Genomic DNA, 55,780 nt, shown 5'->3' on the forward strand with positions numbered 1-55,780 from the left:
CCTGGCCAGCGGCTTCCTTACCGGCAAGTACCGCACCAAGGATGACCTCCAGGGTGCACGGGCAGAGATGGTCAAAGGCTATCTGGACGAACGCGGCATGGCCATTCTCGCCGGTCTCGACGAGATCGCCGAAAAGCACGACGCCACCCCGGCCCAAGTAGCCCTGGCCTGGCTGATCGCCCGTCCGAGCATCACCGCCCCCATTGCCAGCGCCACCTCCCAGGCCCAGCTCGACGACCTGATCGCCGCCACTCGGCTGCAGCTGCCCGCCGACGACGTCACCCTGCTGGATCAGGTCAGCGCCTATCGCTGAGACTTGGCGCCACCCAACCCACTTCATCGCGGTCATGACGGGCCGCCGTAGGTTGAGCTAAGCGTAGCGAAGCCCAACAGGCCTTGCCTCGAGGCGCCGCCAGTGTTGGGTAGCGATCATAGGATTTAATCGCGGCCATGGGCCGCTCCTACACGCTCCGGTTTAGCCGTAGGAGCGGCCCATGGCCGCGATAGACCGCCCCCTCAACGCACATAATCCAGCGGCAAGGCCGTGCTGTACTTGATCTGCTCCATGGCGAAGCTGGAGCTGACATCGAGCAACCCCGGTACCTGGATCAGCCGTTTGTACACACCATCGTAGGCGGCGATGTCCGGCACCACGATGCGCATCAGGTAATCCGTGTCGCCGGCCATGCGATAGAGCTCCACCACCTCCGGAATGGCCGCCACCGCCGCGTGGAAGCGCTGCAGCCAGTCCATGGCGTGCTGGTTGGTGCGCACCGAGACGAACACCGTCACCCCCACGTTGAGCTGGCGGGGATCGAGCAGCGCCACCCGGGCGCGGATGACCCCCTGCTCCTCCAGCTTCTGGATCCGCCGCCAACAGGCGGTGGTGCCCAGGCCGATACGCTCGGCGATATCGGCCACCGGTCGGGTGCTGTCCTGCTGCAAGATCTCGAGGATGGCGCGATCGAAGCGATCCATGAAACGGCTTTCTCCATAAAAGCTATTTAAGAGAATTCTATTCTCATAAAAACGCCAATAAGAGATAAAAAAGCAAATTTCTTCACGAGCGTGAGCGTTAGCCTAGTTTCACTCAAACGCTCGAGGCCGCCATGGACGCTTACCCCCTGTATTTCGACTACGCCGCCACTACCCCCGTCGACGATGTCGTCATCGAGGCCATGTTGGGTTGCCTGGGCCGCCAGGGCGTCTTCGGCAATCCCGCCTCCCGCGGCCATGCCTTCGGCAACGACGCCCAGCAGGCTGTGGATAGCGCTCGCCAGCAGGTAGCCGCCCTGGTCGGCGCCCAGCCCGCACAGCTGGTCTGGACCTCCGGCGCCACCGAATCCAACAACCTCGCCCTGCTCGGCGTGGCCCGTCGTCGCGGGCGCGGCCACCTGATCACCAGTTGCCTGGAACACCGGGCGGTCCTGGATACCGCGGCCCAACTGGAAGCCGAGGGCTTCACCGTAACCTACCTGACGCCTGACGCAGCAGGTCTGATCACCCCCGCCGCCGTCGAGCAGGCCTGGCGAGACGACACCTGCCTGGTCTCGCTGATGCTGGTGAACAACGAGCTGGGCACCCTGACCGACATCGACGCCATCGGCCGGCTGGTCCGCGCCCGTGGCGCCCTCTTCCATGTGGACGCCGCCCAGGCCACCGGCAAGGTCGCCATCGACCTGAACGGCCTGGATGTCGATCTGATGTCCTTTTCCGCGCACAAGACCTACGGTCCTAAGGGCATCGGCGCCCTCTACGTCGGCCCGCGGGCGGAGGGTGCCCTGCAGGCGCAGATCCACGGCGGCGGCCATGAGCGCGGGCTGCGCTCCGGCACCCTGGCCACTCACCAGATCGTCGGCATGGGCACTGCCTTCGCCCTCGCCGGCCAGGCCATGACGCGGGAAAACGAGCGTCTTGGTCAATTGCGCGAGCGGTTCCTGGCAGGGGTGCAGACGTTGAACGGCATGCAGCTCAATGGCTGCGCCCGGCAGCGCATTCCCCATACCCTGAACCTGACCTTCGCCACGCCACTGGACACCGTGGCGCTGCAGCGTCAGTTAGCCTTCTCGACGACCTCGGCCTGCAGTTCGGCCAAGGCGGCACCCTCTCATGTGCTCCTGGGCCTGGGCCTATCCGCCGAACAGGCCGCGCGCAGCTACAGATTCAGCCTGGGTCGCTACACCACCGCGACGGACGTGGACCAGGCCGTCGCCCTGATCCACCAGCATGCCGTCCAGCCCGCGCCCTTCTGGGCCTGATCAGTCCAGGCGGAAGGCGTCGGCATCGCGCTGCGCCGGAAAGCGCTCGCGATAGCCGGCCAGCTCCGCGGCCGACAGGGTCGTGTGGAAGATGCCGGCCGCCGCGCCGGCCTCGACCAGGGGTTCACCCTGGAAGTCCAGCACCTGGCTGTCACCGGCATAGGGATGACCGTTGCCGTCGCTGCCAAGGCGGTTCACCGCGGCGACATAGCAGAGATTCTCGATGGCCCGCGCCGGCAGCAGCCGGTTCCAATGCCCACGCCGCGGCGCTGGCCAGTTGGCCACATAGAGCAGCAGGTCGGTATCGTCCCGAGCGCGACTCCAGACCGGGAATCTCAGGTCGTAGCAGATCAGCGGGCGGATCCGCCACCCCTTGAGCGTCACCACCAGGCGCTGCTCGCCAGGCGCGTAATGCTCGTGCTCACCGGCCATGCGAAACAGATGACGCTTGTCGTAGTGCAGCAACTCGCCTTCGGGCGTCGCCCACAGCAGCCGGTTGCGATGCTGTCCAGCTTCGTCCTGCACGATCAGGCTGCCCGTCACCACGGCGCCGATACGCCGGGCCTGTTCGCGCAGCCAGGCGGCGGTCGGCCCATCGGCGGGTTCGGCGAGGGCCGCCGATTCCATGGAAAAGCCGGTGGTGAACATCTCCGGCAGGATGACCAGATCGGTCTCGCCCACAGCCGTCAGCAGACGCTCGAAATGGGCGCGATTGGCGGCCGGGTCATGCCAGGCCAGTTCGCTCTGCAGCAGCGCCAGGCGCAGGTCCTGGGTGGGGGTCAGATCGCGCATAGCCGCTCCGCTGCCTGACGCAGGGTGTCTTCGCGCTTGGCGAAGCAGAAGCGCACCAGGCGCAGGTCCGCAGGCGGCGTCTGGTAGAACACCGACAGCGGAATGGCGGCGACGCCATGCTCGCGAGTCAGCCATTCGGCCATGGCCACGTCGTCCAGATCCGGGCGGATGGCGGAATAGTCCACCACCTGGAAATAGGTGCCGGCGGCGCGCTGGAAGGTGAAGCGCGAGTTACCCAGGAGATCGCAGAAGAGATCGCGCTTGGCCTGGTAGAAGGCCGGCAGCTCGCTGAGGTGCTCGGGATGGGCGGCCATGAAGTCGGCCAGGGCGGCCTGGATCGGCGTCACTCCGCAGAAGCTCACGTACTGGTGCACCTTGCGCAACTCGGCCGACAGCGCCGGCGGCGCTACCACATAGCCGGTCTTCCAGCCGGTGACGTGATAGGTCTTGCCGAAGGAGCTGACCACGAAGGCGCGGGCATAGAGTTCGTCGTGGGCGATGACGCTGGCATGGCGCTCGCCGTCGTAGACCAGGTGCTCATAGACCTCGTCGCTGACCAGATAGAGATCGCGCCCGCGGATCAGTGCGGCCAGGCGATCCAACTCGGCGGCGCTGACCAGAGCGCCACTGGGGTTGTGCGGGGTATTGAGCACGATGGCGCGGGTACGCGGACTCAGGGCCGCTTCCAGCGCCGTCCAGTCGATACCGAAGCTCGGCAGCGCCAGAGGCACGTGCACGCAGCGCCCGCCGGCCAGTTGCACCGAGGGTTCGTAGCTGTCGTAGCAGGGGTCGAAGACGATCACCTCGTCGCCTGGCCGCACCAGGGTCTGCAGGGCGCAGAACAGGCCCTGGGTGGCCCCGGGCACGATGGTGACCTCGGCCTCGGCATCCACCTCGCGGCCATAGAAGGCGGCAACCTTGGCCGCTACCTGCTGGCGCAGCGTCGGCAATCCGGTCATGGGTGCGTACTGGTTGTGGCCCGCCGCGACATGGCGACCGACCGCCGCGAGCAACTCGGCGGGGCCGTCGAAGTCGGGAAAGCCCTGGGACAGATTCAGCGCACCGGTCTGGGCGGCGAGCTGGGACATGCGGGTAAAGATGGTGACGGCGAGGTCGGGAAGCTTGCTCTGGATCATCGCGCGGGCACGGGTCTGGCTGGAAGGAGATCGGCAGACTGCGATTTTTTGCGCGAGAGGGCAAGTAGTGCTATGCCGATCAGCCAGCCAGCGGTCTCGGCATAGCCTGGGTACAAGGCTTGATCCAAACATCCCCTCTCCCTCCGGGAGAGGACCAGGATGAGGGCAACCGCAGGCAGTCAGGTTACCCGTTAGCGACGCGAAGGGGCCAAGGCTACGATCTTTTTCACTGCTAGGCCGTCGCAGGGATCACCCTCACCCCAGCCCTCTCGCAAAGGGAGAGGGGGTTGTTTCGTCCACCCGGACGCATCAATGCACCGCCGCTGCCGCGAAGAGGAACCACCGTAGCGTGGAAAACGGCGCAGTCTTTTCCACTGGAACAAACGTCGTACGGGATGCCCGCACCCCAACCCTCTCCCAAAGGGAGAGAGGGAAGTTCGGTGCGCTAGTAGCCTCCTCGCCCCAATCCTCTAACAAAGAAAAAGGGGGCTATTAGCCCCCTTCCCTTCACAACGCCCGACCGGCTTACCGGCGCTTGTCCTTGCGCTTCTTCTCGGCCTTCTTGTGGTGGCTCATCAGCCGGCGCTTCTTGTTGACCTGGCGCTCGGTGAGGGTGTTCTTCTTGCCCTCGAAGGGGTTCTCGCCACCGCGGTACTCGATACGGATCGGCGTACCCACCAGCTTGAGCACCCGGCGATAGGTCTTTTCCAAGTAGCGGGTATAGGACTTGGGCACCGCTTCCGTCTGGTTGCCGTGGATGACGATCAGCGGCGGGTTGGCGCCACCCAGGTGGGCATAGCGCAGCTTGATGCGCCGGCCGCTGACCATCGGCGGCTGGTGCTCCTGCACCGCGTCCTCGAGGATCTGGGTCAGGCGGCTGGTGGGCCAGCGGGTGGTGGCCGAGGCGAAGGACTGCTGGACCGACTTGTACAGATGGCCCACGCCGGTGCCATGCAGCGCCGAGATGAAGTGGATGTCGGCGAAGTCGACGAACAGCAAGCGGCGTTCCAGTTCGGTCTTGACGTAGTCGCGCTCGCCGGACTCCATGCCGTCCCACTTGTTCAGGGCGATCACCAGGGCACGCCCGGTCTCCAGCACGAAGCCGAGCAGGTTGAGGTCGTGCTCGACCACGCCTTCGCGGGCATCCATGACGAAGATCACCACGTTGGCGTCCTGGATCGCCTGCAGCGTCTTGACCACCGAGAACTTCTCGACCGCCTCGAAGACCTTGCCGCGGCGGCGCACGCCAGCGGTGTCGATCAGGGTGTAGCGTTCTTCGTTGCGCTCGAAGGGGATGTAGATGCTGTCGCGAGTGGTACCGGCCTGGTCATAGACGATCACCCGCTCTTCGCCGAGCATGCGGTTGACCAGGGTCGATTTACCGACGTTGGGCCGGCCGATCACGGCGATCTTGATGCCGGTGGTCTCGTCGATGCCCTGCACGCGACGGAAGACGTCACCACCCTCCTCTGCGGCAGCGCGCACCTGCTCCTCGGTGAGCTCCTCGACCTCGAACTCATCCTTGGGAAAGACGCCCAGGGCGTCTTCCAGCAGATTGTTCACGCCGCGCCCGTGGGCCGCGGCGATAGGATAGGCGTCGCCAATGGCCAGCGGGCTGAATTCCGCCCGGGCGATATCCGGGTCGACGGTATCGACCTTGTTGGCCACCAGGAAGGTGCGCTTGTTTCGCTTGCGCAGGTGCTCGGCGATCATCTGATCGGCGACGGTCATGCCGTCGCGGGAGTCCACTAGGAACAGTACCGCATCGGATTCTTCGATGGCCTGCAGCGACTGCTCGGCCATCTTCAGGTCGATGCCTTCCTCGTCACCGGAGATACCGCCGGTGTCGACCACGATGTAGGTGCGTCCCTGCCACTTGGCTTCGCCGTACTTGCGATCGCGGGTCAGGCCGGCGAAGTCGGCGACGATGGCGTCCCGAGTCTTGGTCAGGCGGTTGAAAAGCGTGGATTTGCCGACGTTCGGCCGCCCCACCAGGGCAATTACGGGAACCATACGGCTCTCCCAGAGCAGAAAACACGATGGCCGCTACCGAACTTCACGGTAGCGGCCATCGGTTGAGGATAAAGGGTTCTAGCGCAGACGATAGGCGACGAGTTTACCGCCATTGCCGTAAACGTAGAGCATGTCGCCGACGACCAGTGGTCGTACCCGGACGCCGTCACCGTCGACCTTGGTCCGACCGACGAAACGACCGTCGACCTGGCTCAGCAGGTGGATGTAGCCGGCGTAGTCGCCCACCACCACGTTGCTCGACCAGACCACCGGACCGGTGAGCTGGCGACGGGCCAGATCGGCATTGGTCCAGAGCGCGGAGGTGGAGGATTCCTCGACCGCTTCCACGGTGCCGTTGTCCAGGCTCAGGTAGACGTTGCCGAAACCTTCGGCCACGCCGTCGTAGCTGGAGGCGTCACGCTGCCAGAGGATCTGGCCGTTGGCCGGATTGAGCGCGACCACGCGGCCGTTGTAGCTGACCACATAGAGGGTGTCGCCCGACAGCGACAGGCCGCCGTCCACGTCGACGATCCGCTCCAGTTCGGAACGGCCCTTGGGCACGGCGATCTGCTGTTCCCACAGCGGCAGGCCGCGCTGCACGTCCAGAGCGACCACCTTGCCGCTGGCGAAACCGGCCATGACCACCTGGTTGGTGACCAGGGGCGCACCAGTGCCTCTCAGACTCAGCACCGGCTGGGTGTCTTCGTAGATCCAGCGACGGGTGCCGCTGCCCAGCTCGAAGGCCTGCAGCTTGTCGTCCTGGGACTGCACCACCACCTCGTCGTTGTTGACCACCGGGGCGGACAGCACTTCGCTGGACGCCTGGGCGCGCCACTTCTCGTCGCCACTGGCACTGTCGAGGGCGATCACCTGGCCACGCAGGGTGCCGACCAGCACCAGGCCGGAGCCCACGCCGACGCCGCCGGACACCGGCAGGTCCAGGTCCTTCTTCCACAGCACCTGGCCGGTCTCGCGATTCATCGCCATGACCCGGCCGTCGGCATCAGCGGCAAAGATCGTCTGGCCGTCGACGGCCGGTACCAGGCGGTTGTATTCCTTGCCCTGGCCGTCGCCCACCGAGCGACTCCAGACTTCATCCAGGCGAACTTCAGCCTTGATGTCCTTCAGCTCGGCCGGCGGCAATTCCTTCTTGCCGGTGCTGCTGCACCCGACGACCGCAAGGGCGAGACCCAGTACCGCGATAGGCTTCCAGCGCAACATCAGGCGTCTCCTTTGGCGAGATCATCGAGTTTCATCTGCAGCACGCCTTCGGCTGCGTCGTTGGGCAGCGCGGCGCGGGCTTTTTCATAGGCGGCGCGGGCCTCGGCCGGCTTCTTCAGCGCCACCAGCAGGTCGCCACGCAATTCTTCGCGATTGGCGACATAGGCCTTGGGCGCCTCGCCATCCAGCAGCTTGAGGCCCTCTTCGGCCTTGCCCTGGGCCGCCAGCACCCGGGCCAGTCGCTGACGCGCCAGCTCGCCGAGTTCGGCGTCATGGGGCTTGTCCACTACGGCCTTGAGTTCGGCGGCGGCGTCGTCCAGGCGATTGTTCTCTACCGCCACCTTGGCGACGAAGAGGCTCCCGTACTGGGCGTAGGCGGTACCGGAATAATCCTGCTTGAGCTTGCCGTAGGTGTCCGTCACCCGGGCGGTGTCGACCTTGCCACCGGGAGCCAGCGTGGCTTCCACCAGTTGCTGATAGAGCACCGAAGCGCCTTGCGCCTGGCTGTTCTGGTAACGCTGCCAGCCCTGCCAGCCGAGCACCGCCACCAGGGCGATGACACCACCCGCCACCAGCGGCTTGCCGTTACGCTGCCACCAGGCCTTGGCGACCACCAGATTGTCGTCGTCGATGGAACTCAAATCCGTTCTCCTCAATTCCCGCGACCGGAACCGGCCAGGGGCAAAATCTCGTCCAGACGGGCGGCCAGGGCCGCGAAATCGACCTTTTCCTGGGGCGCATCGCCACGCAGCGGCTTGAGTGCCACCTGTTGCGCGGCCAGTTCGTCTTCACCCAGGATCATGGCCCAGAGCGCGCCGCTCTTGTCGGCCTTCTTGAACTGGCTCTTGAAGCTGCCGGCACCGGCATTGACCAGCAGACGCAGGTCCGGACGGGCATCGCGCAACTGTTCTGCCAACTTCAGGCCGGCCAGCTCGGCCGCCTCGCCAAAGGCGCACAGATAGAGATCGGCGGGTCGCTGCAGATCGCCAGGCAGGCATTCCAGGGTTTCCAGCAGCAGCACCAGGCGCTCGACCCCCATGGCGAAGCCGACACCCGGGGTGGGCTTGCCGCCGAACTGGGTGATCAGGCCGTCGTAGCGGCCACCGGCACAGACGGTGCCCTGGGCGCCCAGCTTGTCGGTGACCCACTCGAAGACCGTACGGCCGTAGTAGTCCAGGCCACGCACCAGCTTGGGGTTGATCTGGTAGCGAATGCCGGCGGCGTCCAGACGGGCCTTGAGGCCGTCGAAGTGCGCGCGGGACTCGTCGTCCAGGTAGTCGGCCAGGGTCGGGGCGTCCTGCAGCAGCGCCTGGGTCTGGGCGTTCTTGCTGTCGAGGATGCGCAGCGGATTGGTGGTCAGGCGGCGCTGGCTGTCTTCGTCGAGCTGCTCGAAGCGTTCCTGCAGATAGGCCACCAGGGCTTCGCGATAGCGGGCGCGATCGGCGCTGGAACCCAGGCTGTTGAGCTGCAGGGTCACGGCGTCGGTCAGGCCCAGGCGTTGCCAGAGGCGCGCGGTGAGCACGATCAGTTCGGCATCGATGTCCGGACCGGGCAGGTTGAACACCTCCACGCCGATCTGGTGGAACTGGCGATAGCGACCCTTTTGCGGCTTCTCATAACGGAACATGGGCCCGGCGTACCAGAGCTTCTGCACCTGGCCACCACCGGTCATGCCGTGTTCGAGCACGGCCCGCACGCAACCCGCGGTGCCTTCCGGACGCAGGGTCAGGGACTCCTCGTTGCGGTCGAGGAAGGTGTACATCTCCTTGTCCACCACGTCGGTGCCCTCGCCAATGCCACGGGCGAAGAGTTCGGTGAACTCCATGATGGGCAGACGGATCTCGTGGTAGCCATAGCCGTCGAGCAGCGTCGCGAAGGTACGTTCCAGGTAACGCCAGGCCGGAGTCTGCTCCGGCAGGATATCGTTCATGCCACGGATGGCTTGCAGGGACTTGCTCACGAAAGGGCCTTATTCCTTGATCTTTCAGCTGCGCGCGATGAGCGCGGCATCCGCTTCGGCCTTTTCGGCCGCCTTGCGGCGGATGAGCCCTTCCAGCTCGTCCACCAGATTGTCGTTGTTCAGCTTGGAGGCCGGCTTGCCATCGATGTACACCAGATTGTTGGGCGTACCTCCGGTCAGGCCGACATGGGCTTCCTTGGCTTCGCCGGGACCGTTGACCACGCAACCGATCACCGCGACGTCCAGGGGCACCAGCAGGTCCTCCAGGCGCCCTTCCAGTTCGTTCATGGTCTTGACCACATCGAAGTTCTGCCGCGAGCAACTCGGGCAGGCGATGAAGTTGATGCCACGCGAACGCAGGCGCAGGGACTTGAGGATGTCGAAACCGACCTTGATCTCCTCGACCGGATCGGCCGCGAGCGAGATGCGGATGGTGTCGCCGATGCCTTCGGCCAGCAGCATGCCCAGGCCCACGGCGGACTTCACCGTGCCCGAGCGCAGGCCGCCGGCTTCGGTGATGCCCAGGTGCAGCGGCTGCTCGATGCGGGTGGCCAGCTGACGGTAGGCCGCCACGGCCATGAAGACGTCACTGGCCTTCACGCTGACCTTGAAGTCCGGGTAGTCCAGCTTCTCCAGATGGTCGACATGGCGCATGGCCGACTCCACCAGGGCCTCCGGGGTGGGCTCGCCATACTTCTTCTGCAGGTCCTTTTCCAGCGAACCGGCGTTGACGCCGATGCGGATCGGGATGCCGCGCTCGCGGGCCGCGTCGACCACCGCCTTGACCCGGTCTTCGCGACCGATGTTGCCAGGGTTGATGCGCAGGCAGTCCACGCCCAGCTCGGCCACGCGCAGGGCGATCTTGTAATCGAAGTGAATGTCGGCCACCAGCGGCAGGCTGACCCGCTGCTTGATGCGGCCGAAGGCTTCGGCGGCGTCCATGTCGGGCACGGAGATGCGCACGATGTCGGCACCGGCGTCCTGCAGGCGCTGAACCTGGGCCACGGTGGCGTCGACGTCGCAGGTTTCGGTGTTGGTCATGCTCTGCACGGCGATGGGAGCATCGCCGCCGACCGGCACCGAGCCGACCCAGATCTTGCGGGACAACCGACGTTTGATGGGCGATTCGCTATGCATGCTGGTTTCCCATGGGGTCGCCGGACGTCATTGTCCGGCCTGACCGAGTTTGATGCGGGCGGTCTCGCCCTTGGTGTAAGGCGCGAGGTCGACGACCTGGCCGTTGTAGGTGATCTGGGCACCGCGAGCGAAGCCGAGACGGATGTTGACCGGCGCCTTGATCGAGGCGTAGTCGAGGCTCTCGCCGCCCTTTTTCACGCCGCTGAAAAGGATCTTGCCGGTACCGTCGCTGACCTGCGTCCAGCAGTTGGCGGTGAAGCGGATGTTGAGGCTGTCGCTGCCGGCGACGGGCGCTGCGGCAGGCGCGGTGGCCGAGGCGGCAGGCGCCGTTGCAGCCGGCGCCGGAGGGGTGGACGTGCTCGAACCGCTGGCCGGGGCCGGAGTCGGCGCGGCGGTCGGGGTGGTCATGGCGGCCACGGCATTGGCATCCGGCGTCGGCGTGCCTACCGGAGACGGCAGGGTGACGGCGGGCTGCTGAGCAGTGACCGGGGGCTGTTCTTCCGGCTCGTCGATGGGATGGATCTCGGTCTTGCCGTCGGCACCCTCGACCTCGACATGCTCCATGCTCACGGCGCTGCTGCTGGAAGTCTGACGACTGCGCTCCTGCCACCAGAACAGACCCATGGCGATGATCAGCACCACCAGGACGAAACTGACGAATCTGAGGACATTTCGCGACAACCGCACCGGCTCGTCGAGGCGGCCCAGGCTGTGCACGGTGCTGCCCTTGGCATCGGTGCCGGTGTAGCTGTCGAAGGTACGCACCAGTTCGACCTGGTCCAGGCCCAGCAGCTTGCCATAGGCCTTGGTGTAGCCACGGGCGAAGGTGTGCCCCGGCATCTGCTGATAGTTGCCGGACTCGAGCTGCTCGATGATGCGCTCGCTGAGATTGAGATTCTGGGCGACCTGGGCCTGGCTCCAGCCAAGCGCCAGTCGCTTCTGACGCAAGATCTCACCGGGATTGCCCCGTCCGGCGTGTACCGCTTCGGATTGCACTGCGGTCATTTCTGCTCCGACTGAAGTTGACGATATTCAGGTGAGTTCGGGTAGAGGCGCTTCAGCTGCAGGGCATAGCTCGCGGCGGTGTTGCGATCGTTGAACACCTCGGCGAGGCGGATCCCGAGCAACAGGCTGCGGGCATCCTGGGGGCTGAGCTGGCTGAAGGCCTGGTAATAGCTGCGAGACGGCACGTAGTCGCGCGTCTGATAGGCCAATTGAGCCAATTCGAACAGGGCCCTGGGCTGATTGCGATCCAGCCGCAGGGATTTTTCCAGATTTTCCTTGCCCAAGTCGACCTGATTGAGTCGCAAGGCCGTCAGGCCGAGATTCTCGAACACCCGCGCGCGCTCGGGGTAGAGGCTGTCTTCGGCGGCCTGGGTGAAGCGTTCGTAGGCATCCTTGTAGCGCTCCTGCTCATAGAGGAAGCTGCCATAGTTGTTGAGGATGCGGGCATCGCGGGGCCGCTCGCGCAGGGCCAGGCGATACTCCTGATCGGCCAGTTCGGTCTCGCCCTGGGCCTGGAACACCAGCCCGAGGGCGGCATGGGCGTCGGCGCTGGAGGAATCCAGTTCCAAGGCCTTCTTCAACGGCACCTTGGCTTGTTCGGTGTTGCCCTGCTGGACATAGCCGAGGCCAAGCTGGATGTAGGCATCACGGGCCTGCATCCGTCCCTGGCGGGTATCCATGGGGTTGCGGTCACCCTCGGTCACGCAGCCGGCCAGGCTACCGACCACCAGGGCGAGCGCGACAGCCGCAAAGCGCGTGATCGCCATGATCGCGCCCTCAGCCCTGGAGCGGCGTCACGGTTTCGGCACCGTCGAGCTGGCGAACGGCGATGTAACGCTGGCTGCGACGGGTACGGTCCATGACCTGCCCCACCAGCTGGCCGCAGGCGGCATCGATGTCGTCACCGCGGGTGGTCCGCACCGTGACATTGAAACCGGCCTGCACCAGCAGCTCCTGGAACCGGCGGGTGGCGTTCTTGCTCGGCCGCTCGTAGCCGGAGTGCGGGAAGGGATTGAAAGGGATCAGGTTGATCTTGCAGGGCACGTTGCGCAGCAGCTCGATCAGCTGCAGGGCGTGCTCGGGCAGGTCGTTGACGTCCTTGAGCAGGGTGTACTCGATGGTCAGGACGCGCTTCTCGCCCAGTTGCCGGATGTATCTCTGGCAGGCATCGAGCAGCATGGCCAAGGGATACTTGCGGTTGATCGGGACCAGCTCGTTGCGCAACTCGTCGTTGGGTGCATGCAGCGACAACGCCAGGGAGACGTCGATGTGCTTGGCCAGCTCTTCGATCATCGGCACCACGCCCGAGGTGGACAGAGTGACCTTGCGCTTGGAGATGCCGTAGCCCAGGTCGTCCATCATGATGCGCATGGCGGCGACGACGTTGTCGAAGTTCAGCAGCGGTTCGCCCATGCCCATCATCACCACGTTGGTGATGGCGCGGTCGATCTTGGCCGGTACGCTGCCAAAGGACTTGTTGGCGATCCACACCTGACCGATCACTTCGGCGGCGGTGAGGTTGCTGTTGAAGCCCTGCTTGCCGGTGGAGCAGAAGCTGCAGTCCAGGGCGCAACCGGCCTGGGACGACACGCACAGGGTGCCACGGCCGTTCTGCGGAATGTAGACGGTCTCGACGCAGCTGCCGGAGGCGACGCGGATCACCCACTTGCGGGTGCCGTCGCGGGAGATGTCCTCGCTGACGATCTCGGGGCCACGGATCTCCGCGGCGGCCTTGAGCTTTTCCTTGAGCGCCTTGCCCAGGTTGCTCATGGCGTCGAAATCATCGATGCCGAAGTGATGGATCCACTTCATGACCTGGCCGGCGCGAAAGCGCTTCTCCCCGATGGACTCGAAGAACGACTCGAGTTGCGGCTGGGTCAGGCCCAGCAGATTGACCTTATCGGTGGCTGTGGTCATGGGATCACCTCGACGAAATCTGTTTGAAGCCCGCGCAGGACGCGGGCGATGCCAGGAAGGCGGGCTGGCCGCTTCCCTGGCCGGCGCTCATCCTTAGCGGATGCGCTCGCAGACTTCGGTGGCTGCGAAGAAGTAGGAGATCTCGCGCGCGGCGGACGCTTCGGAATCCGAACCATGGACGGCGTTTTCGTCGATGGAGACAGCGAAGTCGGCACGGATGGTACCGGCGTCGGCTTTCTTGGGATCGGTGGCGCCCATCAGCTCACGGTTCTTGGCGATGGCGTTGTCGCCTTCCAGCACCTGGACCACGACCGGACCGGAGGTCATGAAGGAGACCAGATCCTTGAAGAAGGGACGCTCTTTGTGTTCGGCGTAGAAGCCACCGGCTTCGCGCTCGGACAGCTGGACCATCTTGGCAGCGACGACGCGCAGGCCAGCCTTCTCGAAGCGGGTGACGATCTCACCGACGACATTCTTGGATACGGCATCGGGCTTGATGATCGACAGGGTACGTTGAACAGACATGTGAACTCCGAATGTGAGAATAGAGCAAAAACGAAACCCGCGGATTATACGCGGGTCCCGGTGAAAAGCGTAGCGCGGTACGGGCGATGCGTCAGGCGGACTCGTCGATCCAGGCGGCTTGGATGGCCTCCAGTACCTTCTCGCCACCGCGCTGCGGATCGTCGTCGAACTCCGGCAGGTCCACGACCCAGTTACGCAGCTTGACGAAGTTCACGTAGCGCGGATCCACGTCGGGATGGGCGTCGTTGAGTTCGATGGCGATATCCAGCACATCGGTCCATTTCAGTGCCATGACAGCTGTCCTCAGTGACCTTCGGAAACCTGGTTGATGGTGTAGCGCGGAATCTCCACCACCAGGTCTTCGCTGCCAACTACCGCCTGGCAGGACAGGCGCGAACGCATTTCCAGGCCCCAGGCCTTGTCCAGCATGTCGTCTTCGAGCTCATCGGAAGGCTCGAGGGAATCGAAGCCTTCCTGGACGACTACGTGACAGGTGGTGCAGGCACAGGACATCTCGCAGGCGTGCTCGATGTCGATGCCGTTGCGCATGGCCGCGGCGATGATGGTTTCGCCTTCGCTGGCTTCGAAGACTGCGCCCTCGGGGCAGTGCTCGGCGTGGGGCAGCAGGGTGATCTGCGGCATGATGGAACTACTCCTCGATATCGTTGAGACGACGACCCGCCAGGGCCGCCTTGACCGAGGCGTTCATCCGCCGGGCGGCGAAGGCATCGGTTACGTGAGAAAGACGCTTGGTCTGGTCTTCGAGCGCCTGGAGGTCGGTGGCGTCCAGCAGCTCGGCCAACTGGCCGATTTCCAGCTCGATCACCTGACGCTCCTCGGCGTCCAGCAGGCGCTCGCCGTCGGCGGCCAGCGCGGCGGTGACCGCCTCAATCAGCCGCCGCGCTTCGACCTGCTGCTCGCGCAGCGCGCGGGCCTGCATGTCGTCACCGGCATGACGGAAGGAGTCCTGCAGCATGTTGGCGATCTCGCCGTCGGTCAGACCGTAGGACGGCTTGACCTGGACGCTGGCTTCCACGCCGCTGGACAGCTCGCGGGCGCTGACGCCGAGCAGGCCGTCGGCATCGACCTGGAAGGTGACGCGGATCTTGGCGGCACCGGCGACCATGGGCGGGAAGCCGCGCAATTCGAAACGGGCCAGGGAGCGGGCGTCCTTGACCAGTTCGCGCTCGCCTTGTAGCACATGCACCAGCATGGCGGTCTGGCCGTCGCGATAGGTGGTGAAGTCCTGCCCCCGCGCCACCGGAATGGTGGTGTTGCGCGGAATGATCTTCTCCATCAGGCCGCCCATGGTCTCGAGTCCCAGGGACAGCGGGATGACGTCCAGCAGCAGCAGTTCTTCGCCGGCACGATTGCCGGCCAGGGAATCGGCCTGCAGGGCCGCGCCGATGGCGACCACGCGATCCGGATCGATGTCGGTGAGCGGGGTGCACTCGAACAGTTCGCCCACGGCTTCGCGCACATAGGGCACGCGGGTGGAGCCACCGACCATGACCACGGCAGCGATTTCTGCCGGCTCCACTTCCGCATCACGCAGGGCGCGGCGGCAGGCCTTGAGGCTGCGCGCCACCAGCGGGGCGATGAGCTCTTGGAAGGTGCTGCGCTCCAGCACGCCCGACCAGTCGCCATGGCTGACCTCTACGCGCTCGGCAGCCGACAGGGCTTCCTTGGCCGCGCAGGCGCTCTGCAGCAGGCGCCGCTGAGTGCCCGGATCCAGATCGCTGGACAACCCGGCCTGCTGGACGATCCAGCCGGCGATGGCATGATCGAAGTCATCACCACCCAGGGCGCTGTCGCCACCGGTGGCCATGACTTCGAAGACGCCGCGGGTCAGGCGCAGGATGGAGATGTCGAAGGTGCCGCCCCCCAGGTCGTAGATGGCGACCACACCCTCCTCGCCCCGGTCCAGGCCATAGGCCACGGCGGCCGCGGTAGGCTCGTTGAGCAGGCGCAGGACGTTCAGTCCGGCGAAGCGGGCAGCGTCCTTGGTGGCCTGGCGCTGGGCATCGTCGAAGTAGGCCGGCACGGTGATGACCGCGCCGACCAGTTCGCCACCCAGGGTGGCTTCGGCCCGCTCGCGCAGCACCCGCAGGATGTCGGCGGAGACCTCCACCGGACTCTTGCGCCCGGCAGCGGTATCGATGAAGGGCATTTCCGATTCACCGGCGACGAAGCGATAGGGCAACTGCTCACCCAGCTGCTTGACGTCGGCAATGCCACGCCCCATGAGGCGCTTGACGGAGAGAATGGTATTGAAGGGATCCTGGGCGGCAGCGGCCTTGGCGCCTGCCCCCACGTCGACCCCATCGGCGGCATAGCGCACGGCGGAGGGCAGGATCACCTCGCCCTGCAGATCGGGCAGGGTCTCGGCCACGCCACTGCGGACGGCAGCCACGAGGGAATTGGTGGTGCCCAGATCGATGCCCACCGCCAGCTTGCGCTGGTGCGGCTTGGGCGCCATTCCGGGTTCGGCTATCTGCAATAGAGCCATTGGCTAGTCGGCTTATGGTTGTCGGTGCCTGAGCGACACCTGTGATTAATCGTCCAGACGCTCTTCGAGCTGGCGGATCTCGCTGGCCAGCTTGTCGAGAAACTGCATGCGACGGACCAGGCGTTCGGCAGACTCGCGCTGGGCGGGATCCTGCCAGATCACCGCGAAGGCCTGCTCGATGTCGCGCTGCGCCTCCTTGAGGCGCTGGCGGAAGGCGGGAATGCCCGCGCTGTCGCCGGCGTCCTGCAGGTCTTCCAACTCCTCGCGCCACTGCAATTGCTGCATGAGGAAATCGGTGTCCTGGATGGTCGCCTCGAGCGGCATCTCGTGGCCTTCGAGCTCCAGCAGATAACGCGCGCGGCGCGACGGCGCGCGCAGCACGTGATAGGCCTCGTTGAGCTCGGCCGACCGCTCCAGCGCCTGGCGCCGCTCGCGTTCCGGCGCATCGGCGAACCGATCCGGATGGACCGTGCGGGCCAGGTCGCGATAGCGCGCGGCCAGACCCGCCTGGTCGATCTCGAAGGCGGGCTTGATCTCGAACAGCGCGAAGTGACAGGGCTTACCCATGGCGGGCCTCAGATGTTGAAGCTTTCGCCGCAGCCACACTCGCCACGCACGTTGGGATTGTTGAACTTGAAGCCCTCATTGAGGCCTTCACGCACGAAATCCAGCTCGGTGCCGTCCAGGTAGACCAGGCTCTTGGGGTCGATGATGACCTTGACGCCATGGCTTTCGAACACCTGGTCCTCGGCCGCGAATTCATCGACGAACTCGAGTACGTAGGCCAGCCCCGAGCAACCCGTGGTACGAACGCCCAGGCGGATGCCCTCCCCCTTGCCGCGTCCATCGAGGGAACGCTGCACGTGGCGGGCGGCGGACTCGGTCATGCTGATCGCCATGGTTCCTCCTTAGAGCAGGCCTTTCTTCTGCTTGTAGTCGCTGACCGCCGCCTTGATGGCGTCTTCGGCGAGTACCGAGCAGTGGATCTTCACCGGCGGCAGAGCCAGTTCTTCGGCGATCATGCTGTTCTTGATCGACGCCGCTTCCTCGATGCTCTTGCCCTTCATCCACTCGGTGGCCAGGGAGCTGGAGGCGATGGCGGAGCCACAGCCGTAGGTCTTGAACTTGGCATCTTCGATGATGCCCTGCTCGTTGACCTTGATCTGCAGACGCATCACGTCGCCACAGGCCGGAGCGCCGACCATGCCGGTGCCGACATCGGGATCGGCCGCATCGAACTTGCCGACGTTGCGCGGGTTTTCGTAGTGGTCGATGACCTTTTCACTGTATGCCATGGTTCAATCCTCGCTTATCAGGGTGGGTCAGTGGGCTTGCCACTCGACCTGACTCAGGTCTACGCCTTCTTTGAACATGTCCCACAGCGGAGACAATTCGCGCAACTTGTTGACGGCTTCGGTGACCTTGCTCGCGGCGTAGTCAACGTCTTCTTCGGTGGTGAAGCGGCCGAAGGTGAAGCGGATGGAACTGTGTGCCAGCTCGTCGTTGCGGCCCAGGGCACGCAGGACGTAGGACGGCTCCAGGGACGCCGAGGTACAGGCCGAACCGGACGAGACCGCCAGGTCCTTGAGCGCCATGATCAGCGACTCGCCTTCGACGTAGTTGAAGCTCAGGTTCAGGTTGTGCGGCACACGATGGATCAGGCTGCCGTTCAGGTAGACCTCTTCCAGGCCTTCGAACTGACGGTAGAAGCGATCGCTCAGGGCCTTGATGCGGGCATTTTCCTGGACCATCTCTTCCTTGGCGATGCGGAAGGCCTCGCCCATGCCGACGATCTGGTGGGTCGCCAGGGTACCCGAACGCATGCCACGCTCATGGCCACCGCCGTGGGTCTGGGCTTCGATACGCACGCGCGGCTTGCGGCGGACGTAGAGGGCGCCAATGCCCTTGGGACCATAGGTCTTGTGCGCCGAGAAGGACATCATGTCGACCTTGAGCTTTTCCAGATCGATCTCGACCTTGCCGGTGGACTGGGCGGCGTCGACATGGAAGAGCACGCCACGGGAGCGGGTCAGCTCGCCGATGGCGGCGATGTCGTTGACCGTACCGATCTCGTTGTTGACGTGCATGATGGACACCAGGGTGGTGTCGTCACGCAGGGCCGCCTCGACCATGTCGGGGGTGATCAGGCCGTCTTCGCCCGGCTCGAGATAGGTGACCTCGAAGCCTTCGCGCTCGAGCTGGCGGGTGGTATCCAACACCGCCTTGTGCTCGATCTTGGAGGTGATCAGGTGCTTGCCCTTGTTCTGGTAGAAGTGCGCGGCGCCCTTGATGGCCAGGTTGTCGGACTCGGTGGCACCGGAGGTCCAGACGATCTCGCGCGGGTCGGCGTTGACCAGTTCGGCCACCTGACGACGGGCGTTTTCCACGGCCTCCTCGGCCTTCCAGCCGAACAGGTGGGAGCGCGATGCGGGGTTGCCAAAGTTGCCGTCCACCAGCAGGCACTCGCTCATCTTCTGAGCGACGCGCGGATCGACGGGCGTGGTGGCGGAATAGTCTAGGTAGATCGGCAATTTCATCGGTTACTCCTAATCAGACGGGCGTCTCTGCTCAGTCGATGGTGGACGCTTCGATTTTTTCGACCGCTAAGGGCGATTGCTTACTGGCACAGGCCTTGGTGTCCTGACGCTTGGCCACCTGCTGGATCTCGTTGCGGGCGACCAGGTCGGCCAGGGTGATGCCACTCAAAAAGGTGTGGATCTGATCGCTCAGATCGCACCAGAGGTGGTGGGTCAGGCAGGTATCGCCCTGGTGACAGCCCCCACCGCCCTGGCAACGGGTGGCATCCACGGATTCGTTGACGGCATCGATCACCTGGGCCACATGGATACCGCCCATGTCGCGCGCCAGCTGATAACCGCCGCCGGGACCGCGTACGCTGTTGACCAGCGCGCCGCGGCGCAGCCGGGCAAACAGCTGCTCCAGATAGGACAGCGAAATGCCCTGCCGCTCGGAAATGTCGGCCAGCGACACCGGCCCCCGCTGGGCGTGCAGCGCCAGGTCGAGCATGGCGGTTACGGCATAGCGGCCTTTGGTGGTCAGTCTCATGATGAACTCGAGCGGGTTGCATCGGATGACCCTGATTATCGGATTCCCGACAAAAAAGGTCAACTTTAAAACCGACCAAATCACTCAGGCATTATCTATCGGGGGGATAGTCCGCGGGTGGGATTCGCCGCGGGCGGCCTTCTGGGTTTCGGTGAGGATGCCGCGCAGGATGTTCATCTCCAGCTTGCTGATGCCGGCACGACCGTAGAGCCGCCGCAGCCGACTCATCAGGTGGCGCGGCTTGGCCGGATCGAGGAAGCCGATCTCCACCAGGGTCTGCTCCAGGTGCTCGTAGTAGAGTTCCAGCTCCTCCACCGTCACCGGCTGGGTGTTGAGCATGGCGGTGGCTTCGACCTTGTTCATCTTGGTCGGCTGGTTCTGCGCCGCGAGCCAGGCCATGCGCACCTCGTACACCAGCACCTGGACCGCCGCGGCGAGATTGAGCGAGCCGAAGGCCGGATCCGAGGGGATGTGCACATGGTAGTGGCAGCGCTGCAGCTCTTCGTTGGTCAGGCCGGCATATTCGCGACCGAACACCAGGGCCACCTCGCCGCCCTGCTCCACCTGGGCCAGGGAGGTGGTGGCGCATTCGCGCGGATCCAGCAGCGGCCAGGGGATGCGGCGGTCGCGGGCGCTGGTGCCCAGCACCAGGCTGCAGCCGGTCAGGGCCTCTTCCAGAGTGTCGACCACGATGGCGGCGTCGAGCACGTCATTGGCCCCGGACGCGCGGGCATTGGCCTCGCCGCTGGGAAAGTCCTCGGGATCGACCAGATAGAGGCGCGACAGGCCCATGTTCTTCATTGCCCGGGCGGCACCGCCGATATTGCCGGGATGGCTGGTATTGACCAGAACGACGCGGATGTTGTGCAGCACGTGGCTATCCTCGAACGGACGCGGGAAATCGGCGCCGTATACTACGCCCACACGCGCCCGCTGGCCACGAATACCCCTTCCAGCGCCGCGAAGTCTGCTATCATTGCCGGCTTTCCTTATACAACCCAGGTGATTTATCCATGCAGCCCATGCTGAACATCGCACTGCGCGCGGCCCGCAGCGCCGGTGAACTGATTTTCCGTTCGATTGAGCGCCTGGACGTGATCGCCGTCGACGAAAAAGGCGCCAACGACTTCGTCTCCGAAGTCGACCGTGCCGCCGAGCAGACCATCCTCGCCACCCTGCGCAAGGCCTATCCCACCCATGGTTTCTACGGTGAGGAATCCGGCTACCTGGCGGGCGAAGGCGAAGGCGCCGATTATGTCTGGATCGTCGACCCGCTGGACGGCACCACCAACTTCATTCGTGGCGTCCCGCACTTCTCGGTGAGCATCGCCTGCAAGTACAAGGGTCGCCTGGAACATGCCGTGGTCCTGGATCCGGTGCGTCAGGAAGAATTCACCGCCAGCCGTGGCCGCGGTGCCGCCCTGAACGGCCGGCGCATCCGCGTCACCAACCGTCGCAGCCTGGAAGGCGCTCTGCTGGGTACCGGCTTCCCCTTCCGTGCCAATGACGTCGACCACCTGGACAACTACCTGGGCATGTTCCGCAGCCTGATCGGCCAGACCGCCGGCATCCGCCGCGCCGGCTCCGCCGCCCTGGACCTGGCCTATGTCGCCGCCGGTCGCTTCGACGCCTTCTGGGAAATGGGCCTGTCGGAGTGGGACATGGCGGCAGGCGCCCTGCTGGTGCAGGAAGCCGGTGGTCTGATCGGCGACTTCAATGGCGGCCACGACTTCCTCGAGAAGGGCCACATCGTCGCCGGCAATCCCAAGTGCTTCCGCGGTCTGCTGACCCAGATCCAGCCGCACCTGCCGGCCTCGCTCAAGCGCTGAGTTTGCAAGGCTAACGAAAAAGCCCCTGCCGGCACTGCCGACAGGGGCTTTTTCATGCCTGCTGCAGAAGGCCCTGCAGCAGGTGTCGGCCAGGCTTACTTGACGACTTTCAGACTCGGCCGCGTCGGTGCCGGCTTGGGCGCCTCGGGCTTGCTGCCGCCGTTGTCGGGCCCCTGATCATCCGGCGGGCTGGGTTCGCTGTCGAAGACCATACCCTGGCCGTTCTCCCGGGCGTAGATGGCCAGGATGGCACCGATCGGGACATAGAGGTTGTAGGCGACGCCACCGAAACGGCCGTTGAAGCTCACCGCTTCGTTGTCCATGTGCAGGTCACGCACGGCACTGGGCGAGGCGTTCAGCACGATCTGGCCGTCGTTGGCATAGCCCGGCGGCACGCGCACCTCGGCATAGTCGGCGTTGACCAGCAGATGGGGCGTGCAGTCGTTGTCCACGATCCACTCGTAGAGCGCGCGGACCAGGTAGGGGCGACTGGAATTCATGGGGTTCTCCTCTAGCGCATCTCACGCTCGGTGACCGAAAGACTGGATCGGAAACTGTCGCGTGCGAACATGCGATCCATGTAGTCCTGCAGCGGCTTGGCGGCCCGGGGCAATTCGACGCCCAGGCGCGGCAATCGCCACAGGATGGGGAGCAGGCAACAGTCCACCAGGGAAAAGTCGTCGCTCAGGAAAAAGGCTTTTTCCGCGAAGATGGGCGCCACGCCGGTCAGGCTTTCCCGCAGTTCCTTGCGCGCGGCGGCGAGGTCGGCGCCCGGCGCGGCTTGTAGGATACTGTCCACCAGGGTGCACCAGTCGCGCCCGATACGGTGCATCAGCAGCCGCGACTGACCCCGGGTGACCGGATAGGCCGGCAGCAGCGGCGGATGCGGATAGCGTTCCTCGAGGTACTCCATGAGTACCTCGTTGCCATAGAGCACCAGGTCGCGATCCATCAACGTCGGCACGGTGCCATAGGGATTGTGCTCGGCCAGCTGCCGCGGGCACTCGCCACGGCGCACGGCGATCAGCTCGCACTCGACGTTCTTTTCCGCCAGGATCAGACGGATCCGATGGCTGTAGTGATCCTCGGGATCATGGAAACAGGTCAGGCGGGTTATGGCGCCCATGGGTCCCTCCCCCGTCAGGGGCGAAGCTGCAAAGGGGGATTATCTCGCACCTTGCCGCCTGCCACCTAGTCTCATCGCTCACTGTCGGGCAATCGCCGCCAGAATTCGCGCTTGAGCCAGAAGGCCAGGATGGCGAACAGCACCAGATAGCCCAGCACCCAGGGTGCGAGCCGCCAGGCGAGGCTACGTTCGGGTGCGGCGGAATAGCCCAGGTAGGCGACCAGATCGTCGACGGTACGGGCGAACTGCTCGGGGGTCTGGGCGCCACTGCCCGGCTCCAGGCGCAGCACGCAGCGCCCTTCGTGGCAGTCGCGCAGCTGGCGACCGCGCAGGGCGGCCAGGACGTCGGGCATGCGGGTGCCGGGCGCCGCGAGATTGTCGACCCCGAGCGGACGTCCGGGCGCCACATAGAATTCCTGCAGGAAGGCGCGCAACCAGGCTTCGCCGCGCACCGCGGCGATCAGGGTGAGATCCGGCGGTACGCTGCCGAAGGCGCGGCGGGCATCCTCGGGTTTGAGCAGGCCAAGCATGGGCGCACTGGCGGTGCGCCCGGGCGCCCAGCTGGCGAGGTCCAGGTGAAGATCGGCGGCGACGCGATCGAAGCGCTGGTACTCCTGGCCGTGGCAGGCCAGGCAATAGCGACCGAAGGTGAGGGCACCGGCCCGGGGATCGCCTTCGGCACCGATGGCCAGACCGCTGCACAGCAACAGCAGACCCAGGAACAGGCCACGCATCATGAGCCGAGCTCCGGCAGCGTTCGCGGACGCCCCAGCCTGCTGTACCAGGGCATGCCCAGCAGACAGGCGAAATAGACGCCAGCCGCCAGGCGCGCCAGCAGCAGGCGCTGTTCGGTAAGCGCGACCACGCCCAGCACGCCCAGAGCGGCAAAGGCCAGACAGCCCAGATACAGCCCCAGCCGCGCCGGCCAGGCCTTGTGGCGCACCGAGCGGACCGTGCTGCGATCCAGCCAGGGCAGCACGAACAGCAGGGCGATGGCCAGGGCCGCCAGGCCAAGACCGCCGGCCTTGCTCGGCACCGCCCGCAACAGCGCATAGAAGGGCGCCAGGTACCAGGGCGGCGCGATGTGCGCGGGGGTCACCAAGGGATCGGCCGGCTGCTGGTTGGCCGGCTCCAGCACCAGCCCACCCAGGTCCGGCGCCAGCAGTACCACGCCCAGGAACACCAGCAGGAAAACCGCCAGGCCGCAGAGGTCCTTGAGCGTCAGGTAGGGGTGGAAAGGTACCCCCGCCGCACCGCTGACATCGCGCTCATCACCTTCGGGATTGTTCGAGCCGGTCTGGCGCAGGGCGACGACGTGCAGCGTCACCAGCGCGAGGATCAGCAGCGGCAGCCCGACCACATGCAGGGCCTGGAAGCGCCGCAGGGTGGCATCGGACAGCACCACCCCGCCCCGCAGCAGGTCGGCCAGAGTCGGGCCTACCAGGGGCAGCGCCTCGACCGCGCTCAGGGACACCTGGGCGCCCCAGTAGGACAGTTGGCCCCAGGGCAGCAGATAGCCGAAGAAGGCCTGGGCCAGCAGCAGCACATAGAGCAGCACGCCAAAGCTCCAGACCAGCTCCCGCGGCGCGCGATAGGAGCCATAGAGCAGGCCGCGCAGCATGTGCAGATAGAGACAGACGAACAGCGCCGAGGCGCCCACCGCGTGCAGATAGCGGATCAACCAGCCAAAGGGCACCTCGCGCATGAACAGCTGGACCGAGGCGAAGGCGCCCTTCACCGTCGGCTCGTAGCCGAACAACAGCCAGAGCCCGGTCAGCACCTGCAGCGCCAGGATGAAGACCAGCAGCGAACCGAACAGATAGAAGACGTTGAGGTTGCGCGGCACCCGGTAGTCGCTGATATGGCGTCGCCAGAAGGCGCCCATGGGCAGCCGTCGCTCCAGCCAGCCGGGCTCGTCGCTCTTCATGTCGCCCCCTCCTCGTCGCTGCCGATCACCAGCAGGGTGTCGCCGCGGAAATGATAGGGGGGCACGGCCAGATTCAGCGGTGCCGGCTGGTCGCGAAAGACCCGCCCGGCCAGGTCGAAATGGGAGCCATGGCAGGGACAGAGATAGCCCCCCTCCCGCTCTGCCGCGCCTGGCGCCAGGGAGGGAATGCAGCCCAGGTGGGTGCAGATGGCGGTGACCACGAAGATGTCCGGCCGCCGCGATCTCAGGCGCGGATCGACATAGGGTGGCTGGCTGGATTCCCGAGAATCCGGGTCGGCCAGCCCCGCCTCGTCGGCCAGGAGTCGGGCCTGGTCCGCGGCGCTGCGACGCAGGACGCAGACCGGCTGGCCGCGCCACTGCACGGTGAGTTGTTCGCCTTCGCGCAAGGCCTTGAGGTCCACCTCGACCGGTGCCGCCGCCACCTCCGCCGACCGACTGGGCCGCAGGGCGCAGACGAAGGGCACGCTGCCCGCCACCAGCCCCAGGCCGCCGACGGCGGAGGTGGTGGCGATCAGCAGGCGGCGGCGCTGGACATCGGGCGAATCGTCGGTCACGTCAGGCTTCCCGGCTCCATCTCCAGCGTCACCCCGAAGCGCTCGCGCACCGAGGCGCGGATGCGCTCGGCGAGGGCCAGGACATCCCGGCTACGGGCGCCGCCGAAGTTGACCAGCACCAGCGCCTGGGCGGCATGCACCCCCACGGCGCCGTCGCGATGGCCGCGCCAGCCGGCCTGGTCGATCAGCCAGCCGGCGGCCAGCTTGACCGTGCCATCGGCCTGGGGATAGGTCGGCAGGGACGGATAGCGTTGCTGCAACGCGGCGGCTTCGGCGGCGGTCACCACGGGATTCTTGAAGAAGCTGCCGGCATTGCCCAGCACCGCCGGGTCGGGCAGTTTGCTCTGGCGGATGCTGCAGATGGCCGCGCTGACGGCTTCGGGCGTGGGCTGGGTGACACCCGCTTCGGCCAGGGCCTGGCGCACGGGACCGTAGTCCAGCACCAGCTGCGGCTGGCGACTGAGGTGAAAACGTACCCGCAGCACGATCCAGCGCCCGGCCTCGGCCTTGAAGCGGCTCTCGCGATAGGCGAAGGCGCAATCGGCTGAGGTGAGGTCGTGGAGTTCGCCGCTGTGGCGGTCGAGCGCCGTGACCCCGGCGCATCTGTCCTTCAATTCGACGCCATAGGCGCCGATGTTCTGGATGGGCGAGGCACCGACGGTGCCGGGAATCAGGCTGAGATTTTCCAGGCCGTACCAGCCGTTGGCCAGGGTCGCCATGACGAAGGGATGCCAGGGTTCGCCGGCTTCGGCTTCCACCAGCAGGGCATCGCCCTCCTCCGCCAGCAGTCGGATACCGCGGGACGTCAGCCGCAGCACCAGGCCCTCGACCCGCTCGGGCAGGACCAGGTTGCTGCCACCGCCCAGCACCCGTAGCGGCACGCCGAGTTGCCGCGCCAGGGCCAGGGCCTCGCGGACCTCGGTATCGCTCGCGGCTTCCAGATAGCGATCGGCTTGCGCCACCAGGCCGAAGGTGTTGAGCCCCTGCAAGGGGACCTGCTGTTGCAACTCAGCGACCATGACGGGCAGCCACCTCGGCGACCAGGCCATCGCAGGCGCTTTCCAGCAGGTCGAGGACGCGCTCGAAGCCGGCCGCGCCGCCGTAGTAGGGATCCGGCACCTCATCCACCGCCAGTCCCTGACGAGCCAGGAACAGCTCGGGTACTGCACCCTGGTCGGGGCGCAGCTGCTCCAGCCAGGCGAGGTTGTCCTGATCCATGGCCAGGATCAGGTCGAAGCGTTGGAAATCGTCCGCGGTCACCTGGCGCGCGCGCAGGGCGCCGAGGTCATAGCCGCGAGCCGCCGCGGCCTGGATGGCGCGGGCATCCGGCGCCTTGCCGACATGCCAGTCGCCAGTGCCAGCCGAGTCCAGCTCCACCGCCTCGACCAGGCCGGCGGCGTCCAGCTTGGCCCTGAGGATGCCTTCGGCGGTGGGCGAGCGGCAAATGTTGCCCATGCAGACGAACAGGATGCGCAGGGTCATCTAGGCTCCCAGCAGGCGTCTGACGCGCTCGAGGTCATCCAGGGTATCCACCCCGGCCTGGGGCGCTTCCAGGGCATCGGCGACATGGATGCGGACGCCGTGCCAGAGGGCACGCAGCTGTTCCAGGGCTTCGGTCTCTTCCAGGGCGCAGGGACCCCAGCTGACGAAGTCGGCGAGAAAACCGGCGCGATAGGCATAGATGCCGATATGCCGGCGGTAGGGAAAACCCTGGGGCAACTGCGCGCGATCACTGGCGAAGGCATTGCGCGCCCAGGGCAGCGGCGCCCGGCTGAAGGTCAGCGCCAGGCCGTTCACGTCGGTGCTCACCTTGACCACATTGGGATTGAACAGGCTGTCGACGTCCGCGATCGGCTCGGCGAGGGTGGCCACGCCGGCTTCGGGATGGGCGGCGAGATTGCCCGCCACCTGATCGATCACCGCCGGCGGAATCAGCGGCTCGTCGCCCTGGACGTTGACCACCAGGGCGTCATCGGCCAGGCCGAGCAGCTCGGCCACCTCGGCCAGGCGATCGGTGCCCGAGGCATGATCGGCGCGGGTCAGCAGGACCCGGGCACCAAAGCCTTCGCAGGCGCGCAGGATGTCGTCGTGGTCGGTCGCCACCACCACCTGCTCGGCGCCACTGCGCCGCGCCTGCTCCCAGACGTGCTGGATCATCGGCTTGCCGGCGATCTCGAGCAGCGGCTTGTTGGGTAGCCGGGTGCTGGCGAGTCGCGCCGGAATGACGACGGTGAAGGCGGTGCTCATTTATCCAGACGCTCGTCCGTGGTGATGATGCGCGCCTCGCTTTCCAGCATCACCGGGATGCCGTCGCGAATCGGGAAGGCCAGGCCGGCGGCCTTGCTGATAAGTTCGGTCTTGTCGTCGCTCAGGATCAGCGGACTCTTGGTCAGGGGGCAGGCGAGGATGTCCAGCAGCTTGAGATCCATGGGCAGAGGTTCCGTCAGTGAGAGTGTTCGGGCAGGAGCCGGTCGAGACGCCCATCCAGCCAGGCGACGAAGGCGGCCGAGGGCTGGGCGTCCACCGCCAGGTACCACCAGTCGGCGGCGGCGAAGGACCGGCACTTGACCGCGTCCTTCTCGGTCATCACCAGCGGCAGCTCGGGCGTGAAGGCCAGGTCCGCGGCGCTGTAGGTGGCGTGATCGGCGAAGGCATGGGGCAACGGCTGCCAGTGTAGTCCTTCGAGGGTGGCGAAGAAACGCCCGGGGTTGCCGATGCCGGCCAGGGCATGCAGGCGCTGCCCTGGCGGAAAGAAATCCAGCGGCCGGGTCTCGCCGCTGCGCAGATTGACCAGGGCACTGGGCTGCAGGGTCAGGCCGTAGCCGTCGGCAGGATCGACGGCGGCGCCGTTGTGGATCACGGCGTCCACCTCGGCCAGGCGCTCCAGGGGTTCGCGCAGCGGCCCCGCCGGCAGGCAGCGGCCGTTGCCGAACCCCCGCGCCGCATCGACCATCACCAGTTCCAGATCCCGCGCCAGGCGATAGTGCTGCAGGCCGTCGTCGCTGAGGATGACATCGAGCGACTCTTCGGCGAGCAGGCGCTCGACGGCACGACCGCGGTCGGGATCCGTGACCAGCGCCACCCCGGTGCGCTGCACGATCAGCAGCGGCTCGTCGCCGGCGACGGCAGCGGTGTCGGTCGCCCGCACGCGCCAGGGCAGGCTCGGCGGCGTGGCGCCATAACCGCGACTGACCACGCCGACCCTGAGGCCGCGCGCGCGCAGATGATCGATCAGCCAGAGGATCATGGGCGTCTTGCCGGTCCCGCCGACGGTGAGATTGCCCACCACGATGACCGGGACCGGCGCCCGATGGATGCTGCCCTGCCCCACTAGGAAGCGCTGGCGCTTGCGCCGGGCGACCTGGCGATAGAGGACTTCGAGCGGCGTCAGCAGGCCCAGGGCCGGGTGGCCTGCGTACCAGGCGCGGACCAGGCGCTCGCCCAGGCTCACGGACGTTTCGCCTGGGCCTCGAGGGTGGTGATGCGCAGCTGGCTGAAGCCGAGCTTGCCGGCGGCATCCATGGCCATGACCACCGCCTGGTGGGTGGCGCGGCCATCGGCGGTGATCACCAGCGGCAGGCTGTTGTCGCCGCCGGATTCACGCTGCAGCGCGGTGGTCAGGCCGGTCAGGTCGTTGCGTGCCAGGGTCTGGCCGTTGAGCGCCATCTGGCCTTCGGCGGTGATGCTGATTTCCAGGGTCTTGGCCTGGTTGGCGGCTGCCGCGGCGCTGTCGGCCTCGGGCAGCTCGATCTTCAGCTGGCTGGGCCGGCTGAAGGTCGCGGTCACCACGAAGAACAGCAGCAGGACGAAGATGACGTCGATGAAGGAGGCCAGGTTGATATAGACCTCTTCGCGAGCGGCGCCCCCGGCGCGACGACGGAATTTCACGCCGGGGCTCCTTCGCGGACGTCCACCTCGCGATCACCGTGGAGGATGTCCACCAGCTTGACCGCTTCCTGCTCCATGCCCACCACCAGCTCGTCCACCCGACGCAGCAGATAGCGATGAAAGAACACCGCGGGAATCGCCACCAGCAGACCGGCGGCGGTGGTGACCAGGGCCTTGGAGATGCCGCCGGCGAGAATGGGCGCATTGGCCATACCGTCGTTCATGAAGGCGCTGAAGATATCGATCATGCCGAACACCGTGCCGAGCAGACCCATCAGCGGCGCCAGGGCGGCGATGCTGCCGAGGGTGTTGAGATAGCGCTCGAGGTCATGCACCACGCGGCTGCCGGCTTCCTCGATGGCTTCCTTCATGATGTCGCGACCATGACGGGAATTGGTCAGGCCCGCGGCGAGGATGTCGCCCAGGGGCGAACCGGCACGCAACTCGCGCAGGCGTTCATTGTTGAGCTGTTTGTCCTGGATCCAGCGCCAGACCTGGGCGAGCAGCGTGGGCGGGGCGACCCGGCCGCGCCTCAGGGTCCACAGCCGCTCGGCGATGATGGCCGTGGCCAGGATGGAACTGAGGATGATCGGCAGCATCATCCAGCCGCCAGCTTTGACCATTTCGAACACGAGACCGTTACCCCTGCCGCAAAATGCGGCCACTCTAGCACGAACGCCTTAGGGTGTCGGCGGGGGTATTCGCCACCAGTGACGCACCTGGCGCTGCCCACGCGGTACCTCCCAGCGCCCGAGGGTCCAGCTGAGGGCGCCCAGCGCGGCGGTGTCGTAGGGCAGCACGCCGCGCTCGCGATAGCGCGCCAGCACCTGGGGATGGGGATGGCCATAGCGATTGTTCAGCCCGCGGGAGATCAGCACGCCGCGTGGCTGGACGGCGTCGATGAAGACGGCGCTGGAGCCACTGCGACTGCCGTGGTGCGGGGCGACGAGCCACTCCGCCGCCAGGGGCTTGCCACTGGCCACCAACTCCGCCTCGCGGCGAGCATCGATATCGCCGGTCAGCAGCAGGCGCTCGCCCCTGGCCTCGACGCGGAGTACACAGGAGGCGGCATTGGAATCCGCGTCGGGACGCCACCAGGTGGTGAAGCCGACCCCGTTCCACTCCCAGCGGGCGCCGTCTTCACAATCCCGGGCGCGCAATTGCGGCTGCAGGCGACCCACCTCACCACTGAGCACCCGGCCCGGCGGCAGCCCCCTGGCCACGGCCAGCGCACCGCCGGCATGGTCGGCATCGGCATGACTGAGCAGCATGACATCCAGGGTATCGATGCCGGCGGCCTTCAGGTTGGGCAGGACGACCCGGGCGCCGCTGTCATAGCTGCCCTGGCGCGGACCGGCGTCGTAGAGCAGGGCATGGTCACGGGTGCGCACCAGTACGGCCAGCCCCTGCCCCACGTCCAATACGGTGATCCGCGCCAGCCCCTCCCCGGGCGCAGGCACCGGGGGGAACAGCCCGGGCAGCATCAGCAGTGCGCCAAGGCCGCGCAGCGGCACGCCCGCGGGCAGCAGGGCCAGCAACGCCCCCAGTCCTGCCAGCCACAGCGTCCAGGCGGGCGCCAATACCGGCTGCCAGGCGGCGGCCAGATGCGCCAACCCGGTCAGCACCCAGAGCAGTCCCTGTAACAGGCCACCGGCCAGCCACAACGCGGGCTCGCCCAGCGGCGACCAGAGCAGCGACAGCAGAGTCCCCGCCAGCGCCAGGGGCACGATGGCCAGGTCCATCAGCGGCACCGCCAGGGCATTGGCCAGCGGCCCGCTCGGGCTCAAGGGCAGGCCCAGCGCCAGGAGCAGCGGCGCCAGGCCCACCGCCATGCACCACTGGGCCCGCCCGAGGGTGAGCCACCAGGGCAGTCGGCCCAGGCGGCCGGCAAAGCTCCACAGCAGCAACAGCACGGCGCCAAAGGAGAGCCAGAAACCCGTCAGCAGACTGACCAGGGGATTGGCCGCCAGCACCAGCACCAGGGCCAGCAGGACGGCGTCCGCCAGGCGAACCTGCTGACGGCCCAGTTGCCAGAGCAGCCCCAGGGTGACCATGACGCAGGCGCGCTGTACCGGCACCTCGAAGCCGGCCAGCAGGCCGTAGCCCAGCGCGGTAGCGATCGTCAGCACCGCCGCGGACAGGCGCCAGGGCAGTTGACGCGGCCAGAGGCCACGGCGTGCCAGAAGGAGCACCCCGGCATAAACGCCCAGGGCGATCAGGCCGATGTGCTGCCCGGAGATCACCATGAGGTGCACGGTGCCGGTGACCTGGAACAGCTGCCACTGGGTATCGGTGATCCCCGAGCCATCGCCCACCACCAGGGCGGCCAGCAACCCGCCCTGCCCGGCCGGATTGCGGGTCTGCAGGTATTGCCGGATACCGTCGCGCCAAATCGCCAGGCCACTGGCCGCCGCCAGGCGCTGGCCATCCTTGACGCTGCCGGTGGCGCCGATGCCCTGGGCCAGCAGCCAGGCTTCGCGATCCTGGCCCAGGGGGTTGACCAGGCCCGCGGGGCCGCGCAACTCCGCCGCCAGGCGCCAGCGTTCGCCGGCCAGCGGACGGGGACCACCGTGCCAGTTCAGGCGGATCCGCGCCGGTAGCTTCAGGTCGCGGCGGCTGGTCGCCCCGGCGAGCACGAAGGCCACCGCGTCGGCGTCCACCGCGGGCAGGCCGCTGATCTGGCCTTCGATCCACAGCACCCGCTGCTCCAGCGCCGGAGCCAGACGATCGTCCAGGGCCCAGTGGGCATTGAGCAGCGCCCAGGCCAGGCCCAGGCCGCAGGCGCCAAGGGCCAGGAAACGGGTCAGCAGCAGCCCCAGGGCCATCGCCGCGAGGGCCGCCAGCAGCGGCAACGACGGCAGCGAGGCGAAGGCGCGCAGGAGCAGCACGCCGAGGGCGAAGGACAGCAGAGCGGCGCGCATCAGGACTCCATCCTTGGAGAGCCGAAAGGGCTTCAGAAGCGCGGATTAGAGCAGTTCGGACACCAGAGGGCCAGGTGCAAGCCGCCACCGGGCCCGGCAGGAGATCAATCGTAGCGCAGTGCTTCGGCCGGCGAGGTGCGGGAGGCGCGCCAGGCGGGATAGAGGGTCGCCAGGAAACTCATACTCAGGGCGGCCACGGCGATCAGCACTACGTCTTCCAACTCCAGCCGCGACGGCAGGTTGCTGATGAAGTACATGTCGCCGCCGAACAGCTTGTGGCCGACCAGCCGCTCCAGGGCGGCGATCCAACTGCTGACGTTGAGCGCCGCGATGACGCCCAGCACACCGCCGATCAGGGTGCCGACCAGGCCGATCACCGTGCCCTGGACCATGAACACCGCCATGATCTGCCCGGGCGTGGCGCCCAGGGTGCGCAGGATGGCGATGTCGGCCTTCTTGTCGGCCACCACCATGATCAGGGTGGCGATGATGTTGAAGGCGGCCACGGCGACGATCAGCAGGAGCAGCAGGCCGATCATGGTCTTTTCCATCTGCATGGCCTGGAACAGGCTGCCCTGGGAGATCGTCCAGTCACGCGCCTGGTAGCCGGCGCCCAGGGCCTTGGCCACCTCACGGGAGATGCGCGGCGCCTGAAAGAGATCGTCCAGCGCCAGGCGGATGCTCTCTACCTGCCCCGGCTGCCAGCCCTTGAGCGGCGCGGCATCGGCGACGTTGATCAGCGCCAGGGAGGCGTCCAGCTCGGCGCCGACCTTGAAGGTGCCGACCACGGTGAAGCGGCGCAGCCGTGGGGTGATGCTGCCAGTGGCGCCCACTTCCGGGATGATCACCGTGACCTGGCTGCCCAGCTCCAGTTGGAAGCGTCGCGCGGCGATCTCGCCCAGCACGATGCCGAATTCACCGGGCTTGAGGGCGTCGAGACTGCCCTGGGTCATGCGTTCGCCGACGATGGACACGCGCTTTTCCTGGGCCGGATCGATGCCGTCCACCAGCAGCGGCTGCATGCGGCCACGCACCGAAAGCATGCCCTGCAACTGCGTATAGGGCACCGCCGCCAGTACATGGGGCTGCTGCTCGGCCTTGGCCGCCAGCTGGCGCCAGTCGTCCAGCGGCTGGGCGCCGCTGATGAAGGCATGGGGCACCATGCCGAGGATGCGGCCGCGCATTTCTTCCTGGAAGCCGTTCATCACCGACAGCACCAGGATCATGGCCAGCACGCCCAAGGCCAGGCCGAACATGGAGACCAGCGAGAAGAAGGAGATGAACGACTTGCGCCGCTTGGCGCGGGTGTATCTCAGGCCGATGAACAGCGAAAGAGGTCTGAACATGACGACCTCAGACCTGCCGGGCCGGCGTGGCGTCGACCAGATGGCCTTCGTCCAGGCGCAGCATCCGGTCCATCTGGCCAGCCAGCACCTGGTCGTGGGTCACCACCAGGAACGCCGTGCGCAGCGACGTGGACAGCTCCAGCATCAGGTCCTGGATCCCATGGGCGGTGTGCTGGTCGAGGTTGCCGGTGGGTTCGTCGAGCAGCACCAGCTTGGGCTGGTTGACCAGGGCCCGGGCGATGGCCACGCGCTGGCGCTCGCCACCGGACAGCTCGGCCGGCTTGTGACCCAGGCGATGGCCGAGGCCGACCCGTTCCAGCAGCTTGGCCGCGCGCTCACGGGCTTCGCCGATGGAGGCCTTGCCGATCAGCAAGGGCATGCAGACGTTTTCCAGGGCACTGAATTCGGGCAGCAGGTGGTGGAACTGGTAGACGAAGCCCATGGCGCGATTGCGCAAGAGGCCGCGGGCCTTCTCGTTCAGCGCCGACAGCTCCTCGCCGTCTAGCCAGACACTGCCGCTGCTGGGGGTATCGAGGCCGCCGAGCAGGTTGAGCAGGGTGGTCTTGCCCGACCCGGAGCTGCCGACGATGGACACCCGCTCGCCCGGTTGCAGGGTCAGCTGGACGTTGCTCAGCACCTCGACGGTCTGGGGGCCTTCCTCGTAGCGCTTGCCCAGGTCCTGGCAACGCAAAACGGCTCGATCATTCATAACGCAGGGCCTCGGCGGGTTGGGTACGGGCGGCGCTCCAGGAGGGATAGAGCGTGGCCAGGAAGCTCAGGGCGAAGGACGCGCCGCAGACCAGCAGAACGTCGTGCAACTGCAGCTGCGCCGGCAGGTAGTCGATGAAATACACCTCGGCGTTGAGGAACTGGTGCCCGGTGACCCGCTGCACCCAGGCCAGCGCGGCGCTGACGTTGAGCGCGGCGAGCACGCCCAGCAGGCAGCCGATGGCGGTGCCGATGACGCCGATGAAGGTCCCCTGGACCATGAACACCGCCATGATCTGCCGGGGCGTGGCGCCCAGGGTGCGCAGGATGGCGATGTCGGACTTCTTGTCGGTCACCACCATTACCAGGGTGGAGACGATGTTGAAGGCGGCCACGGCGACGATCAGCAGCAGCAGCAGGCCGATCATGGTCTTTTCCATGCCGATGGCCTGATAGAGATTGCCATGGGTGCGGGTCCAGTCGCGGGCGTACCAGTCGTTGCCGGGCAGCTGGCGGGCGATGTTCCAGGACACGTCCGGCGCCTGGAACAGGTCGTGCAGCTTGAGGCGCACACCCTGCACCGCGTTCGCCGGCCAGCGCTGCAGGCGCGCGGCGTCTTCGATGTCGATCAGGCCCACCGAGCCGTCCAGTTCGCCGGCGCCGACGCTGAAGATGCCCACCACGGTGAATCTCTTCATGCGCGGAAACATACCGGCGGGGGTCACGGCCACTTCCGGAGCGATATAGGTGAGCTTGTCACCGACCTTGACGCCCAGTTTTTCGGCGGCCAGGGAGCCGATGATGATGCCGAATTCGCCCGGCTTGAGGTCGTCGAGCCTCCCCTCGCGCATGAAGCTGGCGATGATCGAGACCTTGGATTCCTCGGCCGGGTCTATGGCGTTGAGCAGTACCGTCTGCACCGCCTTGTCGTGGGCCAGCATGCCCTGCAACTGGGTGAAGGGCGCCACCGCGGCCACCTGGCTGTTCTGCAGGGCCAACTCGCGCACGCTGCGCCAGTCGGTGACCGGCTGGTAGGACTCCACCGTCGCATGAGGAATCATGCCGAGGACGCGATCGCGCATCTCGCGGTCGAAGCCGTTCATGACCGACAGCACCACGATCATGACGACCACGCCAAGGGCCAGGCCGATCATGGAGGTGAGCGAGATGAAGGAGACGAAATGGTTGCGGCGCTTGGCGCGGACGTAACGCAGGCCAAGGTAGATCGGCAGGGGTCTGAACATAGGCTCGCTTGCACGGCGGAAAGACGTAAGCGCCCTGCGGGTTGGACGGCGACACCGTGCCGGCTCGCCGGCTACACTCGGGGCCATCACCCACGGAGCGGCCCGACATGACCACCCCAGACGCGCGTGAACGGCGGGAATACTATCGCATCACCGACCGTATCGCACTGCAAATCAGCCCTGCCGACGGGGTCCCCGGCGAGACCGCGCCGCTGTTCGCACTCCTGAGCGAACTGCATCAGCTGGAATTCGAATCCCGTCACCTGCTGCGCAATCTGGACGAGCGCGATCGCGCCGTCACCGCCTGCCTGCGCCTGGTGCACAAGCGCCTCGACCTGCTTGGCCAGGCCTTTACCTGGAATCTCTTGCATGACAGCGGCGCCACCCGCGACGTGGTGCTCTCCGAAGGGGGCCTGGCCTTCGTCGATGCCGAGCCCTATGCCCTGGGCACCCGACTCGACCTGCGCATGGCGCTGCCACCCCAGGGCCTCGGCCTGCAGGTGCTGGCCGAGGTGACCGGTTGCCAGGCCGTCAGTGGCGGTTACGAGATCGGCACCAGCTTCATCGATCTGGAAGACGCCCAGCGTCAGCTGCTGGCGCGCCATGTCCTGCGCCAGCAGGCCCGGGTGCGCCGCGCCGACCGCGGAGAGGAGGCGTGAAACGTCCCTGGCTGGCCGCCTTGCTGCTCGGTATCGCCCTCCCCGGCTGGGCCGAGACCCTGCAGATCCCGCTGGGCCAGCAGGGCCAGGCCGGCACGCCGCTGCCCCAGCGCGGCGACAGCCGCGGCCAGGTGCTGGAACGCTTCGGCCTGCCCGACCAGGAGCATCCTCCGGTCGGCCGCCCGCCCATTCGCCGCTGGGACTATCGCGATTTCAGCGTCTATTTCGAAAACGATCGGGTGCTGGACGCGGTCCGTGAACCGCGGCGCCCCGCCCCTTCACCCTAGCGTCTAGGAGCCTTCATGACCCTCATCTATGGACACCGCGGGGCCCGCGGCGAAGCCCCGGAAAATACTCTGGCCGGTTTCGAGCTGTGCCTGGAACTGGGCGTCAGGCGCTGCGAGCTGGACCTGCACCTCTCCCGTGACGGCGAACTGGTGGTGATCCACGACCCGACCCTGAAACGCACCACCGGCCGGGGTGGCAAGGTCAGCGAAAAGGCCGTCGCCGATCTGGTCGCCCTGGATGCCCGCCAGGGTGGCCCGGTCTGGCCACGTCCCAGCCCCATCCCGACCCTGCGCGAGCTGTTCGAGAAGTGCCCCTTCGAACACTGGCAGCTGGAAGTGAAGAGCGCCTCGCGGGTGCGGGCGGCGCAGACCGTGAAGGCCATCGCCCAGCTGGTCGAGGAATTCGGCCTGCAGGAGAAGATCACCGTGACCAGTGCCTCGCGTGAGGTCCTGGGCGCCCTGCAGCGCGATACCCCCCATCTGGCCCGTGGCCTGGTGGCGGAATACGCCTGGCTGGATCCGCTCAAGGTGGCCGCCCACTACGATTGCCACCTGCTGGCGCTGAACTGGACGCTGTGCACCCCGGAACGCCTGCTCAAGGCCCAGCGGCAGGGACTGCACGTCTCGGTCTGGACGGTGAACGACGCCAGCCTGATGCGCCGTCTGGCCGACTTTGGCGCGGACAGCCTGATCACGGATTTTCCGAGTCTGGCGCGGCGGACGTTGGGGTAGGCGCTGGCGCGGGACGAAGCCCGGGACGTGTTGGGCTTCGCTGCGCTCAACCCAACCTACGAGTACGCCGTGTAATGTCGTAGGTTGGGTTGAGACGGCTCCATCGTCGAAGCCCAACAGCTCGGGTTGAACATAGGCATCGTTGGGCTTCGCTGCGCTCAACCCAACCTACGGTTGAGCACAGCGAAACCCCGACTCAGAACAACCGATTCAAGCCATCGAAGGCCGCTACCCGATAGGCCTCGGCCATGGTCGGGTAGTTGAAGGTGGTGTTGACGAAATAGCGGATGCTGTTCGCCTCGCCTTCCTGGTTCATGATCGCCTGGCCAATGTGCAGGATCTCCGAGGCCTGGTCGCCGAAGCAGTGCACGCCAAGCACCTGCAGGGTCTCGCGGTGGAAGAGGATCTTCAGCATGCCCACTGGTTCGCCGGAGATCTGCGCCCGCGCCATACTCTTGAAGAAGGCCTTGCCGACCTCGTAGGGCACCCGCTCCTGGGTCAGCTCACGCTCGGTCTTGCCCAGCGAACTGATCTCGGGAATGGTGTAGATGCCGGTGGGGATGTCGTTGACCACCCGCCCATTGTTGTCGTGCAGGATATTGTCCGAGGCCGAACGCCCCTGGTCGTAGGCGGCACTGGCCAGGCTCGGCCAGCCGATGACGTCGCCCGCCGCATAGATGTTGGCAACCGAAGTCCGGTAATTCTCGTCCACGGTGACCTGGCCACGACTGTTCACCGAGATGCCCACGTTCTGCAGCCCGAGCTGGTCGGTGTTGCCGGTCCGCCCGTTACACCACAGCAAGGCATCGGCGCGCAGCTTCTTGCCGGACTTCAGGTGCAGGATGACGCCGTTTTCCTGGCCTTCGATGCGCTCGTATTCCTCGTTGTGACGAATGAGCACATTGTTGTTCTGCAGGTGATAGCTCAGGGCGTCGGAGATTTCGTCGTCGAGGAAGCTGAGCAGCTGGTCGCGGTTGTCGATCAGGTCGACCAGTACGCCGAGGCCGCTGAAGATGGAGGCGTATTCGCTGCCGATCACCCCGGCGCCGTAGATGATCAGCCGGCGCGGCGTGTGGGTCAGCGACAGGATGGTGTCGCTGTCGTAGATGCGCGGATGGCTGAAGTCCACGTCCACCGGGCGATAGGGCCGCGAGCCGGTGGCGATGACGACCTGCTTGGCCACCAGGCGCTCCAGATCGCCACGCAGGTTGACGATCTCGATGGTGTTCTCGTCGGCGAAGCTGGCGGTGCCGAAGAACAGGTCGACCCGGTTGCGCGCGTAGTAGCCGGTACGGGATGACACCTGACGGGCGATCACCCGCTCGGCGCTGCGCAGGACATCGGGAAAGGAGAACCAGCGTGGCTCGCCGATGGAGCGGAACATCTCGTTGGTGTTGAACTGGATGATCTGCTTGACCGAATGGCGCAGCGCCTTGGAGGGAATGGTACCGAGATGGGTGCAGTTGCCGCCGACCACCTGGCGATTGTCCACCACCGCCACGCGGCGGCCATTCTTGGCGGCGTTCATCGCCGCGCCCTCGCCTGCCGGTCCCGAACCCAGTACCACCACGTCGTAGCTATAGACCGCCATGCTTTCTCCTCAGAAGGTTAGCCGTCCGCAGGCGACGGCTGGAGCCGGACCGCCTCGCGAGAGGCCAGATCCGGCGCGAGATCGCCCCAGGGGGCTGCGACCTCTTGTCACGGGTCGCTATTGTGGCGCAAAACCCGACCAAAACGAAAACGGGAGCCGCCTGGGCTCCCGTTTTTTCTTGCAAGTCAGCCTTGCCTAGGACGCAAGACTCAGGCCGGGAAGGCCGGCGGATTGACCCCCGCCATCTCTTCCAGCACCCGCACGACCTGACAGCTGTAGCCGAACTCGTTGTCGTACCAGACGTAGAGCACGACGCGGTTGTCGCTGACGATGGTGGCACCGGCGTCGACCACGCCCGCATGGCGGGAGCCGACGAAGTCGCTGGAGACTACTTCCGGCGAGTTCACGAAGTCGATCTGCTTGTGCAGCGGCGAGTGCAGCGCCATTTCACGCAGGTACTCGTTGATCTCGTCCTTGCTGGTGCCGTTCTCCAGGTTCAGGTTGAGGATCGCCATGGAGACGTTGGGCGTCGGCACGCGGATGGCGTTGCCGGTCAGCTTGCCAGCCAGTTCCGGCAGCGCCTTGGCCACGGCCTTGGCGGCGCCGGTCTCGGTGATGACCATGTTCAGCGCGGCGCTGCGGCCACGGCGATCGCCCTTGTGGAAGTTGTCGATCAGGTTCTGGTCGTTGGTGTACGAATGCACGGTCTCGACGTGACCGTTGACGATGCCGTACTTGTCGTTGACCGCTTTCAGGATCGGCACGATGGCGTTGGTGGTGCAGGACGCCGCGGTAACGATGGTGTCTTCGGCGGTGATGGTGTCATGGTTGATGCCATGCACGATGTTCTTCAGGCTGCCCTTGCCCGGTGCGGTCAGCACCACGCGGGAGACGCCCTTGCACTTGAGGTGCTGGCCCAGGCCTTCGGCATCGCGCCATCTGCCGGTGTTGTCGACCACGATGGCATCCTGGATGCCGTACGCGGTGTAGTCGACGGTGGTGGGATCGTTGGAGTAGATCACCTTGATCAGGGTGCCGTTGGCGCACAGGGTGCTGTTGGCTTCGTCGACGGTGATGGTGCCGTCGAAGGAACCGTGCACGGAGTCGCGACGCAGCAGGCTGGCACGCTTGACCAGGTCGTTGTCGGCGCCCTTGCGCACGACGATGGCGCGCAGGCGCAGGCCGTCGCCGCTACCCTGGTGCTCGATGAGGATGCGCGCCAGCAGGCGGCCGATGCGACCGAAGCCGTAGAGTACGACGTCCTTGCCCTTGCGCTGCTCGACGCCCTGCTTGCCGACCACGGCGGACAGCTCGCTGCGCAGGAAGTCCTTAAGGTCGCGACCGGCACCCTCGGCCTTGAACTTCAGGCTCAGGCGGGCCAGGTCGATGGAGGCGGCGCCCAGTTCCAGCTCGCTCAGGGCCTTCACCAGCGGGTAGGTGTCCTGCACGGACAACTCGACGTTGTCGATCTGGCGGGCGAACCGGTGGGCCTTGAGAATGGAGATCACCGAACGGTTGACCAAACCGCGACCGTAAATCGAGGTCACAACATTGTTGTTACGGTACAGCTGACCAATCAGGGGAATCATGGCCTCGGCGAGCGCTTCGCGATCGATCCATTCTTCAAGGCACTGCTCAGGCTTCTGACTCACGACAAATCCTTCCCTATGTAGGAGCTGAAAAAAGGAACTACATTATGACCGCGCTGCCTGTCCCAGGCAATCGACGCGCGTCGCTGCACTGACAGCGCGAAAGCCCGGTCGTTACAATCCCAACCCTCCCAAAATCCACCGGAGTTCCGCCCGCGTGTCAGTTTTGCGTACCCCGTCAATTCCTGAAACCGCCGGCCGCCAGCAGTGGGGCAATCTGCCCGGCGCCGCGCTAGCCCTCGCCATCGCTGAAGCCGCCAAGGCCGCGACCCGCCGCTTCACCCTGCTGATCACCCAGGACAGCCAGACCGCTGATCGCCTGGAGCAGGAACTGCGCTTCTTCGCCCCCGAATTGCCGGTGCTGAATTTCCCCGATTGGGAGACGCTGCCCTACGATGTCTTCTCGCCACACCAAGACATCATCTCCCAGCGCGTCGCCACCCTTTATCGGCTACCGGAGCTTTCCCACGGTATTTTGGTAGTCCCTCTGGCGACCGCCCTACACCGCCTGGCACCCACGCGCTTCCTGCTCGGCAGCAGCCTGGTGCTGGACGTCGGCCAGCGGCTGGACGTGGAAGCCACCCGCGCGCGCCTGGAAGCAGCCGGCTATAGATATGTGGATACGGTGTACGAACATGGCGAGTTCGCCGTGCGCGGCGCCCTGATCGATCTCTTTCCCATGGGCAGCAACCTGCCCTACCGGATCGACTTGTTCGACGACGAGATCGAGACGCTGCGCACCTTCGATCCGGAGACGCAGCGTTCCATCGACAAGGTCGACAGTATCCGCCTGTTGCCGGCGCGGGAATTCCCACTGCATAAGGAAGCCGTGACCGGCTTTCGCGCGCGATTCCGCGAGCGCTTCGACGTCGACTATCGCCGCTGCCCCATCTATCAGGATCTCGCCAGCGGCATCACCCCGGCGGGCATCGAGTACTACCTGCCGCTGTTCTTCGACGAGACCTCGACGCTCTTCGACTATCTGCCGGCCAACACCCAGGTGTTTTCCCTGCCGGGCATCGAACAGGCCGCCGAGCAATTCTGGACCGACGTCCGCAATCGCTACGAAGACCGCCGAGTCGATCCGGAGCGACCCTTGCTGCCGCCGGCCGATGTCTTCCTGCCGGTGGAAGACTGTTTCGCCCGGCTGAAGGCCTGGCCGCGGGTGGTCATCGGTGCGGACGATCTGGAATCCGGTGTGGGCCGCGAACGTTTTACCGCGCGGGCGTTGCCTGATCTGGCCATCGACGCCAAGGCCAGCCAGCCGCTGGCGGCACTGGAGCACTTCATCACCGATTTCCCCGGTCGCGTGCTGTTCACCGCGGAAAGCGCCGGTCGCCGCGAGGTGCTGCTGGAATTGCTGGCGCGGCTGAATCTGCGCCCTGGCCAAGTCGAAGGCTGGGCAGCCTTCCAAGCCAGTGCCGAGCGCATCGCCATCGCCCTGGCGCCGCTGGACGAAGGCCTGGTGCTGGATGACGCCGGTGTCGCCCTGATTCCGGAGAATCCGCTGTTCGGCCAGCGCATCATGCAGCGCCGCCGTCGCGAGAAGGGTCGTGACGCCGGCGAGAACGTCATCAAGAACCTCACCGAGCTGCGCGAAGGCGCGCCGGTGGTGCACATCGATCATGGCGTAGGCCGCTACATGGGCCTGATCACCCTGGAGCTGGACGACCAGCCCCAGGAATTCCTGCTGCTCGAATACGCCGACGACGCCAAGCTCTATGTGCCGGTGGCCAACCTGCACCTGATCGCCCGCTACTCGGGCACCGACGACGCTCTGGCGCCGCTGCACAAGCTGGGCTCCGAAACCTGGCAGAAGGCCAAGCGCAAGGCCGCCGAACAGGTACGGGACGTCGCCGCCGAGCTGCTCGACATCTATGCCCGCCGCGCCGCGCGCAAGGGCTATGCCTTCAAGGATCCGGCGGCGGACTACGCCACCTTCTCCGCCGGCTTCCCCTTCGAGGAGACGCCGGACCAGCAGGCCGCCATCGAGGCCGTGCACAAGGACATGCTGGCGGGCACGCCCATGGATCGCCTGGTCTGCGGCGACGTGGGCTTCGGCAAGACCGAGGTGGCCATGCGCGCGGCCTTCATCGCCGTGCACGGTGGACGCCAGGTGGCGGTGCTGGTCCCCACCACCCTGCTCGCCCAGCAGCACTACAACAGCTTCCGCGACCGCTTCGCCGACTGGCCGGTACGCGTCGAGGTGATGAGCCGCTTCAAATCGGCCCAGGAGGTCGCCGCCACCGCGCGCGAGCTGGCTGATGGCAAGATCGACATCATCATCGGCACCCACAAGCTGCTGCAGGGCGATGTAAAGTTCAAGGACCTCGGCCTGGCCATCATCGATGAGGAACACCGCTTCGGGGTACGCCAGAAGGAACAGCTCAAGTCGCTGCGCAGCGAGGTGGACATCCTCACCCTCACCGCCACACCGATTCCCCGCACCCTGAACATGGCCGTGGCCGGCATGCGCGACCTGTCCATCATCGCCACCCCGCCCGCACGGCGCCTCTCGGTGCGCACCTTCGTCATGGAGGAGCAGAACGCGGTGATCAAGGAAGCCCTGCTGCGCGAGCTGTTGCGCGGCGGCCAGGTGTACTTCCTGCACAACGAGGTCAAGACCATCGAGAAGCGGGCCCGCGAACTGGCCGAATTGGTGCCCGAGGCCCGGGTCGGCATCGGCCACGGGCAGATGCGTGAACGCGATCTCGAACAGGTGATGAGCGATTTCTACCACAAGAGATTCAACGTGCTGGTGGCCTCGACCATCATCGAGACCGGTATCGACGTCCCCAACGCCAACACCATCATCATCGAACGCGCCGACAAGTTCGGCCTGGCCCAGCTGCATCAGCTACGCGGCCGGGTCGGTCGTAGCCACCACCAGGCCTATGCCTACCTGCTCACCCCACCGCGCAAGGGCATGACCCCGGACGCCGAAAAGCGCCTGGAAGCCATCGCGGGGGCCCAGGACCTGGGGGCCGGTTTCATCCTGGCGACCCACGACCTGGAGATCCGCGGTGCCGGCGAATTGCTCGGCGAAGGCCAGAGCGGGCAGATCCAGGCGGTAGGCTTCACCCTCTACATGGAAATGCTGGAGCGCGCGGTCAAGGCCATCCGCAAGGGCGAGCAACCCAACCTCGAAAAACCTCTGGGTGGCGGTCCGGACATCAACATGCGCGTCCCCGCGCTGATCCCGGAAGACTATCTGCCCGACGTCCATGCGCGGCTGATCCTTTACAAGCGTATCGCCTCGGCGGCGGACGAGGACGCCCTCAAGGAATTGCAGGTGGAGATGATCGACCGCTTCGGGCTCCTGCCGGAACCGACCAAGAACCTGGTACGCCTGACGCTGCTCAAGCTGCGTGCGGAGGGCCTGGGCATCGTCAAGGTGGATGCGGGACCCCAGGGCGGGCGGCTGGAATTCGCCGCCGATACCCAGGTGGATCCGCTGGTGCTGGTGAAGATGATCCAGGCGCAGCCGAAGAAGTATCGACTGGAAGGCGCGACCCTGTTCAAGTTCCAGGTGCCGATGGAGCGGGCGGAAGAACGCTTCAACGTCCTGGAAGCCCTCTTCGATCGCCTGACGCCCGCCGCCAGCTGAGCGAAGAGCCGCTCCCAGGTCATCCTGGGAGCGGCTCGGGTGCTATCAGCCCGTCAGCACCTCGGCCAGCACCTGCCGGACCTCGTCGATGCCGCTGGCGAGGACGGCTTCGATCTCAGCCATGGTGATTTCCCGCTGCACCTTGCCGGCGGCCGGATTCACCACCAGCGCCAGGCAGGCATAGGGCAGACCCAGTTCCCGGGCCAGGGCCGCTTCCGGCATCCCGGTCATGCCGACGATGTCGCAGCCGTCGCGCTCCAGGCGGACGATCTCCCCTGCAGTCTCCAACCGCGGCCCCTGGGTCGCGGCGTAGACGCCGTGGTCGCTGTGCGCCAGTTGCAGCGTGCGCAGTGCGCTCAGCAGCCGCTGACGCAAGGGCTCGTCGTAGGGAAAGCTGAAGTCGATGTGGGTGACCTGCTCCAGGTCCGCGCCTTCGAAGAAGGTATGGCCGCGCCCCCAGGTATAGTCCACCAGTTGATGGGGCACGCACAGATGGCCGCTGCCCATGGCCGCATGGATACCGCCCACGGCATTCACCGCGACGATGGCGTCGGCACCGGCCTCCTTGAGCGCCCAGAGGTTGGCGCGGTAGTTGACCTGATGCGGCGGAAGGCGATGGGGATGGCCATGGCGCGCCAGGAACAGCACCTCGCGGCCAGCATAGCGACCGCGCTGCACGGGTGCCGAAGGCTCTCCCCAGGGCGTTTCGAAGGTCTGGGCCTGGTCCAGCTCCAGGCCGGCGAGCGCGGTGAGGCCGGTGCCTCCGATGATAGCGTAGGTGGTCATGGATACGTCCTCTAGATGAGTTCAGCCTGGCGCAGCCGCTGCAGGGCAAGACTCCACTGCGGCTGCTGCCGATAATCGAGATCGACGTGGCGACGAGCCCTCATGCTGGCCAACCGTGGCGCGGGCGAAACGCCCAGCTGCTGTACCCGGGTCAGGGCCAGCTCGGCCGCCGCGCGATCGTTGCAGACCAGTCCCATGTCGCAACCAGCGCTGAGGGCCGCTTCGACGCGCTGACCGGCATCGCCGGCCACATGGGCACCGGCCATGGACAGGTCGTCGCTGAAGATCACCCCCTGGTAATCCAGTTCGCCGCGCAGGATGTCCTGCAGCCAGCGTCGGGAAAAGCCGGCCGGCTGGGGATCCACGGCAGGATAGATGACATGGGCGGGCATGACGCCACCCAGCGCTGGCAGCAGCGCCTGGAACGGGCGCAGGTCGGTGCGCAGCAGGGTGTCCAGATCGCGCTCGTCGGTGGGAATGGCATAGTGGGAATCGGCTTCGGCCCAGCCATGCCCGGGGAAATGCTTGCCCGTGGCGGCCATGCCGGCGTCACCCATGCCGGCGATGAAGGCACCGCCCAGCCTGATCACCTGCTCGGCAGCGCCGAAGGAGCGCAGGCCTATGACCTGACTGCGCCCATGGTCGACGTCCAGCACCGGAGCGAAGCTGAAGTCCAGCCCCACCGCCAGGATCTCGGTCGCCATGATCCAGCCACAGAGCCGGGCCAATTCCAGGCTGTCCGCGCGACCGCCCAGCTGCCCCATGGCCGGCAGCCGTACCACGTCGCGGCGCAGGCGCTGCACGCGACCGCCTTCCTGGTCCACGGCCAGCAACAGCTCCGGGCGCACCGCGCGGATCGCGCGGCACAGTTCGCGGACCTGCCCCGGGGTTTCGATGTTGCGGGCGAACAGGATCAGTCCGCCCACCTCTGGCTGGCGCAGCAGCTGACGATCCTCGGCGGTGAGCCAGGTGCCAGCGATATCGACCATCAGGGAGCCTTGCATGGGTACCTCGTCCGAATGCTCCGGCGCATGGCGCCGTGAAAGGGACGCAAGCTTACCCCAGCCACCCTCGATGCCGCAGCCTAGTAGGTCTCGGCCGTCTCCACCGCGACTGGCCGCCGCGGCCGATACTGGGCCTGGGCCAGCTCCGGTGCATGCATCGCCGTCGGCGCCCGCATGCCGGTGGCGAGGAAGGGGACCATCAGCCGCAGCACCTGGTCGGTGTGGGTATCGACGCCGAAATCGTTCTCGCCGATCGCCCGCAGTGCCTTGATGCCGGACATGCTGAACACCGCCGCGCCCAGCATGAAGTGGGCGCGCCAGAACAGCTCCAGGGGCGGAATCTCGGGCACGGCGCGGTTCACCAGCAGCAGGAAGCGGCGGAAGGCACGCCCATAGGTCTGTTCCAGGTATTTGCGCAGGTGGCCTTGGCTCTGGCTGAACGCCAGACCCAGCAGACGCATGAACACCGAGAGGTCATTGCCATGCCGTGGCTTGATGGCCAGGGAGTGGTCCACCAGCAGATTCAGCAGCGCCTCCAGGCTCACCTCTTCCCCGTTCTTCGGCTGCCACTGATCCAGATCCCGCTCCAGGTTGAAGCAGAAGGGATCGAGAAAGCGCGAGAACACCGCCTGGATCAGGGCCTTCTTGGAGCCGAAGTGATAGTTGACGGCCGCCAGATTGACCCCGGCGCGGGTGGTGATGAGTCGCAGCGAGGTTTCGGCAAAGCCGCGCTCGGCGAACAGTTGCTCGGCCGCATCCAGAATGCGCTCCACGGTATCCGACTGCGCCATGACCTTCCTCGATAGATGAATTTCCGTTTGAAACATATGTTTCAAACGCTATCCAAGTCAATCGCAGTTCGGGCGGTGAGCCTGACCTGAAAGCGCTGGAGCACTCGTCCTTCCGCTGTTTGCGGGCTATTTGCCACCAATCCGGCCTGTCGTCCGAAGCCGGGCCAGGTGCCCTTGCCTACCACCTGGAGTTACTGTATATAATCACAGCATCATTAGACGACGCGACGTGCATCATGCTGAAACTGACACCGCGACAAGCCGAGATCCTGGCCTTCATCAAGCGTTGCCTCGAAGCCAATGGCTTTCCGCCTACCCGCGCGGAGATCGCGCAGGAGCTTGGTTTCAAATCGCCGAATGCGGCCGAGGAGCACCTCAAGGCCCTGGCCCGCAAGGGCGCCATCGAGATGACGCCGGGCGCCTCTCGTGGCATCCGCATCCCGGGGCTGGATACCACGCGCAAGGCCGACGAGAGCCTGCCAGTCATCGGTCGGGTCGCCGCGGGCGCCCCCATCCTGGCCGAGCAGAACGTCGAGGAAAACTGCGCCATCAACCCGGCCTTCTTCCAGCCCCGTGCCGACTACCTGCTCAAGGTCAAGGGCATGAGCATGAGAGACGTCGGCATCCTCGATGGCGACCTCTTGGCCGTCCATGTGACCCGTGAGGTGCACAATGGCCAGATCGTCGTGGCCCGGGTGGGCGACGAAGTCACCGTGAAGAGATTCAAGCGCTCGGGCAACCAGGTAACCCTGCTGGCGGAAAATCCCGAGTTCGCCCCTATCGAAGTCGATCTTTCCACCCAGGAATTCGCCATCGAAGGGTTAAGCGTTGGCGTCATCCGCCGCTAACGTCTAGGGCTGGCCTGCGGGCCAGCCTCTTGTCACCGCTATTTGCCTTACGCCGAAGTCTTGATCGGGGGTATCGGTTCGCGCTCCGAAAAAGCGCTCAAGACCAGGCTGAGCACAGTGACGTCATGTATCCGTGGTACATGACCTCAAGTGGATTTGATCGAGTCGCCTCCAGGAGGTCGCCATGCAATTTCCCCTGATGTTCGATGCCCCGCGTTCGTTGGTTCAAGAGCTGGACCTGGCACCTGAGCTCCTGCTGCAGGAGCTGACCGCCTTTCTGCCCAAGGCCGGCAAGCCGGCCCGGGAGCTGCCGGCCGCCCCGCTGCCGGACACCTTCAGCGAGATGTCCCTGCACGGTAGCCAGGAACAATGCCTGCAGTTGCTGGCGCCCATCCTGCGCCAGCTGAGCGACAAAGACGATGCTCGCTGGCTGACCCTGGTCACGCCGCCGTCGCTGCTCAGCAACGCCTGGTTGCGCAGTACCCATCTGAATCCGGAACGGGTGCTCCTGCTGCAGACGCCGAGCGCGGCCAAGACGCTGCAACTGGCCTGCGAGGTGCTGCGCAAGGGGCAGAGTCATACGGTGATCAGCTGGCTGCACGACCTCAGCGATGCGGGCAAGCAGCAACTGGCACGCGCCGCGGCCCAGGGCAATAGCCAGAGTCTGAACGTCAGATTCGCCTAGGCAGCGGGCAGGAAGGGATGTAGCGGCGGCATTTCCGCACGGAATGCCGGATCAGGCGGAGAGTCAGTGCAGGACGCGGGGTTGATCGTCACGCTGAAGGCTGTCGCCTTCGGCCAAGCGACCCGCCATCTGCACGCCCAGGTTGAACATGGCCTTGGCCACCTCTATCTGCTGTCCATGCAGGAAATCCTTGGCATCGCTGGAAAACTCAAGGGTCACGAGGGCTTCCTCGTCGTCCGCACGGCGCAACACGATGCGACCATCGGAGAGTTCAACGATTTCCAGGTAGGCAGTAGTCATTCAGTATCTCCACAGCTAAGCGGATAGTGTAACAGCGTGGGGTCTGGGAGGCTGACTTGCCTGAGCCTTTTTCGACGGTCTGCAAGGCCATCGTCCTGACGGCCTCTGCGGCATGCTAGCTGGACGGCTCCTACCACTCGGTCATGGCACCGCGGAATCTGAGCGCCGTCTGCTTGAGACTTTCGCGCCAGGCTTCCACTTCTTCAAGACCCAGTTCCGGCTCGGCCGGTTCCAGGCTGACCGCTTCGATGAGGGCCAAGGTCGGGTCCTGCTTGGGCCGCCGCGGCGCCTGGGGCGGTTGCAGCAGCCGCTGGTATTCGGCGATCAACTGCGCCAGCCAAGTCTCCGAATTGCCAGCCAGCTCCACCAGTTCACCCATTTCCGGACTGGGCGCCTCGTTCAAGGCGTCGGGTGAGAGCAGGACGGCGAGCGACGTGGCTTCCATGGTGGGATGACGGTAGAAGCCTGCCACCTCCTGACAGAGCCCCAGCAGGGCGCCATGCAGGTGAAACAGGCAGGCCTCGCGCTCGGCCATGATGCGGCCCTGGCTTTGTGCGGAGGGTGCCGCCTGAGCCGAGCGCCAGCTGTCCAGCGCCAGACCGGCGAAATAGAGCTTCTGGTTGGTGCGGGTGTAACGCTCGTTGGCCATGCCCTTCTCCTCAGGCCGGCTCACGCCGACCACCTGTCTCGCGCCGGAGCCAAAGGCCCTAGCGCTTCTCTTCCACCTGCCACTTCTTGCCGTCGTAGAAGGCCTTCCAGCCGGTGGGCTTGCCCTCGACCTCGGTCTGCACGTACTGCTCCTTGGTCTTGCGGCTGAAGCGGATCACCGCCGGGCGGCCTTCGGCGTCCTTCACCGGGGCACTCAGCAGATAATGGTACTTGGGATCGATCTCGTCGCGATGGGGCAGCAGTTCACTGACCAACGGCGCACGGGTCTCGCGATTCTTCGGGAAGCCACTGGCGGCCAGGAACAAGCCCGACGCCCCGTCGCGCAACACATAGGTGTCGTCGACCTTTTCGCAGCGCAGCTCAGGCATGGGCACGGCATCCATCTTCGGCGGAGCCGGCTCGCCGTTCTTGAGCAACTTGCGAGTGTTCTTGCAGGCCGGATTGGTACAGCCGAAGAATTTGCCGAAACGGCCGGTCTTGAGCTGCATCTCGCTGCCGCACTTGTCGCATTCCAGCGACGGGCCTTCGTAGCCCTTGATGCGATAGCTGCCCTCTTCGATCTCGTAGCCCGGGCAGTCCGGATTGTTGCCGCAGACGTGCAACTTGCGGTGCTCGTCGATCAGATAGGCGTCCATCGCGGTGCTGCAGATGGGGCAACGATGCTTGCCGCGCAGAACCAGGGATTCGGACTCGCCCTCGTCGTCTTCGGCGATCTCGTCGCCCGGCACCAGGTTGATGGTGGCCTTGCAGCGTTCCTTGGGCGGCAGGGCATAGCCCGAGCAGCCGAGGAAGACCCCGGTGGAGGCGGTCCGGATCATCATCGGCCGGCCGCAGAGCTGGCAGGGAATGTCGGTCAGGGTAGGCTGATTGGCCCTCATGCCCTTCTCGCCCGCTTCGGCGTTCTCCAGCTTCTGCTTGAAGTCGCCATAGAATTCGTCGAGCAGATTCTTCCAGTCCCGCTCGCCCTGGGCGACGTTGTCCAGGTTGCCTTCCATGTTGGCGGTGAAGCTGAAGTCCATCAGGTTGGCAAAACTTTCGTTGAGGCGATCGGTGACGATGTCGCCCATCTTCTCGGCATAGAAACGGCGGTTGTGCACCGTCACGTAGCCACGATCCTGGATGGTGGAGATGATGGCGGCATAGGTGGACGGCCGGCCGATGCCGCGCTTCTCCAGCTCCTTGACCAGGCTGGCTTCGGAGAAGCGGGCCGGCGGCTTGGTGAAGTGCTGGCTCGGGTCGAGCTTGACCAGGCCGAGGTCCTCGCCCTGCTTCATCTCCGGCAGGACGTCGTCGTCACCCGGCTTGCTCTGCTGCGGCAGGACGCGGGTGTAACCATCGAACTTGAGGATGCGACCGCGGGCACGCAGCTCGAAGTCGCCCGCCGCGGCGGTCACCGTGGTGGACAGGTATTCGGCCGGCGGCATCTGGCAGGCCAGGAACTGGCGCCAGATCAGTTCGTACAGGCGCTCGGCGTCACGTTCCATGCCCGACAGGCTGTTGGGCTTGACGTTGACGTCGGACGGACGGATGGCCTCGTGCGCTTCCTGGGCGCCTTCGCGACTGCCGTAGACGTTGGCCTTTTCCGGCAGGTACTGCTTGCCAAATTCACTCTCGATGTAGCCACGGGCCATGGCGATGGCATCGCCCGACAGGTTAGTCGAGTCGGTACGCATGTAGGTGATGTAGCCGGCTTCATAGAGACGCTGGGCCATCATCATGGTCTTCTTCACCCCGAAGCCCAGGCGATTGCTCGCCGCCTGCTGCAGGGTGGAGGTGATGAAGGGTGCGGAGGGCCTGCTGCTGGTCGGCTTGTCTTCGCGCTTGGCGATGCGATAGGCGGCCTTTTCCAGCTTGGTCAGCGCGGCCTTGGCCTGGGCTTCGTTCAGCGGCTTGAAGGCTTCGCCCTTCTCGCGCACCACTTCGAAACGCACCTGGGCCTTCTTCGGCGTGGCCAGGTCCGCATGGATCTCCCAGTATTCCTCGGGGACGAAAGCGCGGATCTCGCGCTCGCGCTCCACCACCAGCTTGACCGCTACCGACTGAACTCGACCAGCGGACAGGCCACGGGCGATCTTCGACCACAGCAGCGGCGAGACCATGTAGCCGACCACGCGGTCAAGAAAACGCCGCGCCTGCTGGGCGTTGACACGATTGATGTCCAGTTCGCCGGGCTGGGAGAAGGCCTCCTGGATGGCCTTCTTGGTGATCTCGTTGAACACCACGCGCTTGTAGCGCGAGTCGTCGCCGCCGATGGCTTCCCGCAGGTGCCAGGCGATGGCCTCCCCTTCGCGGTCCAAGTCGGTCGCGAGATAGACGGTGTCGGCGTCCTTGGCCAAGCGGCGCAGCTCCTCGATCACCTTTTCCTTGCCGGGCAGGATCTCGTAGTGCGCCTTCCAGCCGTGCTCGGGATCGACACCCATGCGGGCGAACAGCTGACGCCGGGCCTTTTCCTTGGGTGACAGCGCAGGCGCCTCGGCGGCGGTCTTGCGCGTCTTGGCGGCGGGCTCCTTGGCGGTGCCGGCGCCGCTGGTGGGAAGGTCGCGGATGTGGCCGATGCTCGACTTCACCACGTACTGGTTACCCAGATACTTGTTGATGGTCTTGGCCTTGGCCGGGGATTCCACGATGACCAGCGATTTACCCATGGGAGAGTCAGATTCCTGCTTGAAAGCGATGAGCGAGCGAAAGGCGAGCGCCAGTACGGCGGATGGAGGACCAGAACGACTTCAGCCTGGTGCGCCGGGGGCGGTCGGCCAACGCGGCACCGCTATATATAGTGGCGATGTCGGCAAGGTCAAGGCTGCGGCGTGGCATCCAGACCCAAGGGATCGGCTTCGACGCTGATCAGCGCGAAGCGCGGCACCTGCTCGCCATCGACCTGGACGCTCTCGCGAAACATGCTCAAGGGGCGGGCCCAGAGACCATATTCGCCATACAACGCCTGATAGATGACCAGCTCTTCCTCGGTCTCCGAATGCCGGGCCAGACCCAGCACCCGATACTGCTGACCCTTGTAGTGCCGGTAGAGTCCCGTCTGCAATGCCATGTTCCACCTCGAAAAAAGAAAACCGGGGCAGCCCTGGGGGCGCCCCGGTCGGATGACGCACGCTGCGGCGGATCAGCGCAGGCGTTCGAACACCGTGGTGATGCCCTGGCCGAGACCGACGCACATGGTGGCCAGGCCGAAGGTGCCGTCATTCTGTTTCATGACATTTAACAGCGTGCCTGAAATTCTGGCGCCAGAGCAACCGAAGGGGTGACCCAGGGCGATGGCACCGCCGTGCAGGTTGACCTTTTCCTCCATCTTGTCGAGCACCTTGAGGTCCTTGAGCACCGGCAGGGCCTGGGCGGCGAAGGCTTCGTTGAGCTCGATGAAATCGATGTCGGCGATGGTCAGGCCGGCGCGCTTGAGCGCCTTCTGCGAGGCCGGGACCGGACCGTAGCCCATGATCGCCGGGTCGACGCCGGCCACCGCCATGGAGCGGATCTTGGCCAGCGGTTGCAGGCCCAGGTCCTGGGCGCGCTGGGCGGACATGACCAGCATGCAGGAGGCGCCATCAGTGATCTGCGAGGAGGTGCCGGCGGTCACGGTCCCGCCCTTCGGGTTGAAGGCCGGCTTCAGGGCCGCCAGTCCTTCGAGGGTGGTTTCCGGACGGATGGTCTCGTCCTGGCTGAAGACCTTGAGGAAGCCGTTCTCGTCGTGACCTTCCAGGGGAATGATCTCGTCCTTGAATTTGCCTTCCTGGGTGGCCTTCCAGGCCAGTTGATGAGAGCGGTAGCCGAACTGGTCCTGGGCTTCGCGGGTGATGCCGTGCATCTTGCCCAGCATCTCGGCGGTCAGGCCCATCATGCCGGAGGCTTTGGCGGCGTGCAGCGACAGCTGGGGATTCGGATCGACGCCGTGCATCATGCCGACGTGGCCCATGTGCTCCACCCCGCCGACGACGAAGACGTCGCCGTTGCCGGTCTGGATCGCCTGGGCGGCGGTGTGCAGGGCGCTCATGGAAGAACCGCACAGGCGGCTCACCGTCTGGGCGCCGCTGGTATGGGGGATGCGGGTCAGCAGCGAGGCCATGCGGGCGATGTTCCAGCCCTGTTCCAGGGTCTGGTTGACGCAGCCCCAGATCACGTCTTCCACCTCGGCCGGGTTGACCTGGGGGTTGCGGTCGAGGACCGCGTCGATCAGCCGCGCGGACAGGATCTCGGCGCGGGTGTTGCGGTGCATGCCGCCCTTGGAACGGCCCATGGGCGTGCGGGCGAAGTCGACGATGACGACGTCTCTCGGATTCAGACTCATTTCTTTACTCCAGGCTCAACCGAAGAAGCGTTGGCCAGCGGCGGCCATTTCGCGGAGTTTGGGGGTCGGGTGGTACAGCGGCCCGAGGTCGGCGTACTTGTCGGCCATGGCGACGAATTCGGCCACGCCAAGGCTGTCGATGTAGCGCAGCGCACCACCACGGAAGGGCGGGAAGCCGATGCCGTAGATCAGGCCCATGTCGGCCTCGGCGGCGCTGTCGACGATGCCGTCTTCCAGGCAGCGCACGGCTTCCAGACACAGCGGCACCATCATCCGCTCGACGATCTCCTCGTCGGTGAATTCACGCTGTTCGTAGGTGACCGGTGCCAGCACCTCGGCCACGGTCGGATCGGCGACCTTCTTCGGCTTGCCCTTCTTGTCGGTCTCGTAGACATAGAAGCCCTTGCCATTCTTCTGGCCGAAGCGATGGGCTTCGTAAAGGGCGTCCACCGCGGTCTTGCGGCTTTCCTTCATGCGCTCGGGGAAGCCCTCGGCCATGACGTCGCGGGCGTGGTGGGCGGTGTCCATGCCGACCACGTCCATCAGGTAGGCCGGGCCCATGGGCCAGCCGAACTTCTCCATCAGCTTGTCGACGCGCTGGAAATCGGCCCCCTGGGCCAGCAGCGCGGCGAAGCCGCCGAAGTACGGGAAGAGAATGCGGTTGACCAGGAAGCCGGGGCAGTCATTGACCACGATGGGGTTCTTGCCCATCTGGCGAGCGTAGGCCACGGTGGTGGCGATGGCTCTTTCGCTGGTCTTCTCGCCACGGATCACCTCGACGAGGGGCATCATGTGCACCGGGTTGAAGAAGTGCATGCCGCAGAAGTTTTCCGGACGCTTGAGCGCCTGGGCCAGGAGACTGATGGAGATGGTGGAGGTGTTGGAGGTGAGGATGGCGTCCTCGCGTACCTGGCCTTCCACTTCGGCCAGCACGGCCTGCTTGACCTTGGGGTTCTCGACCACCGCCTCGACCACCAGGTCGACGCTCTTGAAGTCGCCATAGGACAGGGTCGGGCGGATGCGATTGAGCGCCTCGGCCATCTTCACCGGCTCCAGGCGGCCCTTCTCGACGCGCTTGTTGAGCAGCTTGCTGGCTTCGTTCAGGCCCAGTTCCAGGGCTTCGTCACGAATGTCCTTCATCAGGATCGGCGTGCCCTTGAGCGCAGACTGGTAGGCGATGCCGCCACCCATGATGCCGGCACCCAGGACGCTGGTCAGCTTGACCGGCGCAGCCTGCTTTTCCAGCACCTTGGCCTTGCGCTTGAGCGCCTGGTCATTGAGGAACAGCCCGACCAGGCTGGCGGAGACCGAGGTCTGGGCCATCTTGGCGAAACCGGCGCCTTCGACTTCCAGGGCCTTGTCACGACCGTAGTTGGCGGACTTCTGGATGGCCTTGATGGCTTCCAGCGGCGCCGGATAGTGCGGACCGGCCTGACTGGCGACGAAACCCTTTGCCGATTCGAAGGCCATCATGGCTTCGATGGCATTGAGCTGCAGCTTTTCCAGCTTGGGCTTGCGCTTGGCCTTGTAGTCCAGCTCGCCGGCCGCAGCGCGGCGGACCAGATCCAGGGCGGCGTCGAACAGGTGCTCGGGGGCGACCACGGCATCGGCCACGCCGACCTTGAGGGCGGTGGCGGCGTCGTTTTCCTTGCCGGAGGCGATCCACTCGATGGCGTTGTCGCTGCCGATCAGGCGCGGCAGGCGGACGGTGCCGCCCCAGCCCGGATAGATGCCCAGCTTGACTTCCGGCAGGCCGATGCGCGCGGCGGTGCTCAGCACCCGGTAGTCGGCGGCCAGGGTCATCTCGCAACCACCACCCAGGGCGATGCCGCCCACGGCGGCCACGGTGGGCACCGGCAGATCTTCGAAGTCGTTGAAAATGCGGTTGATCTCGGCGATGCCGGCCTGCAGCTCTTCGGTCGGCCGGCCGAACATCTCGACGAATTCGGTGATGTCGGCACCGACGATGAAAACGTCCTTGCCGCTGGTGACGATGACGCCGCGCAGGCCGGCGTGGGCTTTCAGGGCATCCACGGCCTGGCGGAATTCGCGCAGGGTGATGGCGCTGAACTTGTTGACCGATTCGCCTTGGAGGTCGAAGCGAAGTTCGGCGATGCCGTCCTCCACGTCGCGCACCGAAAGGGCTTTGCCTTCGAAAATCATCAGCGGGTCTCCCTTGAGTCCTGGTCGCGAGGCGGGCGGCGGCTTGGGTGGAAGCCGAAAATCGCCAGCCCCGATATTGTTCTGTGGAGGGCACCGGCCGGGCCGGGGCGAAAATTCATACAACCGTTTGAACGGCTCGCACAACCTTCTGGCAAAAGCGGGCGCTTGTCAATTGGGACACGCGGGGAAAGCGCAACCGGAGGTTCGCGTGGTGGGCGCTTGAGCTTGGCGCGCTTCTGTGCAAGATAGCCGTGGAGCTATCCCCGACTCCTGGAGTCGAAACTACAAGTGGGCGAGCCTCTGCCTGAACAGCTGCCGAGCGACAGCCGGTTCTTTCCAGGCAGAACCTGAAGCCTGCGATTCGAGCGCCAGCCACGGTACGGCCTGGCGCCCCATCATGAAGGAGAGATGTGTATGGCCTACCAACACATATTGGTTGCCGTCGACCTGACCGACGATTGCCAGCCGGTGATCCGCCGCGCCGTGGCCCTGGGTCAATGCTGTGGCAGCAAGGTGTCCCTGGTGCACGTGGTCGAGCCCATGGCCATGGCCTTTGGCGGTGATGTGCCCATGGATCTGTCGTCGCTGCAGCAGCAGCAGATTGAGCAG

General features: G+C 65.8%; 58 protein-coding genes (2 of these 58 only partly in view). 10 read left to right on the plus strand and 48 right to left on the minus strand.

What is annotated here, in order from left to right; translation table 11 throughout:
- On the plus strand, positions 1-313 hold the 3' end of the coding sequence (locus FEZ61_RS16540; RefSeq protein ID WP_173149544.1) for an aldo/keto reductase. The gene continues 638 nt to the left of window position 1, outside the view; only the last 313 of its 951 coding nucleotides appear in the window; its start codon lies off the left edge, out of view; the stop codon is at positions 311-313.
- A 203-nt stretch (positions 314-516) separates the two neighbouring features.
- Here the strand turns inward: FEZ61_RS16540 and FEZ61_RS16545 are convergent, their stop codons facing one another.
- Positions 517-978, minus strand: a complete 462-nt coding sequence (locus FEZ61_RS16545; protein WP_064309406.1) for an Lrp/AsnC family transcriptional regulator — start codon at positions 976-978, stop codon at positions 517-519.
- A 131-nt stretch (positions 979-1,109) separates the two neighbouring features.
- Here FEZ61_RS16545 and FEZ61_RS16550 point away from each other — a divergent pair, with 131 nt between their 5' ends.
- Complete coding sequence (locus FEZ61_RS16550) at positions 1,110-2,258, plus strand: aminotransferase class V-fold PLP-dependent enzyme (RefSeq protein ID WP_093254412.1); 1,149 nt, start codon at positions 1,110-1,112, stop codon at positions 2,256-2,258.
- Here FEZ61_RS16550 and FEZ61_RS16555 read toward each other — a convergent pair whose 3' ends face one another.
- From FEZ61_RS16555 to trmJ, 20 genes are all read right to left on the minus strand, one after another.
- A complete protein-coding gene (locus FEZ61_RS16555; RefSeq protein ID WP_093254410.1) occupies positions 2,259-3,050 on the minus strand; it encodes an amidohydrolase in 792 nt (263 codons plus the stop codon).
- Positions 3,038-4,186, minus strand: a complete 1,149-nt coding sequence (locus tag FEZ61_RS16560) for a pyridoxal phosphate-dependent aminotransferase (RefSeq protein WP_173149546.1) — start codon at positions 4,184-4,186, stop codon at positions 3,038-3,040. Before FEZ61_RS16560 ends, FEZ61_RS16555 begins: the two co-directional genes overlap by 13 nt.
- A gap of 525 nt (positions 4,187-4,711) precedes the next feature.
- On the minus strand, positions 4,712-6,199 hold the full coding sequence (gene der, locus FEZ61_RS16565) for a ribosome biogenesis GTPase Der (protein WP_173149548.1): 1,488 nt from the start codon (positions 6,197-6,199) through the stop codon (positions 4,712-4,714).
- A 78-nt stretch (positions 6,200-6,277) separates the two neighbouring features.
- Positions 6,278-7,420: an outer membrane protein assembly factor BamB gene (gene bamB / locus FEZ61_RS16570; protein ID WP_173149550.1), complete on the minus strand. Its 1,143-nt coding sequence runs from the start codon at positions 7,418-7,420 to the stop codon at positions 6,278-6,280.
- Positions 7,420-8,061, minus strand: coding sequence for a tetratricopeptide repeat protein (locus tag FEZ61_RS16575; RefSeq protein WP_017639744.1), 642 nt, complete (start codon positions 8,059-8,061; stop codon positions 7,420-7,422). The genes bamB and FEZ61_RS16575 overlap by 1 nt, the downstream gene beginning before the upstream one ends.
- Positions 8,062-8,072: 11 nt before the next feature.
- Complete coding sequence (hisS, locus tag FEZ61_RS16580; RefSeq protein ID WP_017639745.1) at positions 8,073-9,380, minus strand: histidine--tRNA ligase; 1,308 nt, start codon at positions 9,378-9,380, stop codon at positions 8,073-8,075.
- A gap of 24 nt (positions 9,381-9,404) precedes the next feature.
- On the minus strand, positions 9,405-10,517 hold the full coding sequence (ispG, locus tag FEZ61_RS16585; RefSeq protein ID WP_017639746.1) for a flavodoxin-dependent (E)-4-hydroxy-3-methylbut-2-enyl-diphosphate synthase: 1,113 nt from the start codon (positions 10,515-10,517) through the stop codon (positions 9,405-9,407).
- Positions 10,518-10,544: 27 nt separating this feature from the next.
- Positions 10,545-11,522 carry a helix-turn-helix domain-containing protein gene (locus FEZ61_RS16590; RefSeq protein ID WP_017639747.1) on the minus strand — a complete coding sequence of 326 codons (978 nt, stop codon included), beginning with the start codon at positions 11,520-11,522 and terminating at the stop codon, positions 10,545-10,547.
- Positions 11,519-12,289, minus strand: coding sequence for a type IV pilus biogenesis/stability protein PilW (gene pilW / locus FEZ61_RS16595; RefSeq protein ID WP_173149552.1), 771 nt, complete (start codon positions 12,287-12,289; stop codon positions 11,519-11,521). The genes FEZ61_RS16590 and pilW overlap by 4 nt, the downstream gene beginning before the upstream one ends.
- A gap of 10 nt (positions 12,290-12,299) precedes the next feature.
- Positions 12,300-13,439: a 23S rRNA (adenine(2503)-C(2))-methyltransferase RlmN gene (rlmN, locus tag FEZ61_RS16600; RefSeq protein ID WP_017639749.1), complete on the minus strand. Its 1,140-nt coding sequence runs from the start codon at positions 13,437-13,439 to the stop codon at positions 12,300-12,302.
- Between the two features lie 93 nt (positions 13,440-13,532).
- Positions 13,533-13,964, minus strand: a complete 432-nt coding sequence (gene ndk / locus FEZ61_RS16605) for a nucleoside-diphosphate kinase (protein WP_007162425.1) — start codon at positions 13,962-13,964, stop codon at positions 13,533-13,535.
- A gap of 91 nt (positions 13,965-14,055) precedes the next feature.
- Positions 14,056-14,256, minus strand: a complete 201-nt coding sequence (gene iscX / locus FEZ61_RS16610; RefSeq protein WP_017639750.1) for a Fe-S cluster assembly protein IscX — start codon at positions 14,254-14,256, stop codon at positions 14,056-14,058.
- A gap of 11 nt (positions 14,257-14,267) precedes the next feature.
- On the minus strand, positions 14,268-14,606 hold the full coding sequence (gene fdx, locus FEZ61_RS16615; RefSeq protein ID WP_017639751.1) for an ISC system 2Fe-2S type ferredoxin: 339 nt from the start codon (positions 14,604-14,606) through the stop codon (positions 14,268-14,270).
- 7 nt (positions 14,607-14,613) lie between these two features.
- The gene (hscA, locus tag FEZ61_RS16620; protein ID WP_064309414.1) at positions 14,614-16,473 is read right to left on the minus strand and encodes a Fe-S protein assembly chaperone HscA; all 1,860 of its coding nucleotides are present in this window, start codon (positions 16,471-16,473) and stop codon (positions 14,614-14,616) included.
- 45 nt (positions 16,474-16,518) lie between these two features.
- Complete coding sequence (hscB, locus tag FEZ61_RS16625) at positions 16,519-17,040, minus strand: co-chaperone HscB (protein ID WP_064309415.1); 522 nt, start codon at positions 17,038-17,040, stop codon at positions 16,519-16,521.
- 8 nt (positions 17,041-17,048) lie between these two features.
- A complete protein-coding gene (gene iscA / locus FEZ61_RS16630; protein ID WP_007162420.1) occupies positions 17,049-17,372 on the minus strand; it encodes an iron-sulfur cluster assembly protein IscA in 324 nt (107 codons plus the stop codon).
- 9 nt (positions 17,373-17,381) lie between these two features.
- A complete protein-coding gene (iscU, locus tag FEZ61_RS16635; RefSeq protein ID WP_007162419.1) occupies positions 17,382-17,768 on the minus strand; it encodes a Fe-S cluster assembly scaffold IscU in 387 nt (128 codons plus the stop codon).
- 27 nt (positions 17,769-17,795) lie between these two features.
- Positions 17,796-19,010, minus strand: coding sequence for an IscS subfamily cysteine desulfurase (locus FEZ61_RS16640; protein ID WP_017639754.1), 1,215 nt, complete (start codon positions 19,008-19,010; stop codon positions 17,796-17,798).
- Between the two features lie 31 nt (positions 19,011-19,041).
- Positions 19,042-19,539 (minus strand): Fe-S cluster assembly transcriptional regulator IscR, encoded by a 498-nt coding sequence (iscR, locus tag FEZ61_RS16645; RefSeq protein WP_017639755.1) that lies wholly within the window; start codon positions 19,537-19,539, stop codon positions 19,042-19,044.
- A gap of 84 nt (positions 19,540-19,623) precedes the next feature.
- A complete protein-coding gene (gene trmJ, locus FEZ61_RS16650) occupies positions 19,624-20,412 on the minus strand; it encodes a tRNA (cytosine(32)/uridine(32)-2'-O)-methyltransferase TrmJ (protein WP_017639756.1) in 789 nt (262 codons plus the stop codon).
- Between the two features lie 140 nt (positions 20,413-20,552).
- Between trmJ and suhB the strand changes: the two genes are divergently transcribed.
- A complete protein-coding gene (suhB, locus tag FEZ61_RS16655; RefSeq protein ID WP_007162415.1) occupies positions 20,553-21,368 on the plus strand; it encodes an inositol-phosphate phosphatase in 816 nt (271 codons plus the stop codon).
- A 95-nt stretch (positions 21,369-21,463) separates the two neighbouring features.
- Here suhB and FEZ61_RS16660 read toward each other — a convergent pair whose 3' ends face one another.
- From FEZ61_RS16660 to FEZ61_RS16735, 16 genes are all read right to left on the minus strand, one after another.
- Positions 21,464-21,868: a ClpXP protease specificity-enhancing factor gene (locus FEZ61_RS16660; RefSeq protein WP_160923278.1), complete on the minus strand. Its 405-nt coding sequence runs from the start codon at positions 21,866-21,868 to the stop codon at positions 21,464-21,466.
- An 11-nt stretch (positions 21,869-21,879) separates the two neighbouring features.
- A complete protein-coding gene (locus FEZ61_RS16665; RefSeq protein WP_173149554.1) occupies positions 21,880-22,494 on the minus strand; it encodes a glutathione S-transferase N-terminal domain-containing protein in 615 nt (204 codons plus the stop codon).
- A gap of 71 nt (positions 22,495-22,565) precedes the next feature.
- Positions 22,566-23,231, minus strand: a complete 666-nt coding sequence (locus FEZ61_RS16670) for a cytochrome c1 (protein ID WP_173149556.1) — start codon at positions 23,229-23,231, stop codon at positions 22,566-22,568.
- The gene (locus FEZ61_RS16675) at positions 23,228-24,379 is read right to left on the minus strand and encodes a cytochrome bc complex cytochrome b subunit (protein ID WP_173149663.1); all 1,152 of its coding nucleotides are present in this window, start codon (positions 24,377-24,379) and stop codon (positions 23,228-23,230) included. The genes FEZ61_RS16670 and FEZ61_RS16675 overlap by 4 nt, the downstream gene beginning before the upstream one ends.
- Before the next feature lie 38 nt (positions 24,380-24,417).
- Positions 24,418-24,996: a ubiquinol-cytochrome c reductase iron-sulfur subunit gene (petA, locus tag FEZ61_RS16680; RefSeq protein ID WP_017639761.1), complete on the minus strand. Its 579-nt coding sequence runs from the start codon at positions 24,994-24,996 to the stop codon at positions 24,418-24,420.
- Positions 24,993-26,015, minus strand: a complete 1,023-nt coding sequence (gene murB / locus FEZ61_RS16685; protein ID WP_064309418.1) for a UDP-N-acetylmuramate dehydrogenase — start codon at positions 26,013-26,015, stop codon at positions 24,993-24,995. The genes petA and murB overlap by 4 nt, the downstream gene beginning before the upstream one ends.
- Positions 26,005-26,472 (minus strand): low molecular weight protein-tyrosine-phosphatase, encoded by a 468-nt coding sequence (locus FEZ61_RS16690; RefSeq protein WP_173149665.1) that lies wholly within the window; start codon positions 26,470-26,472, stop codon positions 26,005-26,007. Before FEZ61_RS16690 ends, murB begins: the two co-directional genes overlap by 11 nt.
- 6 nt (positions 26,473-26,478) lie before the next feature.
- Positions 26,479-27,243 (minus strand): 3-deoxy-manno-octulosonate cytidylyltransferase, encoded by a 765-nt coding sequence (gene kdsB / locus FEZ61_RS16695; RefSeq protein WP_173149558.1) that lies wholly within the window; start codon positions 27,241-27,243, stop codon positions 26,479-26,481.
- Positions 27,240-27,425, minus strand: a complete 186-nt coding sequence (locus tag FEZ61_RS16700) for a Trm112 family protein (RefSeq protein WP_007162406.1) — start codon at positions 27,423-27,425, stop codon at positions 27,240-27,242. The genes kdsB and FEZ61_RS16700 overlap by 4 nt, the downstream gene beginning before the upstream one ends.
- 14 nt (positions 27,426-27,439) lie before the next feature.
- Positions 27,440-28,447, minus strand: a complete 1,008-nt coding sequence (gene lpxK / locus FEZ61_RS16705; RefSeq protein ID WP_160923270.1) for a tetraacyldisaccharide 4'-kinase — start codon at positions 28,445-28,447, stop codon at positions 27,440-27,442.
- Positions 28,444-28,884, minus strand: a complete 441-nt coding sequence (locus FEZ61_RS16710) for a biopolymer transporter ExbD (RefSeq protein ID WP_017639766.1) — start codon at positions 28,882-28,884, stop codon at positions 28,444-28,446. The genes lpxK and FEZ61_RS16710 overlap by 4 nt, the downstream gene beginning before the upstream one ends.
- Positions 28,881-29,516 carry a MotA/TolQ/ExbB proton channel family protein gene (locus FEZ61_RS16715; protein WP_064309423.1) on the minus strand — a complete coding sequence of 212 codons (636 nt, stop codon included), beginning with the start codon at positions 29,514-29,516 and terminating at the stop codon, positions 28,881-28,883. Before FEZ61_RS16715 ends, FEZ61_RS16710 begins: the two co-directional genes overlap by 4 nt.
- A gap of 48 nt (positions 29,517-29,564) precedes the next feature.
- The gene (locus tag FEZ61_RS16720) at positions 29,565-31,805 is read right to left on the minus strand and encodes a DNA internalization-related competence protein ComEC/Rec2 (RefSeq protein WP_173149559.1); all 2,241 of its coding nucleotides are present in this window, start codon (positions 31,803-31,805) and stop codon (positions 29,565-29,567) included.
- 104 nt (positions 31,806-31,909) lie between these two features.
- Positions 31,910-33,151: a lipoprotein-releasing ABC transporter permease subunit gene (locus tag FEZ61_RS16725; RefSeq protein ID WP_173149561.1), complete on the minus strand. Its 1,242-nt coding sequence runs from the start codon at positions 33,149-33,151 to the stop codon at positions 31,910-31,912.
- A 7-nt stretch (positions 33,152-33,158) separates the two neighbouring features.
- On the minus strand, positions 33,159-33,860 hold the full coding sequence (gene lolD / locus FEZ61_RS16730; protein WP_026083696.1) for a lipoprotein-releasing ABC transporter ATP-binding protein LolD: 702 nt from the start codon (positions 33,858-33,860) through the stop codon (positions 33,159-33,161).
- On the minus strand, positions 33,853-35,103 hold the full coding sequence (locus tag FEZ61_RS16735; protein WP_173149563.1) for a lipoprotein-releasing ABC transporter permease subunit: 1,251 nt from the start codon (positions 35,101-35,103) through the stop codon (positions 33,853-33,855). The genes lolD and FEZ61_RS16735 overlap by 8 nt, the downstream gene beginning before the upstream one ends.
- A gap of 107 nt (positions 35,104-35,210) precedes the next feature.
- Between FEZ61_RS16735 and FEZ61_RS16740 the strand changes: the two genes are divergently transcribed.
- Genes FEZ61_RS16740 through FEZ61_RS16750 form a run of 3 tightly spaced genes read left to right on the plus strand, consistent with a single transcriptional unit; the run spans position 35,211 to position 36,781 of the window.
- A complete protein-coding gene (locus FEZ61_RS16740) occupies positions 35,211-35,762 on the plus strand; it encodes a PilZ domain-containing protein (protein ID WP_017639771.1) in 552 nt (183 codons plus the stop codon).
- On the plus strand, positions 35,759-36,049 hold the full coding sequence (locus FEZ61_RS16745) for a phosphodiesterase (protein ID WP_173149565.1): 291 nt from the start codon (positions 35,759-35,761) through the stop codon (positions 36,047-36,049). The genes FEZ61_RS16740 and FEZ61_RS16745 overlap by 4 nt, the downstream gene beginning before the upstream one ends.
- A gap of 15 nt (positions 36,050-36,064) precedes the next feature.
- Entirely contained in the window at positions 36,065-36,781 is a 717-nt protein-coding gene (locus FEZ61_RS16750) for a glycerophosphodiester phosphodiesterase (RefSeq protein ID WP_173149567.1), read from the plus strand.
- Positions 36,782-36,977: 196 nt separating this feature from the next.
- On the opposite strand, the gene sthA is transcribed toward FEZ61_RS16750, so the two are convergent.
- Both sthA and FEZ61_RS16760 read right to left on the minus strand, forming a co-directional pair.
- A complete protein-coding gene (sthA, locus tag FEZ61_RS16755; RefSeq protein ID WP_093255992.1) occupies positions 36,978-38,372 on the minus strand; it encodes a Si-specific NAD(P)(+) transhydrogenase in 1,395 nt (464 codons plus the stop codon).
- 209 nt (positions 38,373-38,581) lie between these two features.
- On the minus strand, positions 38,582-40,024 hold the full coding sequence (locus FEZ61_RS16760) for a glyceraldehyde-3-phosphate dehydrogenase (protein WP_017639775.1): 1,443 nt from the start codon (positions 40,022-40,024) through the stop codon (positions 38,582-38,584).
- 154 nt (positions 40,025-40,178) lie between these two features.
- Between FEZ61_RS16760 and mfd the strand changes: the two genes are divergently transcribed.
- Positions 40,179-43,628, plus strand: a complete 3,450-nt coding sequence (gene mfd, locus FEZ61_RS16765) for a transcription-repair coupling factor (RefSeq protein WP_173149569.1) — start codon at positions 40,179-40,181, stop codon at positions 43,626-43,628.
- Positions 43,629-43,673: 45 nt separating this feature from the next.
- On the opposite strand, the gene FEZ61_RS16770 is transcribed toward mfd, so the two are convergent.
- The 3 genes from FEZ61_RS16770 to FEZ61_RS16780 form a co-directional block, all read right to left on the minus strand.
- Positions 43,674-44,414 carry an S-methyl-5'-thioinosine phosphorylase gene (locus tag FEZ61_RS16770; protein WP_173149571.1) on the minus strand — a complete coding sequence of 247 codons (741 nt, stop codon included), beginning with the start codon at positions 44,412-44,414 and terminating at the stop codon, positions 43,674-43,676.
- 11 nt (positions 44,415-44,425) lie between these two features.
- The gene (gene nagZ / locus FEZ61_RS16775) at positions 44,426-45,418 is read right to left on the minus strand and encodes a beta-N-acetylhexosaminidase (RefSeq protein ID WP_017639778.1); all 993 of its coding nucleotides are present in this window, start codon (positions 45,416-45,418) and stop codon (positions 44,426-44,428) included.
- 80 nt (positions 45,419-45,498) lie between these two features.
- Positions 45,499-46,209: a TetR/AcrR family transcriptional regulator gene (locus FEZ61_RS16780; RefSeq protein ID WP_017639779.1), complete on the minus strand. Its 711-nt coding sequence runs from the start codon at positions 46,207-46,209 to the stop codon at positions 45,499-45,501.
- A 236-nt stretch (positions 46,210-46,445) separates the two neighbouring features.
- On the opposite strand from FEZ61_RS16780, the gene lexA reads away from it, so the two are divergent.
- Positions 46,446-47,057 carry a transcriptional repressor LexA gene (lexA, locus tag FEZ61_RS16785; protein ID WP_026083698.1) on the plus strand — a complete coding sequence of 204 codons (612 nt, stop codon included), beginning with the start codon at positions 46,446-46,448 and terminating at the stop codon, positions 47,055-47,057.
- A gap of 184 nt (positions 47,058-47,241) precedes the next feature.
- Complete coding sequence (gene sulA, locus FEZ61_RS16790; protein WP_017639780.1) at positions 47,242-47,742, plus strand: SOS-induced cell division inhibitor SulA; 501 nt, start codon at positions 47,242-47,244, stop codon at positions 47,740-47,742.
- Positions 47,743-47,805: 63 nt separating this feature from the next.
- On the opposite strand, the gene FEZ61_RS16795 is transcribed toward sulA, so the two are convergent.
- From FEZ61_RS16795 to fadB, 6 genes are all read right to left on the minus strand, one after another.
- Positions 47,806-48,042, minus strand: a complete 237-nt coding sequence (locus FEZ61_RS16795; protein WP_007162387.1) for a hypothetical protein — start codon at positions 48,040-48,042, stop codon at positions 47,806-47,808.
- Positions 48,043-48,172: 130 nt separating this feature from the next.
- Entirely contained in the window at positions 48,173-48,691 is a 519-nt protein-coding gene (locus FEZ61_RS16800) for a DUF6586 family protein (RefSeq protein WP_017639781.1), read from the minus strand.
- A 58-nt stretch (positions 48,692-48,749) separates the two neighbouring features.
- Positions 48,750-51,356, minus strand: coding sequence for a type I DNA topoisomerase (gene topA, locus FEZ61_RS16805; protein WP_173149573.1), 2,607 nt, complete (start codon positions 51,354-51,356; stop codon positions 48,750-48,752).
- A 149-nt stretch (positions 51,357-51,505) separates the two neighbouring features.
- A complete protein-coding gene (locus tag FEZ61_RS16810) occupies positions 51,506-51,757 on the minus strand; it encodes a DUF1653 domain-containing protein (RefSeq protein ID WP_026083700.1) in 252 nt (83 codons plus the stop codon).
- A gap of 72 nt (positions 51,758-51,829) precedes the next feature.
- The gene (fadA, locus tag FEZ61_RS16815; RefSeq protein ID WP_173149575.1) at positions 51,830-53,008 is read right to left on the minus strand and encodes an acetyl-CoA C-acyltransferase FadA; all 1,179 of its coding nucleotides are present in this window, start codon (positions 53,006-53,008) and stop codon (positions 51,830-51,832) included.
- Positions 53,009-53,023: 15 nt separating this feature from the next.
- Positions 53,024-55,171, minus strand: a complete 2,148-nt coding sequence (gene fadB / locus FEZ61_RS16820) for a fatty acid oxidation complex subunit alpha FadB (RefSeq protein WP_173149577.1) — start codon at positions 55,169-55,171, stop codon at positions 53,024-53,026.
- 414 nt (positions 55,172-55,585) lie between these two features.
- On the opposite strand from fadB, the gene FEZ61_RS16825 reads away from it, so the two are divergent.
- Positions 55,586-55,780 carry the start of a universal stress protein gene (locus FEZ61_RS16825; RefSeq protein ID WP_017639786.1) on the plus strand. It continues 246 nt past the right edge of the window, so 195 of the gene's 441 nt are visible here — the first part of the coding sequence; it begins with the start codon at positions 55,586-55,588; its stop codon lies off the right edge, out of view.

The organism is Pseudomonas sp. MS15a(2019) (assembly GCF_013277805.1).
GTDB lineage: Bacteria > Pseudomonadota > Gammaproteobacteria > Pseudomonadales > Pseudomonadaceae > Chryseomonas > Chryseomonas benzopyrenica.

Coding starts and splice junctions, on each gene's coding strand:
- FEZ61_RS16545 (WP_064309406.1), bottom strand. CDS start 978: ATGGATCGCTTCGATCGCGCCATCCTCGAGATCTTGCAGCAGGACAGC.
- FEZ61_RS16550 (WP_093254412.1), top strand. CDS start 1,110: ATGGACGCTTACCCCCTGTATTTCGACTACGCCGCCACTACCCCCGTC.
- FEZ61_RS16555 (WP_093254410.1), bottom strand. CDS start 3,050: ATGCGCGATCTGACCCCCACCCAGGACCTGCGCCTGGCGCTGCTGCAG.
- FEZ61_RS16560 (WP_173149546.1), bottom strand. CDS start 4,186: ATGATCCAGAGCAAGCTTCCCGACCTCGCCGTCACCATCTTTACCCGC.
- der (WP_173149548.1), bottom strand. CDS start 6,199: ATGGTTCCCGTAATTGCCCTGGTGGGGCGGCCGAACGTCGGCAAATCC.
- bamB (WP_173149550.1), bottom strand. CDS start 7,420: ATGTTGCGCTGGAAGCCTATCGCGGTACTGGGTCTCGCCCTTGCGGTC.
- ispG (WP_017639746.1), bottom strand. CDS start 10,517: ATGCATAGCGAATCGCCCATCAAACGTCGGTTGTCCCGCAAGATCTGG.
- FEZ61_RS16590 (WP_017639747.1), bottom strand. CDS start 11,522: ATGACCGCAGTGCAATCCGAAGCGGTACACGCCGGACGGGGCAATCCC.
- pilW (WP_173149552.1), bottom strand. CDS start 12,289: ATGGCGATCACGCGCTTTGCGGCTGTCGCGCTCGCCCTGGTGGTCGGT.
- rlmN (WP_017639749.1), bottom strand. CDS start 13,439: ATGACCACAGCCACCGATAAGGTCAATCTGCTGGGCCTGACCCAGCCG.
- ndk (WP_007162425.1), bottom strand. CDS start 13,964: ATGTCTGTTCAACGTACCCTGTCGATCATCAAGCCCGATGCCGTATCC.
- iscX (WP_017639750.1), bottom strand. CDS start 14,256: ATGGCACTGAAATGGACCGATGTGCTGGATATCGCCATCGAACTCAAC.
- fdx (WP_017639751.1), bottom strand. CDS start 14,606: ATGCCGCAGATCACCCTGCTGCCCCACGCCGAGCACTGCCCCGAGGGC.
- hscA (WP_064309414.1), bottom strand. CDS start 16,473: ATGGCTCTATTGCAGATAGCCGAACCCGGAATGGCGCCCAAGCCGCAC.
- hscB (WP_064309415.1), bottom strand. CDS start 17,040: ATGGGTAAGCCCTGTCACTTCGCGCTGTTCGAGATCAAGCCCGCCTTC.
- iscA (WP_007162420.1), bottom strand. CDS start 17,372: ATGGCGATCAGCATGACCGAGTCCGCCGCCCGCCACGTGCAGCGTTCC.
- iscU (WP_007162419.1), bottom strand. CDS start 17,768: ATGGCATACAGTGAAAAGGTCATCGACCACTACGAAAACCCGCGCAAC.
- FEZ61_RS16640 (WP_017639754.1), bottom strand. CDS start 19,010: ATGAAATTGCCGATCTACCTAGACTATTCCGCCACCACGCCCGTCGAT.
- iscR (WP_017639755.1), bottom strand. CDS start 19,539: ATGAGACTGACCACCAAAGGCCGCTATGCCGTAACCGCCATGCTCGAC.
- suhB (WP_007162415.1), top strand. CDS start 20,553: ATGCAGCCCATGCTGAACATCGCACTGCGCGCGGCCCGCAGCGCCGGT.
- FEZ61_RS16660 (WP_160923278.1), bottom strand. CDS start 21,868: ATGAATTCCAGTCGCCCCTACCTGGTCCGCGCGCTCTACGAGTGGATC.
- FEZ61_RS16665 (WP_173149554.1), bottom strand. CDS start 22,494: ATGGGCGCCATAACCCGCCTGACCTGTTTCCATGATCCCGAGGATCAC.
- FEZ61_RS16670 (WP_173149556.1), bottom strand. CDS start 23,231: ATGATGCGTGGCCTGTTCCTGGGTCTGCTGTTGCTGTGCAGCGGTCTG.
- FEZ61_RS16675 (WP_173149663.1), bottom strand. CDS start 24,379: ATGGGCGCCTTCTGGCGACGCCATATCAGCGACTACCGGGTGCCGCGC.
- murB (WP_064309418.1), bottom strand. CDS start 26,015: ATGGTCGCTGAGTTGCAACAGCAGGTCCCCTTGCAGGGGCTCAACACC.
- kdsB (WP_173149558.1), bottom strand. CDS start 27,243: ATGAGCACCGCCTTCACCGTCGTCATTCCGGCGCGACTCGCCAGCACC.
- FEZ61_RS16700 (WP_007162406.1), bottom strand. CDS start 27,425: ATGGATCTCAAGCTGCTGGACATCCTCGCCTGCCCCCTGACCAAGAGT.
- FEZ61_RS16720 (WP_173149559.1), bottom strand. CDS start 31,805: ATGCGCGCCGCTCTGCTGTCCTTCGCCCTCGGCGTGCTGCTCCTGCGC.
- FEZ61_RS16725 (WP_173149561.1), bottom strand. CDS start 33,151: ATGTTCAGACCTCTTTCGCTGTTCATCGGCCTGAGATACACCCGCGCC.
- lolD (WP_026083696.1), bottom strand. CDS start 33,860: ATGAATGATCGAGCCGTTTTGCGTTGCCAGGACCTGGGCAAGCGCTAC.
- FEZ61_RS16735 (WP_173149563.1), bottom strand. CDS start 35,103: ATGTTCAGACCCCTGCCGATCTACCTTGGCCTGCGTTACGTCCGCGCC.
- FEZ61_RS16740 (WP_017639771.1), top strand. CDS start 35,211: ATGACCACCCCAGACGCGCGTGAACGGCGGGAATACTATCGCATCACC.
- FEZ61_RS16750 (WP_173149567.1), top strand. CDS start 36,065: ATGACCCTCATCTATGGACACCGCGGGGCCCGCGGCGAAGCCCCGGAA.
- sthA (WP_093255992.1), bottom strand. CDS start 38,372: ATGGCGGTCTATAGCTACGACGTGGTGGTACTGGGTTCGGGACCGGCA.
- FEZ61_RS16770 (WP_173149571.1), bottom strand. CDS start 44,414: ATGACCACCTACGCTATCATCGGAGGCACCGGCCTCACCGCGCTCGCC.
- nagZ (WP_017639778.1), bottom strand. CDS start 45,418: ATGCAAGGCTCCCTGATGGTCGATATCGCTGGCACCTGGCTCACCGCC.
- FEZ61_RS16780 (WP_017639779.1), bottom strand. CDS start 46,209: ATGGCGCAGTCGGATACCGTGGAGCGCATTCTGGATGCGGCCGAGCAA.
- lexA (WP_026083698.1), top strand. CDS start 46,446: ATGCTGAAACTGACACCGCGACAAGCCGAGATCCTGGCCTTCATCAAG.
- sulA (WP_017639780.1), top strand. CDS start 47,242: ATGCAATTTCCCCTGATGTTCGATGCCCCGCGTTCGTTGGTTCAAGAG.
- FEZ61_RS16795 (WP_007162387.1), bottom strand. CDS start 48,042: ATGACTACTGCCTACCTGGAAATCGTTGAACTCTCCGATGGTCGCATC.
- FEZ61_RS16800 (WP_017639781.1), bottom strand. CDS start 48,691: ATGGCCAACGAGCGTTACACCCGCACCAACCAGAAGCTCTATTTCGCC.
- topA (WP_173149573.1), bottom strand. CDS start 51,356: ATGGGTAAATCGCTGGTCATCGTGGAATCCCCGGCCAAGGCCAAGACC.
- FEZ61_RS16810 (WP_026083700.1), bottom strand. CDS start 51,757: ATGGCATTGCAGACGGGACTCTACCGGCACTACAAGGGTCAGCAGTAT.
- fadA (WP_173149575.1), bottom strand. CDS start 53,008: ATGAGTCTGAATCCGAGAGACGTCGTCATCGTCGACTTCGCCCGCACG.
- fadB (WP_173149577.1), bottom strand. CDS start 55,171: ATGATTTTCGAAGGCAAAGCCCTTTCGGTGCGCGACGTGGAGGACGGC.